56 protein-coding genes and 1 tRNA gene (2 of these 57 cut by a window edge) are annotated in these 57,671 nt (G+C 60.8%); 3 read left to right on the forward strand and 54 right to left on the reverse strand.

Annotated features, from left to right (window positions below; all coding sequences use genetic code 11):
- The 49 genes from WCT10_00955 to WCT10_01195 form a co-directional block, all read right to left on the reverse strand.
- Positions 1-32, reverse strand: partial view of a CPBP family intramembrane glutamic endopeptidase gene (locus tag WCT10_00955; GenBank protein ID MFA6603391.1) — the 5' portion only. The gene continues 481 nt to the left of window position 1, outside the view; 32 of the gene's 513 nt are visible here — the first part of the coding sequence; its start codon is at positions 30-32; its stop codon lies beyond the left edge, outside the window.
- Positions 33-163: 131 nt separating this feature from the next.
- A complete protein-coding gene (locus tag WCT10_00960) occupies positions 164-1,462 on the reverse strand; it encodes a sigma-70 family RNA polymerase sigma factor (GenBank protein ID MFA6603392.1) in 1,299 nt (432 codons plus the stop codon).
- Between the two features lie 68 nt (positions 1,463-1,530).
- Positions 1,531-3,333, reverse strand: coding sequence for a DNA primase (gene dnaG, locus WCT10_00965; GenBank protein MFA6603393.1), 1,803 nt, complete (start codon positions 3,331-3,333; stop codon positions 1,531-1,533).
- Positions 3,311-4,150 carry a chromate resistance protein ChrB domain-containing protein gene (locus tag WCT10_00970; protein ID MFA6603394.1) on the reverse strand — a complete coding sequence of 280 codons (840 nt, stop codon included), beginning with the start codon at positions 4,148-4,150 and terminating at the stop codon, positions 3,311-3,313. Before WCT10_00970 ends, dnaG begins: the two co-directional genes overlap by 23 nt.
- Before the next feature lie 344 nt (positions 4,151-4,494).
- Positions 4,495-5,037 carry a 5'-3'-deoxyribonucleotidase gene (locus tag WCT10_00975; GenBank protein ID MFA6603395.1) on the reverse strand — a complete coding sequence of 181 codons (543 nt, stop codon included), beginning with the start codon at positions 5,035-5,037 and terminating at the stop codon, positions 4,495-4,497.
- A 76-nt stretch (positions 5,038-5,113) separates the two neighbouring features.
- Positions 5,114-5,767, reverse strand: coding sequence for an HAD family phosphatase (locus tag WCT10_00980; protein ID MFA6603396.1), 654 nt, complete (start codon positions 5,765-5,767; stop codon positions 5,114-5,116).
- A 17-nt stretch (positions 5,768-5,784) separates the two neighbouring features.
- Positions 5,785-6,267, reverse strand: a complete 483-nt coding sequence (locus WCT10_00985) for a hypothetical protein (GenBank protein ID MFA6603397.1) — start codon at positions 6,265-6,267, stop codon at positions 5,785-5,787.
- Positions 6,268-6,414: 147 nt separating this feature from the next.
- Entirely contained in the window at positions 6,415-6,867 is a 453-nt protein-coding gene (locus WCT10_00990; GenBank protein MFA6603398.1) for a hypothetical protein, read from the reverse strand.
- A gap of 9 nt (positions 6,868-6,876) precedes the next feature.
- Positions 6,877-10,590 carry a heavy metal translocating P-type ATPase gene (locus WCT10_00995; GenBank protein MFA6603399.1) on the reverse strand — a complete coding sequence of 1,238 codons (3,714 nt, stop codon included), beginning with the start codon at positions 10,588-10,590 and terminating at the stop codon, positions 6,877-6,879.
- A 4-nt stretch (positions 10,591-10,594) separates the two neighbouring features.
- A complete protein-coding gene (locus WCT10_01000) occupies positions 10,595-10,804 on the reverse strand; it encodes a hypothetical protein (protein MFA6603400.1) in 210 nt (69 codons plus the stop codon).
- Positions 10,805-10,829: 25 nt separating this feature from the next.
- On the reverse strand, positions 10,830-12,581 hold the full coding sequence (locus WCT10_01005; protein MFA6603401.1) for a sulfite exporter TauE/SafE family protein: 1,752 nt from the start codon (positions 12,579-12,581) through the stop codon (positions 10,830-10,832).
- Between the two features lie 45 nt (positions 12,582-12,626).
- A complete protein-coding gene (locus WCT10_01010) occupies positions 12,627-13,082 on the reverse strand; it encodes a hypothetical protein (GenBank protein MFA6603402.1) in 456 nt (151 codons plus the stop codon).
- A gap of 4 nt (positions 13,083-13,086) precedes the next feature.
- On the reverse strand, positions 13,087-13,362 hold the full coding sequence (locus WCT10_01015) for a metal-sensing transcriptional repressor (GenBank protein MFA6603403.1): 276 nt from the start codon (positions 13,360-13,362) through the stop codon (positions 13,087-13,089).
- A gap of 558 nt (positions 13,363-13,920) precedes the next feature.
- Positions 13,921-14,008 (reverse strand) — tRNA-Ser (locus WCT10_01020).
- A gap of 110 nt (positions 14,009-14,118) precedes the next feature.
- Positions 14,119-14,592: a DoxX family membrane protein gene (locus WCT10_01025; protein ID MFA6603404.1), complete on the reverse strand. Its 474-nt coding sequence runs from the start codon at positions 14,590-14,592 to the stop codon at positions 14,119-14,121.
- Positions 14,589-15,389: a prolipoprotein diacylglyceryl transferase family protein gene (locus tag WCT10_01030; protein ID MFA6603405.1), complete on the reverse strand. Its 801-nt coding sequence runs from the start codon at positions 15,387-15,389 to the stop codon at positions 14,589-14,591. The genes WCT10_01025 and WCT10_01030 overlap by 4 nt, the downstream gene beginning before the upstream one ends.
- 32 nt (positions 15,390-15,421) lie before the next feature.
- Positions 15,422-15,880 carry a hypothetical protein gene (locus tag WCT10_01035; GenBank protein ID MFA6603406.1) on the reverse strand — a complete coding sequence of 153 codons (459 nt, stop codon included), beginning with the start codon at positions 15,878-15,880 and terminating at the stop codon, positions 15,422-15,424.
- A gap of 6 nt (positions 15,881-15,886) precedes the next feature.
- Positions 15,887-16,411 carry a hypothetical protein gene (locus tag WCT10_01040; protein MFA6603407.1) on the reverse strand — a complete coding sequence of 175 codons (525 nt, stop codon included), beginning with the start codon at positions 16,409-16,411 and terminating at the stop codon, positions 15,887-15,889.
- 34 nt (positions 16,412-16,445) lie between these two features.
- Positions 16,446-17,891: an Asp-tRNA(Asn)/Glu-tRNA(Gln) amidotransferase subunit GatA gene (gatA, locus tag WCT10_01045; protein MFA6603408.1), complete on the reverse strand. Its 1,446-nt coding sequence runs from the start codon at positions 17,889-17,891 to the stop codon at positions 16,446-16,448.
- Positions 17,888-18,193 (reverse strand): Asp-tRNA(Asn)/Glu-tRNA(Gln) amidotransferase subunit GatC, encoded by a 306-nt coding sequence (gene gatC, locus WCT10_01050; GenBank protein ID MFA6603409.1) that lies wholly within the window; start codon positions 18,191-18,193, stop codon positions 17,888-17,890. Before gatC ends, gatA begins: the two co-directional genes overlap by 4 nt.
- A 12-nt stretch (positions 18,194-18,205) precedes the next feature.
- Positions 18,206-20,284, reverse strand: coding sequence for an NAD-dependent DNA ligase LigA (ligA, locus tag WCT10_01055; protein MFA6603410.1), 2,079 nt, complete (start codon positions 20,282-20,284; stop codon positions 18,206-18,208).
- A gap of 19 nt (positions 20,285-20,303) precedes the next feature.
- Complete coding sequence (locus tag WCT10_01060; protein MFA6603411.1) at positions 20,304-21,167, reverse strand: hypothetical protein; 864 nt, start codon at positions 21,165-21,167, stop codon at positions 20,304-20,306.
- 6 nt (positions 21,168-21,173) lie between these two features.
- The gene (locus WCT10_01065; protein ID MFA6603412.1) at positions 21,174-21,776 is read right to left on the reverse strand and encodes a type II secretion system protein; all 603 of its coding nucleotides are present in this window, start codon (positions 21,774-21,776) and stop codon (positions 21,174-21,176) included.
- Positions 21,777-21,778: 2 nt separating this feature from the next.
- Positions 21,779-22,417, reverse strand: coding sequence for a hypothetical protein (locus WCT10_01070; GenBank protein MFA6603413.1), 639 nt, complete (start codon positions 22,415-22,417; stop codon positions 21,779-21,781).
- Between the two features lie 23 nt (positions 22,418-22,440).
- Positions 22,441-23,058, reverse strand: a complete 618-nt coding sequence (locus WCT10_01075; protein ID MFA6603414.1) for a prepilin-type N-terminal cleavage/methylation domain-containing protein — start codon at positions 23,056-23,058, stop codon at positions 22,441-22,443.
- Complete coding sequence (locus WCT10_01080) at positions 23,055-23,825, reverse strand: prepilin peptidase (GenBank protein ID MFA6603415.1); 771 nt, start codon at positions 23,823-23,825, stop codon at positions 23,055-23,057. The genes WCT10_01075 and WCT10_01080 overlap by 4 nt, the downstream gene beginning before the upstream one ends.
- A 139-nt stretch (positions 23,826-23,964) precedes the next feature.
- Positions 23,965-24,462, reverse strand: coding sequence for a type II secretion system protein (locus WCT10_01085; protein MFA6603416.1), 498 nt, complete (start codon positions 24,460-24,462; stop codon positions 23,965-23,967).
- A gap of 143 nt (positions 24,463-24,605) precedes the next feature.
- Complete coding sequence (locus WCT10_01090) at positions 24,606-25,781, reverse strand: type II secretion system F family protein (protein ID MFA6603417.1); 1,176 nt, start codon at positions 25,779-25,781, stop codon at positions 24,606-24,608.
- A gap of 85 nt (positions 25,782-25,866) precedes the next feature.
- Positions 25,867-26,256, reverse strand: coding sequence for a response regulator (locus WCT10_01095; protein MFA6603418.1), 390 nt, complete (start codon positions 26,254-26,256; stop codon positions 25,867-25,869).
- Positions 26,257-26,289: 33 nt separating this feature from the next.
- Entirely contained in the window at positions 26,290-28,026 is a 1,737-nt protein-coding gene (locus WCT10_01100; protein MFA6603419.1) for a GspE/PulE family protein, read from the reverse strand.
- A gap of 5 nt (positions 28,027-28,031) precedes the next feature.
- On the reverse strand, positions 28,032-28,301 hold the full coding sequence (locus WCT10_01105; GenBank protein MFA6603420.1) for a hypothetical protein: 270 nt from the start codon (positions 28,299-28,301) through the stop codon (positions 28,032-28,034).
- A 1-nt stretch (position 28,302) separates the two neighbouring features.
- Positions 28,303-28,911, reverse strand: coding sequence for a hypothetical protein (locus WCT10_01110; protein ID MFA6603421.1), 609 nt, complete (start codon positions 28,909-28,911; stop codon positions 28,303-28,305).
- Position 28,912: 1 nt separating this feature from the next.
- On the reverse strand, positions 28,913-29,644 hold the full coding sequence (locus WCT10_01115) for a hypothetical protein (GenBank protein ID MFA6603422.1): 732 nt from the start codon (positions 29,642-29,644) through the stop codon (positions 28,913-28,915).
- A 6-nt stretch (positions 29,645-29,650) separates the two neighbouring features.
- Positions 29,651-30,784, reverse strand: a complete 1,134-nt coding sequence (gene pilM, locus WCT10_01120; protein ID MFA6603423.1) for a pilus assembly protein PilM — start codon at positions 30,782-30,784, stop codon at positions 29,651-29,653.
- Between the two features lie 109 nt (positions 30,785-30,893).
- Positions 30,894-35,552, reverse strand: coding sequence for a hypothetical protein (locus WCT10_01125; protein MFA6603424.1), 4,659 nt, complete (start codon positions 35,550-35,552; stop codon positions 30,894-30,896).
- 18 nt (positions 35,553-35,570) lie between these two features.
- Positions 35,571-37,355, reverse strand: a complete 1,785-nt coding sequence (locus WCT10_01130; protein ID MFA6603425.1) for a hypothetical protein — start codon at positions 37,353-37,355, stop codon at positions 35,571-35,573.
- Positions 37,356-37,458: 103 nt separating this feature from the next.
- Entirely contained in the window at positions 37,459-37,872 is a 414-nt protein-coding gene (locus WCT10_01135; GenBank protein ID MFA6603426.1) for a ribonuclease HI family protein, read from the reverse strand.
- Positions 37,873-37,886: 14 nt separating this feature from the next.
- The gene (gene recJ, locus WCT10_01140) at positions 37,887-39,689 is read right to left on the reverse strand and encodes a single-stranded-DNA-specific exonuclease RecJ (GenBank protein ID MFA6603427.1); all 1,803 of its coding nucleotides are present in this window, start codon (positions 39,687-39,689) and stop codon (positions 37,887-37,889) included.
- 23 nt (positions 39,690-39,712) lie between these two features.
- Positions 39,713-39,838, reverse strand: a complete 126-nt coding sequence (locus WCT10_01145) for a hypothetical protein (GenBank protein ID MFA6603428.1) — start codon at positions 39,836-39,838, stop codon at positions 39,713-39,715.
- A gap of 66 nt (positions 39,839-39,904) precedes the next feature.
- A complete protein-coding gene (lepA, locus tag WCT10_01150) occupies positions 39,905-41,716 on the reverse strand; it encodes a translation elongation factor 4 (protein ID MFA6603429.1) in 1,812 nt (603 codons plus the stop codon).
- A gap of 221 nt (positions 41,717-41,937) precedes the next feature.
- The gene (locus tag WCT10_01155) at positions 41,938-43,089 is read right to left on the reverse strand and encodes an acetate kinase (GenBank protein ID MFA6603430.1); all 1,152 of its coding nucleotides are present in this window, start codon (positions 43,087-43,089) and stop codon (positions 41,938-41,940) included.
- Positions 43,090-43,174: 85 nt separating this feature from the next.
- Positions 43,175-43,756, reverse strand: coding sequence for a phosphate propanoyltransferase (pduL, locus tag WCT10_01160; protein MFA6603431.1), 582 nt, complete (start codon positions 43,754-43,756; stop codon positions 43,175-43,177).
- Positions 43,757-43,854: 98 nt separating this feature from the next.
- Positions 43,855-44,064, reverse strand: a complete 210-nt coding sequence (locus tag WCT10_01165; protein MFA6603432.1) for a hypothetical protein — start codon at positions 44,062-44,064, stop codon at positions 43,855-43,857.
- A gap of 6 nt (positions 44,065-44,070) precedes the next feature.
- On the reverse strand, positions 44,071-44,358 hold the full coding sequence (locus WCT10_01170; protein ID MFA6603433.1) for a 4Fe-4S binding protein: 288 nt from the start codon (positions 44,356-44,358) through the stop codon (positions 44,071-44,073).
- Between the two features lie 4 nt (positions 44,359-44,362).
- A complete protein-coding gene (locus tag WCT10_01175; protein MFA6603434.1) occupies positions 44,363-44,917 on the reverse strand; it encodes a 2-oxoacid:acceptor oxidoreductase family protein in 555 nt (184 codons plus the stop codon).
- A gap of 10 nt (positions 44,918-44,927) precedes the next feature.
- Positions 44,928-45,665: a thiamine pyrophosphate-dependent enzyme gene (locus tag WCT10_01180; protein MFA6603435.1), complete on the reverse strand. Its 738-nt coding sequence runs from the start codon at positions 45,663-45,665 to the stop codon at positions 44,928-44,930.
- Between the two features lie 10 nt (positions 45,666-45,675).
- Positions 45,676-46,797 (reverse strand): ferredoxin oxidoreductase, encoded by a 1,122-nt coding sequence (locus WCT10_01185; protein MFA6603436.1) that lies wholly within the window; start codon positions 46,795-46,797, stop codon positions 45,676-45,678.
- A 2-nt stretch (positions 46,798-46,799) separates the two neighbouring features.
- The gene (locus WCT10_01190) at positions 46,800-47,561 is read right to left on the reverse strand and encodes a glycosyltransferase (protein MFA6603437.1); all 762 of its coding nucleotides are present in this window, start codon (positions 47,559-47,561) and stop codon (positions 46,800-46,802) included.
- A gap of 67 nt (positions 47,562-47,628) precedes the next feature.
- Positions 47,629-48,117, reverse strand: coding sequence for an RNA methyltransferase (locus WCT10_01195; protein ID MFA6603438.1), 489 nt, complete (start codon positions 48,115-48,117; stop codon positions 47,629-47,631).
- 116 nt (positions 48,118-48,233) lie between these two features.
- Between WCT10_01195 and rlmD the strand changes: the two genes are divergently transcribed.
- Complete coding sequence (gene rlmD, locus WCT10_01200; GenBank protein MFA6603439.1) at positions 48,234-49,550, forward strand: 23S rRNA (uracil(1939)-C(5))-methyltransferase RlmD; 1,317 nt, start codon at positions 48,234-48,236, stop codon at positions 49,548-49,550.
- Positions 49,551-49,636: 86 nt separating this feature from the next.
- Here rlmD and WCT10_01205 read toward each other — a convergent pair whose 3' ends face one another.
- Entirely contained in the window at positions 49,637-49,870 is a 234-nt protein-coding gene (locus WCT10_01205; GenBank protein ID MFA6603440.1) for a hypothetical protein, read from the reverse strand.
- A 146-nt stretch (positions 49,871-50,016) separates the two neighbouring features.
- Between WCT10_01205 and era the strand changes: the two genes are divergently transcribed.
- Together era and WCT10_01215 are read left to right on the forward strand one after the other, a co-directional pair.
- Positions 50,017-50,919 (forward strand): GTPase Era, encoded by a 903-nt coding sequence (gene era, locus WCT10_01210; GenBank protein ID MFA6603441.1) that lies wholly within the window; start codon positions 50,017-50,019, stop codon positions 50,917-50,919.
- 41 nt (positions 50,920-50,960) lie between these two features.
- Complete coding sequence (locus tag WCT10_01215; protein ID MFA6603442.1) at positions 50,961-51,668, forward strand: TIGR00730 family Rossman fold protein; 708 nt, start codon at positions 50,961-50,963, stop codon at positions 51,666-51,668.
- Between the two features lie 66 nt (positions 51,669-51,734).
- Here the strand turns inward: WCT10_01215 and WCT10_01220 are convergent, their stop codons facing one another.
- From WCT10_01220 to mgtA, 4 genes are all read right to left on the reverse strand, one after another.
- Entirely contained in the window at positions 51,735-52,388 is a 654-nt protein-coding gene (locus tag WCT10_01220; GenBank protein ID MFA6603443.1) for a hypothetical protein, read from the reverse strand.
- Positions 52,389-52,455: 67 nt separating this feature from the next.
- Positions 52,456-54,927 carry a hypothetical protein gene (locus WCT10_01225; GenBank protein ID MFA6603444.1) on the reverse strand — a complete coding sequence of 824 codons (2,472 nt, stop codon included), beginning with the start codon at positions 54,925-54,927 and terminating at the stop codon, positions 52,456-52,458.
- Between the two features lie 45 nt (positions 54,928-54,972).
- Positions 54,973-55,266 (reverse strand): hypothetical protein, encoded by a 294-nt coding sequence (locus tag WCT10_01230; GenBank protein ID MFA6603445.1) that lies wholly within the window; start codon positions 55,264-55,266, stop codon positions 54,973-54,975.
- A 3-nt stretch (positions 55,267-55,269) separates the two neighbouring features.
- Positions 55,270-57,671, reverse strand: partial view of a magnesium-translocating P-type ATPase gene (mgtA, locus tag WCT10_01235; protein MFA6603446.1) — the 3' portion only. The gene runs 181 nt beyond the window's last position; 2,402 of the gene's 2,583 nt are visible here — the last part of the coding sequence; its start codon lies beyond the right edge, outside the window; the stop codon is at positions 55,270-55,272.

Here is a 57,671-nt window from a genome sequence, read left to right on the forward strand (position 1 = left end):
ACATGGCGCAACCCAAAAGTCCTATTTTCCATGACAGCCTCCCTTGTTTCTTGACGGATATCAAAGACCGCTATTGTTACCATAGCGGTCTATGAAATTGGCGTCAAATACGCTCCGGGCCGCCGGCGGCCAAGCCAGAATAGAGGCTCAACCCAGCGACGGATCAATAATCGCGGAGTTTGGAGATGCCCTGGTGATGCTGGATCTTTTCGAGCGCCTTAGCCTCGATCTGGCGGATGCGCTCGCGGGTGACGTCGAACTCCTGGCCGACCTCTTCGAGCGTGTGGCTGACCCCGTCCGTGAGTCCGAACCGCATCTCGAGGATCTTCTGTTCGCGCGGGCTCAGGTCCTTGATGACGTTCCTCACGTAATCGCGCAGGAGCTGGAGCGCGGCGGCGCGGTCCGGAGCGATGTTCTTCACGTCCTCCACGAAATCCACGAGCGTCGAATCCTCGTCATCCTCGCCGACCGAGGTCTCCAAGGAAACCGTGTCCTGCGAGATCTGGATGATATGGCGGACCTTCTCGACGTCCTCGCCCATCTCGGCGGCAATCTCCTCCGGCAGCGGTTCGCGGCCGAGGTCTTGGATGAGCTGGCGCTCGATCTGTTGGAAGCGGTTGATGGTCTCGACCATGTGAACCGGGATGCGGATGGTGCGCGACTGATCGGCTAAGGCGCGGGTGATGGCCTGGCGGATCCACCAGGTGGCGTAGGTCGAGAACTTGAAGCCTTTGCGGTATTCGAATTTCTTCACGGCGCGGAAGAGGCCGATGTTCCCCTCCTGGATGAGGTCGAGGAGTGACAGCGACTTACCGACGAATTTCTTGGCGATGGAGACGACGAGGCGCAGGTTGGCTTCGATCAGGCGCTTCTCGGCCTCGCGGTCGTTGCGCTCCTTGCGTTTGGCGAGCGCGATCTCCTCTTCGCTCGTGAGCAGCGGGATCTTGCCGATCTCGCGCAGATACATCTGGATCGAGTCCGTGGAGATGTCCGTGAGATCGAACCGCTTCTTTTCCTTGGTGGAACGGATCTGATTGAGCAGATTTTCCTGCTCTTCGCGGCGGCCCAGGAGACCCTCTTTCATCTCCACGAGCTTCATGCCGATGGCGTCGACCCGGTCGAGGAAGTCGATATAAAGCGGCAGATACTCCTCCAGGTCGGCGAACGTATGCAAAAGTTCGGTCTCAGTGATGAAACCGCGCGAGCGGCCCTTGGCCAAGAGCGCGTCGACGACTTCCGGCGGCGGCGGCAGGGCTTTGGCGCGCTTGATCGGCACCATCGGCGCCGGTTTCTTGCCGGAACCTTTGGCGGGCTTGGCGCCTTTTTTCGGAGCGATCTTCTTGGCCGGCCGTTTGGCCGGTCTCTTTACGATCTTCTTCAGCGGTTTCTTGGCGATCTTCTTGGGCGCGGCCTTCGCGGCCGGCTTCTTCTTCGCTTTCTTGGTCGCAGTCTTCTTGGACATAAATGGTGCGGCGAGCGCTGGCCTGACAAAAATGCCGGCCTTCCGTCTCAAAGGACGGAATGTCGCGTCTACAACATGAGTTCGCTGAGCTGCCGCTGGATATCCTGGATACTCGTGGCATCCCCGGCCTTTTCGGCGCGGGACATCGCGGCAGTAAGTTCGCGTTGGCGGCGGCCGATGTGGAGTCGTTTGATTTCTCCCATCAAAGCGGTGAGCGTGTCCCTGCGCTGGTCTTCCGGAAAATCGCCGAGCTCCTTTTCGGACAGGAGCTTCATGATAGCGATAGTTTCCGCGGTTTTTGGATCACCGTTGCCAGCGAACCGGGATAACGAGGCCGAATTTTGTGGACCGCCTGTCCGTTGCTCATTATAGAAGACGACGTATTCCGTGTAAAGCTGCCGGAGGGGCGCGGCCAGGAATTCCGGCTTGACCGCGGCGAACACGGTTTCCGCCAGATCAGGCCAATTTAAGGCTGCGCCGAAGATGGTCCGGGAGACCAGATCTTCGCGATCCTGGGGCTGCGATGGCAAGGCGACCGGCGCTGCTGGCTGAGCTCCGGCCGGCGACGGCTTGGCCAGCTTCTCGAACTCCCGGCGCAGGTCGCCTTCCGGGGTTTCCACGAGTTCCGCCAGCTCCCGCAGCCAGTGCGCGCGCTCGGCGGCCGACGGCAATTTGGCGATCTCGGCCAGGATCTCCGCGGAGGTCTTGCGCTTGGCGTAGGGATCTTCGGGTTTCAGTCTCTGCCGCGCGAGATCCAGATACCACTGCATGAACGGCGCCGCGTCGGCGATGGCCTGCTGCCACATCTTCACATCCTTGCGGATGCAGTCGTCGGGATCCTTGCCGGCCCCGGGCGGCAGACGCAGCACGCGGACCTCGAAACCGTGCGAGACCGCGAGATCGATGCTCCGCCGCGCGGCCTGCTCGCCGGCCGCGTCCATGTCGAAAGACAGCACCAGTTTGTCGGTCTTGTGTTTGAAGAGAGCCAACTGCTCCTCGGTGAAAGCCGTGCCGGAACTCGCCACGACATTCTTCACGCCGGCCTGGTGCGAAGCGATCGCGTCCATGTTGCCCTCGACGACGACCGCGAAGCCTTGCTTGCGGATCTCGGACTTCGCTTTGTCGAGCAGGAAGAGGATCCGGCTCTTGCGGTAGACGGCGGTCTCCTGGGTGTTCACGTACTTGCCTTCTTTGGGCGGGTCCTTGCCGTCGGGACCGGGCATGACGCGGCCGGTGAAACCGACATGATTGCCCTGGGCGTCAGTGATCGAGAACATCAGGCGGCCACGGAACCGGTCGAAATAACCGCCGCCGCGCTCTTTCTTGGAGACGAGCCCGGCCCGGAAGATCTCGTCGTCAGTGAATTCTTTCTTGCGCAGGAAATTCAGCAGGGCGTCCCAGGAGTCCGGCGAGTAGCCAATCAAGAAATCCTCGAGCGTCTCTTCTTTCAGTTCCCGCTTGGCGCAGTAAGCGCGCGCCCGCTCGGCCTGCGGCGAACGCATCAGCACCTCGTGGTAATAACGCGCCGCCCAGCGGTTGGCGTCATGCAGGCGCTGGCGGCCCTTGTCTTCGGACAGATCGACGTGCTTCAGGACCACGCCGGCTTTCTTGGCCAGATGCCGCAGCGCTTCCACGAAATCAACCCCGTCGATCTTCATCACGAAAGTGAAGATGTCCCCGTCCTCGCCGCAGCCGAAACAGTGCCAGCGCTGGCGGTCCGGCGTGACGTAGAACGACGGGTCCTGCTCGTGATGGAACGGACACGGCGCGCGAAAATTGACCCCGGCTTTGCGGAGCTGGATGTATTCCGAGATCAACTGGACGATGTCGATCTTGGATTTGATCTCTTCAATAACGCTGTTGTCGGACATAATTCGGCGTCAGCAGGTCAGCGATCCATTCCAGGGTCAATTTCGAGGTCCGGACGTTCTTCGTCAGATCGCCGCCGCAGATGATCATCTTCTTCGAATGATGCAGATACCAATTGGCCTCCGGTTCGACCTGCATGATCTGCTGATAGACCGGCGTCAGATCGATGCGCGACCCGGCGAAAGCACGGATGTTGTGGTAATTGCGCTCCTTGTTGACGTAGACGATCAGATCGAAGCCGCGCTGAAAGGCGAAAGCCTCGATGTCGCGGGCCGAGGTGCTCACGGCCGCCGCCGGACCGTAGATCGACTCGAATTCGATGTGAGTCTTCCAGTCGTCCTCCAGGACCGCTTCGTTCTTCTGGGCCGCGAACAACGCATCGCAGACGGTCAGTCCCAGCGACATCAGGGCTTCGTCGCTGCCGGTGAGCTGTCGATGGAACGCCAGGATGGCGTGCAGGCTGAAACTGTGATGCGGAATCTTGTGGAGCTGTCCAGTGTCGTCCAGCTTGACCCAGTCGATGAGTTTGTCGAGGCCGCGCGTTTCCAGCGCGTCTGATTTGACACCGCTCTGCCGCAGGTGTTTCAGGATCAGCGAGGCCGCGCATTCGCCGACGTCGCCCTTGTGCTCGTCGAACTCGCCGCTGCCGACGCCGACGCTGATCCTGTCGGCTGCCGCGCCATCGCTGCTGTCGCGTTCGTTCGCGGCGACATACTCGATCTTGGCGTCGCGATATTCCTCAGGCAAAAAACGCTTCAGCAGCCAGATGGCAGCCACCTCGTCGAGATGCGGACGGACGTGCGTGACGATGGTCTTCATAGTGCGGGAGTGAGGGGGGGGGTTGAGAGTGCTGGAGTGCTGGAGTGCTGGAGAGACGGAGTGGAATGTCGGAGTGTCGAAGAGGCGGAGTAATGAGAGGTGTATTCTTCGCTTCTCCCCTGCTTCTGAGTTGGCCGTATTTTACCTTAAACCGGCGCAAACATCAAAATAAACAGGCTAAAAGTTCTGGAGTGCGGGAGTCAGGGAGAGACGGAGTCAGGGAGTGCTGAAGTACTGGAGTTCTGAAGGGCGGGAATGACATGTGTTAAATGCACGCGTCAGCTAAAGCTGATGGTTTATGGGGGAATAATAAAAGGACGCGATTTCGCGCCCTTAGGGTGTTCTCAGCAGCCGATAATGGACCGCCAATCGTCCCAGCGGACCAAGCGCCGCTTGTCGGCCACGGTACGATTATAAGGAACATCGAAGATCACGTGCTCCCACACGGGCGGCAAAGCGCCGGTGATCGCGGGGTTGTCGTCGATGAGAATGTCGCCCCGCACCAACGTCTTATCGCCGGTCAGGATGATCCGGCCGACCAGATCCGGTCCCAGGTTTTGCCCGACCCACTGGAATTTCTCCGTCGCGCAGGTCGGACAGCCCGGCATCGGCGCCGTGCAGAAGAAGACCCGGTGTCCGTGCGTCAACATCTCGCGAACAGCCGCCTGGCCGCCGGCGATCGGCGGGAGTCCCAGGAAAAATCCCGGCTCGCGGATCAGCTCCTGGATCGGATCGCGGCACCAGGATGGATATTGCTTGTGCATCCCGAAGACCGTGCGCTGATCGCGAGTGATGCAGGGATACGACGGGTGGCGTTGGCGCCAGCGCTCCAGGAAACCGCCTTCGAAATCAGCCAATACGTCATCCAAGTCGATGAGGATGATCATCTCAGACCTCCGGTCCAAAAAAAAGAACCGCAGGCAACTTAACACAGCCTCCGGTCGGTGACAACTGACGGTCGGTTCACAGCCCCAGCCGTTGCGCTAATTCAGGGTAAGTATCCACGACCGGATTGGCCGACAATTCCAGAAGCCGTTCCCTGGGAAAAGTGGTAGTGATCCCAGCGGCGCGGCAGCCGGCGGCCAGGGCCGAGCGGATGCCGTTGTCCGAATCCTCGATGACCAGACAGGCGGCGGGTTCGATCTTCAGGCGCTTGGCGGCGAGCAGGTACGGTTCGGGGTGCGGCTTGCCGTGCATCACGTCCTCGGCCGTCACCACGGCGTCGAAATAATCATGGAGTCGGTAAGCATCGAAAATGGCGCGCTGGACCGGCGCGAGACTGGAGGTCGCTAGGCCGATCTTGGCGAACTTCGGACGGGCGAGCCTGATGAATTCGACGACGCCCGGCACGAGCGGCAGTCGCTCCGACGTGAGCCGGAAATAATGCACCAGCTTGCGCTCGATGAGATCGGCGATCGGGATGTCGCGGCCGGCGTATTCCGCGACGGCTTTCCTAAAAATAGCGGCGTCGGTCAGCCCTTTGAACGCGTGCCACTCCGACCGCGGCACTTCAAAACCGAAATCCAGACAGGCCAGGTGCTCGGCCTCGGCGTGCAAAGGCTCGGTGTCAGTGATGACGCCGTCGAGGTCGAAGATGAGCGCTTGGAGTTCGCGCATAACGGATCTGCGGTGGCCTAAGGAGCCGGTTCGGCCGCGGCCGCCTTTTTGATCAACAACAATCTGACCACGCCGTAGGTCCCGTCAACGTTCTTATGGCCCTCGATGCGCACATCATCATCCGCTCCGAGCCGGGTCAGGTCGCAGGCCTGGAATTCAGCCCCGAAACGACAGAGACTGTCCTCAGCGAAACAGAGCGGCGCGAATTGCAGCGGCTTGCGCAATTTTTTGTAGACCAGCGACCAGCCGGTGCCGGGTTCAGCGGCGGCCTCGTTTTTATTGTTGAGCCACCCCGTCTCGAACAGATCCGGCTCGCCGAGTTCGCAGACCGGCTTCGGAGGCAGTGGCGCGATTACGCCCGATCCCGTGGCCGCTGGCGAGACTGTGGGCGCCAGGACCTGCCGGCCGGATAACCAATAGACGACCGCGATGACCGCGAGCGCGATGGCCGCTGACGCCGCCGCCTTGATGAGAAGATTGCCGCTCTTGGTCTGGGCCATAATTTTGGTCAGGTATTCAATAGCTGTATCTTAGCTAATTTCCGGCTCTTTGAGTAGCGACAGCGGCGGCTTGGTCAGATGACGTTGATATCCTAATATATTACAAAACCGCCCTTTAGCAGGACGGTCTGTAATCTGTCAGCAAGATTAGATATCGGATCGCGTCATCCGTCCGGATGCAGCAGACTCAAACCTGACCGACAGGGAGACGACCAGGATAATGATGAAGAACACCAGGCCGTAAGCACAGGTTGACAGGCCGAGTCGTCCGAAGGCGCGAAAACCCGAGGTAAACCAGGTCGCGATCTCGCCGACAGTGAACGAACCGGCGAACATGACGCCCAGGCTGGCGATGAGAGTGTTCACCGCGACCGGCCATTTGGCCCTAACCCCGAACGCCCAGGCGTAGGCGGTCGAGACGAACATCGTGGAGAACAGGGCGAATCCGAAGTAACAGGCTGGAAAACCCAGGAAGACCGGGCAGCCTTCCCGGAACGCGCAGACGCCGCTGAAGAATCTTGTGCCGGCCAAGTAGCCGGAGAACATCGTGCCGGCCAAAGTGATGGAAAGGGCGAATTTGAGGTAACGGTTGGGGTTCATATGTGGTGTTTACAGCCGAAAGTCGGCCGAGACGTAATGCAGTTCGTCCATGATCGTGCCGGTCGCGGGCAGAATGTCGATTATGACCGCGCGGTTGCCGAAGAAGTTGTCGAGCGTATCGCCGACTTTGGTGAACAGTTTTTCACTAATCATCATCTCGGCCTCGCGGCTGCCGACGGCGACCGGTTGATAGGATTGTCCGCCGAGTTTCAGCGGCGCAAAGCTGTCAAAGCCGATCCGGTCAGCGAAGCTGTCGGGCAGGGTGCCGGCAGCGATCGGGTAGAAGACCTTGAGTTGGTTGCCGGCGACCGCGAAGCGGAGGTCCGCGACGGCGGTCAGCCGGGCGTAGGTCGCGGCATTCAGCAGATGGAACCTGTCGAGCAGAGTATCCGTCGGTTCCAGGATGCCAGCGACAGTGATCTGCGGCAGACCGAAGAAGTTCTTGACGACGTCGCCGGGTTTGGCGAACAGTTTTTCGGCAATCATCATCGCCGCCTCATCGGAGCCGATCAGCATCTCGTTGTCATTGAGAGCCGCGATACCTTGTTTGGCTTTGATGACCACCGGGTCCACGGAGTCGATACCGACGAATAATTTCGGGCTGCCTTCAGAGAAACCGATTTTGGCTTTTTGTCTGGCCAGGTAGCTGATGACCGGCACAGCAGCTTTTAGAGTCGTTTCCGCCTTTGAGTCGACGTTCATGCCGACCGATACAGTGGTCTTGTCCTGGACCGCAGCCACCGCCGGCATCTTGGCCGGCGCCTCGCCCATCGCCGAACTGAACTGCGCGAACTTCAGGAACAGGAAGCCGAACACCAGCACCATGACTGCCGGAGCGGCCAAGGACAACCAGTTGCGCCGCCGCGGCCTGAAAGTCTTGAGCAGCAATGAATTGGAGACGACCGAGACCGAACTTAGGGCCATGGCCAGGCCCGCCAGTTCAGGTTTAAGGATCAGTCCGAGCGCGACGAAGACTCGCGCCGCGATCGGGATGCCGACGACGTTGTAGAACAGGGCAAAGAACATGTTCTGCCGGATCTTGCCCATGGTCTCCCGCGACAGCTCGATGGCCGTCACCACGTCGTTCAGATCGTTCTTCATGATGACGATACCGCCGGTCTCCATGGCGACGTCCGTGCCGCCGCCCATGGCGATGCCGAGGTCGGCCTGGGCCAGCGCCGGCGCGTCGTTTATGCCGTCGCCGACCATGGCGACCTTCTTGCCAGCCTCCTGTAGACGTTTCACTTCGCGCGCCTTATCCTCGGGCAGGACCTCCGCGAGCACCGAGGTGATGCCGACCTGCGAGGCGATGAACCGAGCCGTCCGCTCGTTGTCGCCGGTGATCATCCAGGTCTCGATGCCCATCTTCTGGAGCTTCTCCACGGCTGCATGCGAGGTCTCTTTCACCTTGTCGGCCACGGCCAAAGCCCCGACGACCCCCTTGACGTCGGCGAGCAGCATGACCGTCTTGCCCTGGTCCTCCAGTCTGGCGATCTTGCGCTCGTACAGCGCGATGTCATGTCCGACGATCTCCGTCATCAGCTTGCGGTTGCCGAACCAGTAAGCAACGCCGGCGACCTTGGCCGTGACGCCGTGTCCGGGGATCGCTTTAAAATCACCCGCTTCTTCCGTTCCGTAAGCCTCCTCTTCGGCGTAGTTGCAGATGGCTTCGGCGAGCGGGTGTTCGGACAGCTTCTCGATGCTGGCCGCGATGCACACGACCTCGTCCGCCGGCAGACCTCCGAACGTCAGCACTTCGGTGACCTCGGGTTTGCCCTTGGTCAGCGTGCCGGTCTTATCGAAGATGACGGCCTTGATCTTGCAGGCCGCCTCGAGCGGTTCGCCGCCCTTGATGAGAATGCCATGTTCCGCTCCCTTGCCGGTGCCGACCATGATGGCCGTAGGCGTGGCGAGTCCCAAAGCGCAGGGACAGGCGATGACGAGCACCGCCGTGAACGCCATGAGCGCGAAGGACAGGCTGGCGCCCAGGAGCAGCCAGACCCCGAAGGTGACCGCGGCGATCACCAGCACGATGGGAACGAACCGGGCTGAGATGCGGTCGGCGAAGGCCTGGATCGGGGCCTTGGAGCCCTGGGCCTGTTCGATGAGCTGGATGATCTGCGCCAGAGCCGTTTCGGAACCGACGCGCGTGGCGCGGAACTCGAAACTGCCGTTCTTGTTGATCGTGGCGCCGATGACCTTGTCGCCGGCGCCCTTATCCACCGGCAAGCTCTCGCCGGTGATCATCGATTCGTCGACGGCCGAGGAACCGGAGACGATCTCGCCGTCCACCGGCACCTTCTCGCCGGGACGGACGATGACGATGTCGCCCTTCACGACCTGATCGGTCGGGATGTCGACCATCGAGCTGCCGCGCTTGACTCGCGCCGTCTTGGCCTGCAGCCCCATGAGCCTTTTCAGCGCCTCCGAGGTCTTGCTCTTGGTGCGCGTCTCGAGCCATTTGCCCAGCATGACGAAGGTGATGAGGAACGCCGACGTCTCGAAGTAGAGTTCCGGTATCTTCGCGCCGCCGAGGCCGATCAGGCTGTTGTTGGCTAGGGCGTAGAGGACGAAGTTGACGACGCTGTAGACGAAGGCTGTCGTCGTGCCGATGGCGATGAGGCTGTCCATGTTGAATGTCCTCATCTTCAGGCTGGACCACATGCCGCGGTAGAAGCCTGCACCGATGACGAACTGGACCGGCGCCGCGAGGACGAACGATACGAGCCCGGCCCATGGCCACAGGAGGGCGCGTCCGGGCACCCAAGCAAAGAAGTCGAAGAGCATGAACCAGAGCATCGGCAGGCTCAAGACCAGGCCAACCAGGAACCGGTTGCGGTAAGAGGCGGTTTCGGCCGCTCGCCGGCGGCGTTCTTCTTCGGGATCGGTCTTGTCAGCAACCTGGGCGCGGTAGCCGGTCTTCCGGATGCGCTCGACCAGGGCGTTGACGTCCGTCATCTGCCCGTCAAAGACAACGTGCGCCTTTTCGGCCGCGAAGTTGACGTAGGCTTCCTTGACCCCCTTTTCATTCCGTAAGCTCCGTTCGATGAGGCCGGCGCAGGACGAGCAGTGCATCCCGCTGATCGTGAAAGTCGTCCGGCGCTCGCCCGCGGCCTCTTCCGGCCGCTGAACCGGCGCTTCTTGAAGTTCGCGGCTCTTTGAAGCCGGTTCAACGATGGTGTGGCCGGGATCGCCGTCCAAAAGCAGGCCGGAATGAAGCACCCGCGCCAGGCTTTCGACCAATTTTTCGAGTTCGGGAGCGCCTTTAGGGTATTCGATCGCGCTCTGCCGCCGCGCAGTGATCTTGCCGGAGAAATACGGGCGGCCGGCATCATCGCCGCGCACTTCGCCCTCGGCTTCGGTCACGGTCTCGTAACTGAGTTTCAATCTGGCACCCCGGCTGACTTCGTCCGCCTCCGCGCGCTGGTCCGCCGGACTTTCCGGTCGAACCGCGGCGACCGCCGGATCGGGAACAACAACCAGTGGCGCTGCGGCGACCGCTACGCCCGCAGTCATGCTCTCCGAGACGATGCCGTACCCAAGATCCTTGATAGCGGCCTTGATGGCCGTGGTCGACGTCCCCTCGTTGGCTTCGACGCGACACTCGCCAGTGGACGCGTCGACACTGACGCCGCGAACCCCGGCCAAGCCGCTCAACGCCTCGCGGATCAGGGTCTCGCAGGAGCTGCAGTGCAGGCCGCTGAGTTTGAGATCAATGGTCATATCTTTAAGCCTCGCGGACCTGATAACCCTTCTCCGCGAGTTTGGCGCGGATGTCTGCGAGGGCGACCGGCTGTCCGGCGGTGACCTTGATCAGGCCGCTGGACTCGTCGGTCAACACCTGTATGACCCCGCTCATTTTCATGAGAAGCAGGTTGATCATTTTGGAGCAGGCCGAGCATTTAATGTTGGTGACGGTGAATTGCTGTTGATACATATGGATATTAGATTCATCGAGGCCATTATTCGACATGGATCGTGGCCCGCCACATGCCCATGGCGCAGGTGACGTCGTAGTCGCCGGGTTCGGTCGGAATGAACTCGATGACCGTCGGGTCGGGATAATTTTCGCGGACGCCGATGCCGAGATCCCGATTCACGAAAGCGACCATGCAGCCGGCGGGCGGCGCGTCCGGCGTGATAGTCCACTCGACCGGCTGGCCGGCCTTGACGGTGAATTCGTTCGGGGACAGGCCGTAATTATCGCGCGCGTCGATCCGCTGCACCCCGGCGTCGGTTTTGACCGAACCGGTGACCGGAGCCTTGGGCTGTGCGCCACCGCCGCAGCCGCAGCCGCCTCCGCCGCAGGAACTGCCCGAAACGGGCGGCGGCGCCGGTGACACAGCCGTCGGACCGGCCGCCGTCGCACCGTTCGAGGCCCCGTCCGTGACATTGAAGACGCCCCGATACATGCCCATGCTGCAGGAGAACGGGATGTCGCCGGCGCTGGTCGGCGTGAATTCGATGATGTTCTCCCCCTTCCTCAGCTGCCGGGAGATCTTGAACGCCGGCATCGAGATCGAGGCCGCGCAGGATAGTTCAGTTTCCGAAGTGATGATCCACCTGACCGGCACGCCTTTCCGGACCGAAAAAACGTTGGGCGCGTAGCCGCCGGCCTTCTGGGTCATGCGCACGGTCTGGACCCCGTTCTGTTCGGTCGCGGCGGTCGCGGGTCGTTTCAGCTGCGCCGCGGCAGGATCGAAACCGGCGAGCGCCAGGCCATTGCCGAAATTGAGCACTCCGAAGATCAGCACGGCGAGACCGACGACCGCGTAGAACAACTTGGCCGCGGCCCCTTTGATGACCGAGGTCAGTCCGCCGATGCCGAGCAGGGCCGGCGCGGTACCCAGCGCGAATAGAGCCATCACCGCGCCGCCGCGCCAGAAACTGCCGGTGCTGACGGCGTAGAGCTGCGTGGCCTGAGTGAAGCCGCAGGGCAGGAAGAAGGTCAGGGCCCCGGTGACCAGCGCCGATGAATGGCTGTACTCCTTGTTGTGGTGGTTCAGACCGAGTCGGCGGCCGATCCAGGAAGGCAGCATCGGTCCGCCCTCCTTGAGCCGTGGCGACAGGCCGGACAATTTCAGCCCCATGACGATCATGACGGCGCCGACCGCCAAAGTCAGGACCGACAGCAGGCCGTTCGAGAGCTTGAAGACGCTGCCGGCCGCCCCGAGCAGGCCGCCGAAGAAGGCGTAGCCGGACACGCGTCCCGCGTTGAAGTAGAGGTGCGGCCGGAATTTCTCCCAGGCGGTGGCTTCCGGATGACTTTCGGCGTGGCTCGCGGACAGTCCCAGGATGAGGCCGCCGACCAGAGCCATGCAGGTGGAGATGCCAGCGATAAGACCCACGACCAGAGCCATGGCCAGAGAGACGTTCTTCGTGTCGACGCTGAATCCCAGGGACCCCAGGGCGCGAACGGCGAAATAGAGTACGCCGACGATCAGGACAGCCTTGCCTATATTGCGGTAATCCTCGTGGTTGTCGGAAATCCAGGGCAACGGTCCGGAACTACCGATCTCATAACCGCTTTCCTTGACCGCCCGGATGATTTCCTCACGGCTCGGTATGTCGGCGCCATGACGGATCGATGCCTCGCCTTTCCGATAATCGACTTTGACATGATCGACCCCCTGAACTTGCCCAATCTTATCCTCGAGCAACAGTTCGCAGGAGCGACAATGCATTCCTTTAATTGGTATAACAAAATGCTTCATAGTCTCAGGTATTGAATGAGGACGAACTGAACCTGAACTATGAAGCTATTCGTTCTTGATGGTCGTGCCGGTGAGCTTCGGAGCGCGATCAAAATGAACTTTTTGGCCGGAAGGATCGGACTCGTTGCTCAAAAGCGACGCTGGCGGGGACGCGGCCGCGGCGGCAGGAGGCGGGGTGATCGTAAAGGTCCCGCCGGACCGTGACTCGACGTTCGCGTAACCGGTCATATTGTGGCCGTCGGAGTCGCCGCCCATCGGACATTCCGAAGCCGGCGGATACTGCGATCCGACCATGATTGCGCTTGCCGCATCCGGTACCATCGGAACGTCGACGGACGCGTCCGAAGCAACCGCTTCATCCGCGCATTCATCGACCGCCGGTAACGAATGATCTTCGGCGGCGAAAGCTATCGGGCCCATCGTCGGGCAGACTAAACAATTGCCGCCCAGGATGACGGCGGCCGCGACGAACTTCAGCGCTAGTCGATGACTGGAGGACACAGGATCATTTCTTGCGCCAAACGTTGCAGACGCGCAATATTTCCTTGATGAACCGGTCGCGTTCACCCTTGCTCTTCGACGCCAAGGCGACGCCGCACGTGCGAAGATGACTTTCGAGGATCAGGTTGTTGGCCTGCTGCAGGATGCCGATCACGGCGTTGTTCTGCTGGATGATGTCCATGCAATAACGATCGGCTTCCGCCATCTTAATGACGGTGTCCAGCTGGCCGCTGGCTTTTTGCAGGCCTTTTTTCACCTGACCGGCGTATGGTTCGATCATAGGTCTGATGATTAATGTTGTGGAGGATACCCCAACCTATGGTATAGGTTATCAGTTGTGCTCGGACGCGTCAACACCCATACCCCCGACCAAACGATGTCATATATTCAATCCCGGATCGAAAATTACAGAAACAATAAATGACCGTTTTAGGGCAACAACGGGCAGGATCAGCCTGGACTTCCTTTGAGTTATCCAGCATCCCTTGTCTTCCTATGAAGCCAATACCCTTTCAGGGGCCTTCAGAAGCCGGGGCCCAGACCCAAACTCAGCAGCTCCCTATTAAAATGAAGCACTGCCTGTAGGGGGAGGGATTTCTGCTCCCCCACTTTGTCCGTGATTCACATCGCGGACTGCGGTTCCTCCGGTTTCGCTCGCGTAGGATTAGAGATCGCTTGCAAAACCCCGGGCGGCCCTTGCCGCCCGTGCGACACTCGCTAGCTTGCGTCGCACCCCGGGTCATCCGCTGCGTGCCATACCAGGCACGCCGCGTCTGTACCCTTCGAATCCCTCTTATATAAAGAACCGCCTTCCGCCTGAAAGGCGGAAGGCAGTTCTTGGCGGAGGGGGAGGGATTCGAACCCTCGATACCTTGCGGTATACTCGCTTTCCAAGCGAGCGCACTCGACCACTATGCGACCCCTCCAAAGGTGCTGGTCGAGACGTCAAAAATTGTTCGTGGGGATATTATACGCTTCTCCCCTATTCTTTCAACTCGCGTGCCCGAAAAACGGCAGACAAGGCCATCAGCCGAGCTTAAGGTCCGTGCCGCAGGAACAGCACGCCGACCGCGAACAGATACAAGATATAAGTCGTAGTCAGGGCGGCGATCCAATTCTGGCTGACCGGCTGCTTCGAGCGTTGATTGGCCGAAACGAACAGCGCCAGACAACCGCCGATGAGACCAGCATCACGGACAGTCGCGTCGCTGACGCCGGCGAACAGACAGATGAGGATCAGGTAGATGGCCGCAGCCGCCGCGATGACCCGCGGCCTCCGTCCGGACAGGAAAAAGAAACCCATGGCCAACTCCAGGGAACCGATGCTGAACATGACCAGACTCGGACCAAGCAGGGTGATCGGCCAGATCCACAGATCGAACCAGGCCTGCCAGGCTCCGGGATGAACCCACTTGTCCAGGCCGAACCACAGAAAGACGCTACCGACGGCAAAACGCAATATCGTCACCAGGAAATCTTCTTTGTAGCGGCGAAACGGAAAGATGTTCATGTGCGTGAAGATGCGGCCGCGGCTTCAGGAGCCGCGATCCCGATCCGCGGCAAGACCCGTCTCAGTGCGATGACGCCGCTGACGCAGGCTGCCAGGGACAGATATTGGGCGGGTGTCAGGAACCAGAGACGCGCGTCGGACTGCGGCAGATCCCAGACGCGCAGAAAATCCAAGCCGAACCGCGTGGCGCCGTAGATCGCCAGATACCAGAACAGCCACGGCTCCGCTGATCCGGATCGCGAGCGGCTGCGCGCCAGGAAAAACAGGAAGATCCCGAGATTCAGGAGCGCCAGCAGCAACCCGTGGTCGAGGCGACCGCCGCCGGGATAAGCCACGGCCAGGAACGACGCCGAGCGGATCCCGGGATGGTCGTGGATCAGGAAGCAGCCGATCCGGCCGATCGCGCAGCCGAGCGGCAGAGCGAAAGCGATCAGATGGGCGTAAGGCAGGAACGCGACCCGGTGCCGGCGGCAGTACCACCAGCCGGCCAGGGCGCCGCCAAGGAAGCCGCCGTAGATCGACATGCCGCCCTGCCAAACGCGGACCGCCAGCAGCGGATCAGCGAACCAAGCCAACGGATCGTAAGCGAGCAGATAAAGCAGCCGCCCGCCGAGCAGTCCGCCGAGCAGCATCCAGGCGGCGAGGTCGAGCGCGAAACCGCGGTCCAATTTATAGCGACCGGCCAAACGATAGATCAGAGCCAGCGCCGCGGCGATGCCGGCGGCCACGAACAAGCCCCAGACCTGGATGGTCAGCGGGCCGACGGCAAAATTAGTTCGATCAAAATACGGGATCATTCGGGTTTCGCCCTCGCGGGATCAGATCAGGGTCAGATGGCGCCGAGCCGCCTCAAGGCCCGCCCGTACTGTTTGACGGCCTTATAGGCCAGGCCGCCGTCCAGATGATAAGTGGCTTCGTGGACGAGCTGATTGCGGATCCTGTGCGCCCACCAGACCTCTTTCAGTTCCGGATGCTTGTAGCAGACGAATTTCAGGCGCTCGCCCAGGGTCTCGCCGGGCATGGCGAGCGACTTCAGGGCCTGATCGAGCAGTTTGTCGGCCTCGATGATGGCGAGTTTGTGGCTCACTTCGCCCGGCGCCTTGAGCAGGACGACGATCTCCCGCCAGCGCCGGCGCATCGCCTCCAGATCATTGCGTTCGAAACGGTGCGAGGCGATGAAATTCCTGACCTTGCCGACGATCATCACGAACAGGAAAATACCGACCACGGCGAAAAGGATGCCCGGCAGGTAGCGCCAGACCGAAATGAAGTCGATGGTCAGGGTCATAGGATCTTAGATGCCGGCCTGCCAGCGGACCCGGACCAATTTATCGCCTTTGGACCAGATGATGCTCAGGCGGCCGCCTTTCCGGGCGCTGTCCAGCTGTTTGCCGATGGAGACCGCGAGCTGGTTCTCCGAGGTCAAGACGCGCAGTTTGCCGGCCGACTTCTCGATCTTGACGATGCGCTCTTCGGGATCGCGCGACGCGGCGCGCCGGCCGACGTTCTCGACGAGCTGGACGATCTCCGCGAGCAAAGCCTTGTCTTTGACACCCTCAATCATGACCTCGCCGGCGTAATCGCCGCGCTTCTGTCTCTTGAGTTTGCATTCGCTGCACAACATCTCGGGCAGCTTCGAAACACTGATCCCGGCCGGAGCGCGGAACTGCGAGTACCACTGCTTGTTGGAATAGACCGCCCGGCAATCCGGACAGACAGCGCTGTGGGCGCCGGCTGTTGCCGGACCATTGGAACGAAGACGCCGCCCGCCGGCGATGCCGCGGCGGCCTTTCTGAACCCTGTTCGGAGAGACTGACATAAGGTTTGGTAACGATTAATAACGAATTGATCGATCATTTGATGGCCGTGGCTGCCTCATACGCCCGCGCGGCCCGGAGCACGGTCGCCTCGTCGAAATGCCGGCCGATGATCTGCAGGCCGACGGGCAGGCCGGCCGCGGTGTTGCCGCAAGGCACGCTCACCGCCGGCAGGCCGGCGACATTGACCGAGACGGTGTAGACATCAGCCAGATACATCGACAGCGGATCGTCGGTCTTGGCGCCCAGGTCCCACGCCGGAATGGGCGAGGTCGGCGTCAGGAGACAATCAACCTCGGCGAAAACCTTCTCGAAATCGCGCAGGATCAGCTGGCGGACCTTCTGAGCGCGCAGATAGTAAGCGTCGTAATAACCCGAGGAAAGCGCGTAAGTACCGAACATGATGCGGCGCCGCACTTCCTGGCCGAAGCCCTGGCCGCGAGTGGCACGATAGGTCTCTTCGAGCGTCGGGCCGGCCGCGCGCAGCCCGTAGCGCATGCCGTCAAAGCGGGCCAGATTGGCGCTGACTTCGCAGGGCATGAGGATGTAATAGACCGCGAGCGCGTAATCCGCGTGCGGCAGGCTGACCTCGCGGATCTCTGCGCCGCGTTCTTTGAGGACCTCGATGGCTTTTCTCACGGCGCTTTCGACCTCCGGATCCATGCCCGAGACGAAATATTCTTTGGGCAGTCCGATCTTCAGGCCTTTGACGTCGGCGGTGATCTCCGGCGGCAATAACGCCTCCGGCTTCAGGACGACGCTGGTCGAGTCATGCGGATCGCGGCCTTCGATGGCCGCGAGCAGCAGCGCGGCATCGGCAACAGTGTTGGCGAACGGACCGATCTGATCAAGACTGGAAGCCATGGCCATGAGGCCATAACGGGAAACGCGGCCATAGGTCGGCTTCAGGCCGACGACGCCGCACATCGCCGCCGGTTGGCGGATCGAACCGCCGGTGTCCGAACCCAGCGCCAGCAGCGCCGAGCCTTCGGCCACGGCCGCCGCCGAACCGCCGGAGGAACCGCCCGGGATCTTGCCCAGAGCCCGCGGATTCCGCGTGGGTCCGAAATGCGACGACTCGGTCGACGAACCCATGGCGAACTCGTCCATGTTGGTCTTGCCGATGATGACCGCGCCCGCGGCTTTGAGCTTTCCGATGACCGTGGCGTCATAAGCGGCCGCATAGTCTTTCAGGATCGCCGAACCGGCCGTGGCCCGCTGGCCGGCCACGAGAATATTGTCCTTGATCGCGACCGGGATGCCGTCGAGTCCGGAGAGCGGCGCGCCCTGGGCGAAACGTTTGTCCGACTCAGCCGCCGCGGCCAGCGCGTCTTCGGAGCACAGCGTGATGTAGGCGTTGGTGGTCTTTTGCCCGGCCTCGGCGATCTCAAGACAAGCCCGCACCGCCTCGGTGCTGCTGATCTTGCGTTCTTTCAACCGCGCGGCCAGATCGGCGGCGGAACTCAATTCCGGTCTCTTCATATTTGCTGCTGATCAAAAACAGCTTGGACCTTGAGCAGATCGCCTTCGCGTTCGGGAAATGCTTCGATCAGCCGGCGGCGGACGGCTTCGTCCGCAACCGCCAACTCGTCGGGCCGCAGCACGTTCACGACCGGAACGACATGCGCCAAAGGCTCGACCCCGGCGATATCGGCCCGGGCCAGCACTTCGACATATTCCAAAATATCCGAAAGCTGGCGGCTGAAACGCTCCGCTTCCTGGCCGCCGAGCTGGAGCCGGGCGAGTTTCGCGATATGTTCGACCTGGACGGCCGTGAGCTTCATAAGACAAGCGCGCTAACTGATCCTGGTTCTATTTAAAATAGCTGAAAATTCATCTTCGTTCAACCTCGGGACGCCTAATTTCTCGGCCTGGGCGGCTTTGGAGCCGGGATCAGCTCCGACGACGACATACGTGGTCTTCTTGCTGACCGACCCGGAGACGGTCGCGCCGAGCTCGCGGAGCCGCCGCTGGGCCTCGTCGCGGCTCAGGGAATTCAAAGTGCCGGTGAGCACGAACGTCTGTCCGGCGAGTTGGCCGGCCGCTGATTTCGCCCGCTCCACGGTCACGGCCAGGAGCAGTTTCGCGATCAGATCGCGGTTCGCCCGATCGGACAGGAACTCGCGGATGCTCGCCGCGACCACCGGACCGATGTTCGGGATCGCGGCCAGTTCAGCTTCCGGAGCCGCGAGGAAACGATCGAACGTCTTCAGCTGTTGCGCCAGGTCTCGGGCGGTCTCCTCGCCGACATGGCGGATCCCGAGCGCGTAGATGAACCGGTCGAGCGGCAGCCGCCGGCGCGACGCGATGGCGGCGACCAGTTTGCCAGCTGACACCTCGGCGAAATGTTCGAGTCCGGCGAGATCAGCGGCGCGCAACGCGTAAAGATCGGCGGCATCGCGGATCAGTCCTTCCTCGAGCAGGCGCTCGACGATCTTCCAGCCCAGCCCGGGAATATCCGCGGCTTTCTTGGAAGCGAAATGCGCGAGGCGGCGGAGATTCTGGGCGAAACAATCGCGGCTGGTGCAATAATACGCGACCTCGCCCTCGCGCCGTTCGACGCGGGAGCCGCAGATCGGACAACGGTCCGGCAAGCGGAACTTCTTTTCCTTGCCGGTGCGCAGCTCCGTGATGACCTTGATGATGCGCGGGATGATATCGCCGGCCTTCTCGAGTACGACCGTGTCGCCGATCCTGATCCCGAGCCGGTCGATCTCGTCCTGATTGTGCAGCGTCGCGTGCGTGACCGTGGTCCCGGCCACCCGCACCGGGCGCATCACGGCGACCGGAGTCAGGGCGCCGGTCCGTCCGACCTGGACCCGAATATCCTCGACGACGGTCGTGACCTGCTCGGCCGGAAATTTGAAAGCGGCGATGCCGCGCGGCGCCTTGCCGATGACTCCGAGGTCGCGGAAAACATCATCCCGGTTCACGACCACGACGATGCCATCGGTCCAGTAAGGCAGCCGGTCGCGCTGGCGATAGATCTTCTCATGGAAATCGCGGATCTCGGCCAGGGACCGGGCCAGGAAGCACAGCGGATTGGTCTTGACGCCGAGGAGCCGCATCAGCTCGTGGGCCTGCTCATGGGTCGTCGTCCCCAGGTCTCCGAGCAGCGCATAGCCGAAGAAATCCAGGCGCCGCGACGCGGTCACGCCGGGGTCGAGCTGGCGCAGGCTGCCGGCGGCGGCGTTGCGGGGGTTGGCGAAAACTGGTTCGCCGGCCTTTTCCTGGATCAGATTCAGATCGGCGAGCACTGCCTTGGTCATGAACGCCTCGCCGCGCACCTCGATCCGTCCCATCGGTCCAGCGGCCAGACCGTGCAATCGCCGCTCATCAACCTCGCCGCGGAAACGGCTGATGAAGGCGTCGATCTCCCCCGCCGTCGGCCGGCGCAGGACGAGCGGCACAGCCTCGATGGTCTTCAGATTCGCCAGGATATCTTCGCCGACCCGACCGTCGCCGCGCGTGGCTCCGGACGCCAAAGCCCCGTTCTCGTAGACCAGCGAGACCGCCAGGCCGTCCATCTTGATCTCGGTATAGAAACGGTCGAGCGGGTCGGCCGTCAGTTTGGCCAACCGCCCGCGCCAAGCCTCGAGCTCCTCGAAAGCGAAGACATCCTCGATCGACAGCATCGGCGTCTCGTGGATGATCTTGCGGAATCGGGCCAAGGCTTTGCCGCCGACTCTCTGCGTCGGCGAATCGGCGGTGATGAGCTCGGGATAATCCTGCTCCAATTGCCACAATTCGTGTTTCAGCGAATCCAAAGCCGCCTCCGGGATCTCCTGGCGGTCAAGCACATGATAGAGATAACGGTGGTGATCGATGGTCTCGCGCAATTTCTTGATGCGCTTCTTGGCCTCGGTTCTGGTCATAATGCGGATACGTCCCGGTTCACGGGCAGCTGATCGGATAACCTTTGACGATCGAACACTCGCTGAAGATGGCGAAATCATAAAGCCCCAGAAGCGGGGTGCGCCGCGGCAACCTAATGGTCAGATGCTGTTGCGTCTCGTTGTATTGTCCCCAAGCGTCGATGCGGATCCGCCCCGGCAGCGGGACCACCGAACCGTCGAGCGCGAAAGCCTGGATCTGGACGTTCTTCAGTTTGCCGTACTCGGCCCGCAAACGCACCTTGCGCAGCCGATCCAGCGTGTCCGGATCGAACGCGATGCTCGCCGCACCCGTCTTGGTCCCGGCAACGCCCAGAAAACGCTGGGTCTCGACCGCGCGGCCGCTCCAGTTGGGCGTACCCGGGATCCACTCCAGAACGGAAGCGGTCAATCCCGGACACGGAGTCTCGGCGCAATCCTCGTCGAAGGTCCAACTGATCTCAACGCGCGCCGCCCGCTCGGCCAGGCTCCGACTCTCGTCATCCGGATCATAGAGCGCGACCTCCAGGAACGAATCCTGGGCGATCGTCGCGTCGATGGAACGTTCGGTCGAAGACACGCGCCGGGTCCAGGTGGCGCCGTTGCCGAGCGCCTGCGGCTCCGTCGAGGTCAGGGTCGCGGCCCAACCTTCTCCCAGATCCGGACCACGGCGCAGGGCGTAAAGAGCCTGTTCGGCCGCGCTTTCGGCGGCATAATAAGCGACGATCGAAGAATCGATGGCCCGGGTCTGCTGCAGCGAACTCAAAATGAGCGAACTCAGTCCGGTCGACGTGATCACGACCGAGGACAGCACTAAGAGCGCCAGCAGGAGCACTGTCCCGCGGGTATCTTCGCGCCGGTTTGATTTTAAAATCGGTCTGGCCATATTTTATCAGCGTCCGTAACCGCGGCTTTCCGTGGTCGTCTGCAGATAGACGATCGAGCGTTCGCGCGGATCCTGGCCGGCGCTCTCGAGCACCAGCACGACCGTGACGTGAGGCTGCACATCGGCTTCGAACCTGCCGGAAACACTGTTGAAGACCGACGGATCGACATCGGGCATGACGTAAAATCTGAGATTGCGCAGGATCACTCCCTGGGGCGTCGCGGTCACCGGTTCGCCGCCGTCGACCGCGAGGCGCAGGCACGGACTGCTCACGGGATCGGCGCAATTCTCGGTACTCGAAAAAAACCTGATCTTGCGTCCGAGGCTGTCGATCAGCGCCAGGGCCTCCACCGGACCGGACGCCGACAGATCCATCTCCGCGTAATCGATCTGCCCGGTCCGCACCACGCGCGAGATTGTCTCCATGGTGAACCGGGCGTCGGCCTGGGCCCGCTCGAGCGCCACGACCTTCCGCTGCGAGCGGCTCGACATCATGAAGATATCCGTCGCCGAAATGACCACCGTGGAGAAGATGCCCAAAACGACCAGCATCTCCATCAAGGTGAAGCCGCGCGCCGCCGCCGGACGTTGGTGTCTGCCATGATCCATGTTCAGCGCCAGTTATACATCTGCTCGACGATCTCGAGCCGCCGGGGCCGGCTGCTCGACAGCCACTGGACCCGGGACCTGACCCGGACGCCGATCTCTTCGCCGGCGCAAACGACGCCGGATTCCAGGATCGTCACCATCCCCGCGACGTCGCACAGGACATCCGTGGTCACGAGCCGGCGAAACGGCGAGACGACGGTCCCGGCGGGCTGTTCCGCCGCCTGGACATAAAGTCCGACCGTCGCCGCCGGCTCGGCGGAATTGGAAACATAACGATAGACCTGGGCGGCGTCGTCTTCGATCGCGACGACCGCTCCGTAATCCAGCGACCAGCGGCGATCAGCGGGCGAAAAAGCCGGGATCGCCGTCCGATCGGCCGCCGCTCCCGCGAGCCCAAGGCTCCATTCTTCCCCGGCCAGCCAGTTGGAGTCCCGAACCATGCGCGCGATCTCGATCCCCTCGCGCGCCAGATTGGCGGCGATGATGCCGGACTCGCTTTCTTTTTCCGCACTCACCGACGCCGAAACCAGGGTCAGCGAGGACGACACGGCGGTCGCGATGATGCCGCTCGCGATGATGGCCTCGATCATGCTCTGGCCGAAACCGCGGCGCCGGAACGGCGTCTTTCCCTTTGCGGTCATCCTGCGCAGGTCGAACATAATGATCATTCGGCGCTTATCTGTCCGGACAAGCTGTTGATGAAGACCCGCTTGGTCGCGCCCGTCTGGCTGTGGCGCAGGGTGACGGTGGCGATGGCCGTTTCCACGGTCTGGTTGAAATAAACGGTCGTGGCGTTGGGCGCAAAGACGATATCCAGGTTTCCGCCAGCCTCCGGCGCCAGCGCGCTGACGCCGACGAGCGCTCCCGACGACACCGGCTCGCGCCGGATCTCTTCGCCGTCGTCAAAACCGTAGTCGCGATCCAGATCGGCGAAAGTGATGATGACGCGCTCGGACCCGGCGACGGTCGAAAGCCGGATGCCGTAACCGCCCGGCGGAACCTCTTTGACGCAGGAACCTTCCAGGCACTCCGCGCTCGCGCCCGACGGGCACAGCCGCGTTCCGGTCGATTCGCCGTCCTTGCGGCAATAAGAAACCGTCTGCCCGGCCACAGCCATGGTCTGGATCCGACGGACTGAACTCGCCACGAGCTGGCTCGACAGGCGCAATTCATCGCCCTGGCCGCCGACGCGCAGATTCGCCATCACGAAACCGGTGATCACCGCAAAGATCGCGAGTGACACCAGCATTTCTACAAGAGTGAAACCGGACCGGTCGTTCATAGCAGCAGGCCGAGATACCAATCAACCAGCGGCTGGCCGTAAAGCAAGGTGACCAGCGTCGCGGCGGCGAGAAACGGCCCGAAAGGCAATTGGCTCTTGAGTTGTTTGCGCTTGGCGGCGAGCAGGACGAGGCCGACGGCGGCGCCGGAAACATAAGCCAGAAGCAGCGCCACGAGCACCATGGGCCAGCCCAGGATAGCGCCCATGAGCAAGCCGATGTACATGTCCCCGCCTCCGACCCAGCGCCCCTTGGACAGTGTGTGCTGGAGCCAGAAAAAACCTCCCGCCACGATCATGCCGATGGCGAGCAGGCTCCAGCGGTAGCCGAGCCACAGGTTGCCCAGGGCCAAGATGACGGTGGCCGGCAGGGTCACCGAGCGCAGGACCAGGAAATACCGCAGGTCATAGACGAAAACCACGGTCAGGATAGCGATGGCGTACCAAGCCAACAGCAGGTGCGAGATTCCGAACGCGGCGACGGGCGGCCAGACCCGGGCGGCCAACAGGAAAGCGGCCGCTACGGCCAATTCGACCCAGAGGTACTGCGGCCCGATGGCCTTGCGGCAATGACGGCAGCGGCCGCACAGCATGAGGTAGCTCACGATCGGCACGAGATCAACGGCCTCCAGCGTCTCGCGACACTGCGGACAATACGATCGTCCGACGATGAAACTTTCTCTCGTCCGCAGACGCCAGATCACGGCATTCAAAAAACTGCCGATCACCGCGCCAAAGAAGAAAATGAAGACCTGTTCGGCGATGCTCATAGGCCTTAATAATAGCACCATCAACCGGTTTAAAATAGGTCCGGAGACAAAAACCCTCCGTTTTGAACGGAGGGTTTTTGCTTGCTGAATTCAGCTTGGTCCAAGACGATCCCGAAAGACCATCGAGAACCTAGGAACTTTAACGGATACCGGTCGGATCAGCCGTCCGGACGCCGCTACCCAAACCGCCAACCTTGTTGCCAAGGCAGAACGCGATGGAGTAAGAAGTCCCGTCAGTGCTAGCGTACACGTACGGATTGTTGTCCACAGTGCAGTCCCCATCCTGAGGCGTCGGAGCGCTCGGGACAAGGCCCATATAGACGGTGTCGGTGCCGGCGCAAACGGATTTGAAACCGCAATCGCCCGCGGCCGCACACGCGTTATCGCTGCAGATCGCCTTCATGTTGGTATCCGTACCGAGGAGCGACTCGCCGGTCGGCGGCAGCGGATAGCCGTTAAGATCGGCGAAGTACAGCTCGAGGGCTGTCTGAACCTGCTTGGTATCGGCAACGCGCTTCGAATCGCGCGACTTCTGCCGGGCGCTGTTCAAGGCGACGACGGCGAGGGTCGACAGCAAACCAATGATGGCGATGACGACGAGCAGTTCGATCAGTGTGAAACCTTTCTTGTTGTTCATAGTTACACCCCCCCTCGTGTTAAAGATAACCCCTGATATCAGGGCCGTATCATTGTGGGCTTATCCACAAAAATACGCACATATATTATATCATCTATGCGCGCAGGCTACAATCAATTTCCGCTTATTTGGCCAAGCGAACGCTAAAACTGCGTGGCTAAACTGTACATCGGCATGATGATCGCCGCGACCATGACGCCGACGGCCGCGCCCATGACCATCATGATCAGCGGCTCGATGGCCGAAACCAGCGTGGAAACGAGATTCTGCAATTCACGAGAATAGAAAGAAGTGAGCTTTTCGAGCACGTCATTCAGCCGCCCGGTCTCCTCGCCCACAGCCATCATCTGCGAGACCATGGTCGGAATGGTCCGCTCTTTGGCGAAGACCATGGTGATCGAATTGCCGTCCATCACCTCTTTTTTCGTGGCCAGGATCTGCTCGCGATATTTGGCGTTGCCGACGATATCGGCGCAAACATCCAGACTGCCGGGAATGTCGACGCCGCCGGCGAGCAGGGTGGAAAGACTCTGGGTGAAGCGCACCAGATAGATGCGCTGAAGCATCACTCCGAAGACCGGAAGATACAGGATGAACCCGTCCCAGTGGCGCTTGCCGTTCGGCGTCTTGATCCACCACATCAGGCCCGCGAGGCCCAGGACCACGGTGACGACGATCTGGATGACGTATTGTTTGGCGAAACCGCTGACGAAGATGAGCATGCGCGTCGGCAAAGGCAGGGCGGCGCCGGATTCCGACAGCACGACGGTCAATTTCGGGACCACGAAGGTCAGCATGATGAAGCCGACGATCACGAGACCGATGATGATGAAGATCGGGTAGGTCATCGCGCCTTTGATCTTGGACATCAGATCGTAATCCTTCTCCATCTGGTCCGCGAGATAATTCATGACATCCTCGAGGCGGCCGGTCGTCTCGCCGGACCTGATCATGTTCACGAAAAAATTGCTGAACGCATCCGGATACTTGGCCATTGCCATGGACAGCGACGTGCCGGATTCGACCTCGTCGGCGATGGAGACGATCATCTTCTGCAGGCGCTTGTTCTGCGTCTGCCGGATCATCGTCTTGAGCGAGGTCACGATCGGCATTTTGGCGCCCATGAGCACCGAGAACTGGCGGGAAAAAATGACGATGTCCTTGATCGGGATCTTGTTGAAGAACGGGATCTCAAAAGCCAGGAGACCGCCGCCGGCCTCCTGTTCGATCGAAACCACCGTGAGATCCTTGTCTTTCAAAGTATCGGTGGCGATCTCCAAATTATCGGCTTCCACGAAGCCGACTTTGGTCTGTCCCATTTGATCGTTGGCCCGATATTTGAAACGCGGCATGAACTTCGATGTCGCTGGCCGGGCCGCAAAAACGCCCCCGACCGCTCCCTTTTTAGGCCATCTTGAGAACCTTCTTGATCTTGGCCACGGCCTCGGCCGGCACGAAATGAGCTTTGATCAGATAATCGGCCGCGCCTTCCTGAAGACCCTTCTCCACGTCTTCTTTCTGGCCCAGATTCGTCAACATGATGACCGGGATGTTCTTGGTCGTTTCTTCGGCCTTCAGCCGCTTCAGGACCTCGAAACCGTCCAATTTGGGCATGAGCACGTCTAGCAGGATCAGGTCCGGCAACTCTTTCAGGGCGGCTTTGATGCCCTCGTCCCCGTCCCGGGCCGACACGACGGCAAAACCGTCGAGTTCCAGCTTGGTGGCATAAATACCCGAAAGGAACGCGTCGTCATCAACGATCAGGACCTTGATCTTCTTGGCTTCGTCTGGCATAGGCGGTTGGTTATTCCCGAAAATTTACGATCTTCATTTAACTGATGATATCCTCATCACCTCTTCAATTGTAGTCGAGCCCTCCAAAGCTTTCAATATGGCGTCCTGGCGGATATTCATCAGCTTCTGTTTCTTGATCTCTTCCTGGACCTTGTCGATGGGGAAACCCTGGGTGATCAGCTGGCGGAAATCATCGTTGAAACGGATGAGTTCGGCCACCGCCACGCGACCGCTATAACCGGTGTCGTTGCAGCGCAGACAGCCTCTTCCTTTATAGAACGTGAGCTTGGGAGCCGAAAGGTCGATGTGAGCGCGATGAATGTCCGGGATCTCCAGAATCTCCTTGCGCAGGCCCGCCTCCACTTCGGGCGGCACGTTGACCTGGCCCTTGCAGCGTTCGCAGATCTTCCGGGCCAGACGCTGCGCGATGGCCATGTTGAGGGTCGCGGCCAGCAGGAATGGTTCGATATGCATGTCGATGAGGCGCGGCACCACGCCCAAAGCATCGTTCGTGTGCAGGGTCGAGAAAATCAGGTGGCCGGTCAAAGCCGCGTGGACGGCCAACTCCCCCGTCTCCACGTCGCGGATCTCGCCGACCATGATGATGTTCGGATCCTGGCGCAAGAGAGCTCGCAGGCCGGAAGCGAAAGTGAAGCCGACCTCAGCGCGGATCTGCGACTGGTTGACGCCCCGGATGGTGTACTCGACCGGATCCTCGAGAGTCGAGATGTTCACCACCTCGTCGTTGCGCATGTTCAGGATGGTGAAGAGCGTGGTGGATTTGCCGGAACCGGTCGGACCAGTGATCAGGAAGATGCCGTGCGGTTTGCGGATATCCTCCTTGATGATGTCGACATAATGTTTGCGGAAACCGAGCTGTTCGAGAGCCGGGACGCCTTTCGTGGTATCCAGGATGCGCATGACGACCTTCTCAGCGTCCTGCAGCGGCAACGTCGAGACGCGAAAGTCGATGATCTTCTCGCCGAAAGTCTCCCGGATGCGCCCGTCCTGCGGGATGCGAGTCTCATCCAGTTTCATGTTCGAGAGCACTTTGATGCGGGAGACGATCGAATTGTGGATGTATTTCGGCAGGCGCAACGAAGTGCGCAGCACGCCGTCCACGCGGTAACGCACGCGCGTCTCCTCGCCGTAAGGTTCGAGGTGGATATCCGAGGCGCCGCCGTCGACGGCGTGGCGCAGGATGACCGACACGATGCGCGAGACCGGCGCGCCCTTGATGATCTCCTCCAGCTTCTCCTCTTTCTCGTCTTCTTTCGGTTTGGGGACGTACCGGTCCTTGGCGACCTCCAGCGCTTTGGCGACCTCCTTGCCGATCTCCTCGTATTTCTTCAGCGCGTAATTGAACGAGGGATTGGAGATGACGAAATATTTGACCGCGAAACCGGCGTTCTGCGCCAGGAAACCGATCGCCTGGACCGCGGCGGGATCGCGAGGATCGAGCATGCCGATACTGACGACGCCATCCTGCTTATCGAAAGCCACGGCCTTGTTGTTCTCAGCGACCGGTTTGGGGATCAGGTTCACCACTTGGACGTCGATCTTCTTGCCGACCAAATCGGCAAAGGGCAGGTTCATGACCAGGCCCTTGGCTTTGACGATCAGTTCCTCGTCCACCAGGCGCTTCTTGATCAAAAGCGCGTCGACCGGCAGACCGGAATCAACGTGTTCTTTCTGGACGAGGCGATAATTATCTTCCGTGATATGCCCCGCTTCGAGCAAGATATCCAATAATTCGGAATTGTTGTTCATGCGCTTCAATCGAAGAATTTTGACGAGCCGGATTCAGTGACAACGATGGGAATCTCACCGAAAGCCTTCAACTCCTTATAATCCTGACGGCCAAACAACCGCTGGGCTTCGCCGGACGGCAGCGTGAAACGGACAACTGCCGGCAACAGCTTGCCGCCCGCTGACGGCGACGGCACGAAACGGTCTCGAAAAATGAAAACCGCCACCAAGACACACACGACGACGAACCCGGCCAGGAATTTGATCTGTTTGCTTTCTTTGCTGCCTAAAGCCATATTATTTGGCGCCGGATTTAGCGGCCGCGACAGCCGGTTTATCCAGGAAGTACGCCGTCAGGATCAGATTATACGTGGTCGAGCCGCGAATCACGGACACTGACTGAACATCGAAGAGGCGGAGCGAACGTTCGATGTCCTTGAGCAGCAGTTTGAACTGGCTGTAAGTGCCGCCTTCGAAAGTGGCCGACACGCGGACCGGTTTTCGCCCCAGAGCCGTGACCAGCTTTTCGTTGGCGACCGCATCAACCCCTTTCAGGCGCATGTTGTTCGCCCGAGCCACTTCGTCGAGCTGGACAAAAATACCGGGAACATCGAGGTCGGCGAGCGGCACGATCCGCGAAGCGCGACGGCGATTCTCGGCACTGAGCTTGGAATATTTAGCGAGCGCCGTCTCGGCGTCGGCTAAAAATTTCTCATCCTCGCTGATGCGCGTCGTGATTCCGGTCAGATCATATTCGCCGCCGGGCATGAGCTGGCTGATCTTCGGCAGCAAAAACAGGTAGTAGCCGGCCGCAGCATATGCCAGGCCGACAATGACGGTGATGGCCGGCAGCCAGGCCGCGAGCATCTTGGTCCCCCGTTCGGTTTTAGCGGTTGAAGCCGGCATATCATTGAGTAGCCTCCGCCACCGGACGTTTCCAGACATCCGGCTTGGCTTTCACGATCAACGAAAAGAAAATCCCTTCGATCGCCCCATTCTGACCGAGTTTTTCAGATGCGCTCGAAACTTTGACCGAAACGATCGCGGGGTGGTCTTTGATGTTCACGACCTGCTCGGCCATGTCGCGATAACTTTTGGCGACCGCATCGACCGTGAACAGGCTGTTCTCGACATCGCCGGAAAACTTATCGTAGATCACTGTTTCTTTCGTGACGCTCTCCAGGAAAGTAAAGAAATTGGTCCAGTAAACGTGAGCGTCCAGAGTTTCCGCCACAACCTTGGCCTGCCGTTCGAAATCGATGGCCTCGGCGCTGGCGACCTTGCTCTCCTGGAGGACCTTGGTCAGGGCTTCGACCCGCGCCCACTTTTGTTCGCGAACAACAGTCTTATTGGAAATCTCGCCGGACAAATAAAAATTTGCCCCGCCGATCGCAAGCGTGACCAGGATCAGGACCAGGATCAACGCGAACAGCCGCCGTCCGAAATTCGGACCTTCGCTTCCGGCCAGTTCCGTCGGCATGAGCGAAACGCGCAACGCCGCCAGACCGCCGGTGGAAGCGGCCGCTCCGGACGACGATTGCTTCGAGACCGCTGATGGTCGCGAAGCTGGAGGCGTCGGCGATGACTGAGCCGCCGAGCGCGGACTTGTTCCGCCAAGATTAGTCGGATCAAAAGCCATAGGTTCTCATTCGATATCGCGCATCGCCAGACCGGTCGCGACCGCGAAACGATAACCGATCTCGTCGAGGATCGGCCTGAGGCCGTCCGGATAAACTACGCGGGCCCAGGGATCGCCGGCATAGACGCGGACATTGAGCTGTCTGGAGAAATAATCGACGAGTTGCGGCAAAGCGGCCGAACCGCCGGTCAGGATGATCTTCTCGATGCGTTTCGCGGGCTGCCCTTCCTGCTGCTGTCCGGAATACAGGTTCATGGAATACTGCAGCTCCGTGAGCAGCGGCGCGACGGTCGCCTCGAAGATCTTCGGCAGACCCTCGCCGGGATAGATCGTGGAGACGCTCTTGATGTCGCATTTCATCTGTTCGGCCGCCTTGAGTTCGATCGACATGGCGTGGCTCATGGCTTTGGTGAAAGCGATGCCGCCCATGTCGAGGCTCCTGGTCACGAACGGAATGCCGTTCTCGACGATGATGATGTTCGTCCGCGCCGCGCCCATGTCCACGATCATCGTGGTGGCGCGATCCTTGCCGACGATCGAGCGGATCAGGCCGAAAGTCTCGGACTCAAGACTGATCGGTTCCAATCCGGCGGCTTTGAGAGTATTGAAATATTTCATCACCATCGTGCGCGAAGCGCCGGTGATCAGCACCTGCACGGTCTTGGAAGCGTCTTTCTTCTCTTCTTTGGCGCCCGGAGCCGCGGCCTTGGCTTCCCTCTCAGCTGGCGTCAGCCGGTCTTTCGGACTGTCCGACTGGCTGATGATCTTGGGATCAAGGACCATTTCTTCGAGCGGCACGGGGATGAGTTTGCGCGCCTGCTGCTGGATGGCTTCGTCCTGCTCTTTGGGCGTGCCTTTGGGGATCGTGATGACCGAACTGAAGACCGACGCGATCGGCAGACTGGCGACCGTCTTCACGGTGGTCATGCGGGATTTCTTCCAGATATTCCTCAGGATCTCGGCGGTGCCTTTTGGATCGTCAACCGGATTGACCGGCTGGACGTCCGGCAGGCGTTCCGTAAAACCGTAGGTCACGAGCCGGGCGCGCCCTTTCTCATTGCGCAGCTCAACCAATTTAAGCCCGCCAACGCCAAGATCGGCGCCGATATAGCTGATCTTTTTTGGTCCGAATAACCCCATAGGCTCATTTTAAGGCTGGTCTCAACTTCAACGGTCGCCCTATTTCCTCTTTGAATTATACACTTTTTCAGCCAGGAATGACAGTCTCTTCAAGCTTGTTTATCCCCCATCATTGAGCGATCGGCAGATCGCTGAAGGTCGGCATGGTCTTGGTGACGTCCTCAAAACCCGGCGGCGGGTTGGCCAAGGCCCGACCGTCATAGACCACGACTTCGGAACCCTGTTCGATGCTCTTGAAAGAGCGGCTGAAGTGGAACTGCCGCGCGACCATGAGGCCATTGATCGTCAGCGGTTCGATACTGTCGGTCGCCGGCGGCGCAACCGTATAGATCCCGCCCGAGCCGGTCACGAGGAATGAACCGACAACCTCGTTCACGTACTTGCCGATATAGACGTTGCCGCGTTGGTTGTAACCCGGCTGCGCCGGATCGGTGACGTCGAGGACGATCCAGCCGAGCGACGCCAGGCGGTCCAGCGCGTCCAGTTGTCCGAGCGGCACGTCGTCGTATTTCAGATCGTTCATGATGTAGAGGTCGCCGCCTTTGATGATGACCGTGCCGGCGCCGCGTTCGCCCTGGGGCGCGCTGGCGATCGTATTCGGCATGATGCCGGCGATCGGCGGAACGGCGTCCGGATCGTTGCCCGGAATGATGAGCGACCCCTCGACGACGTAGACCTTGCCGCCAAGCGACCGTCCCAAAACCGAATCAACGAAATCCTCAGCCTCGACATTCACGACCTCGCCGTACTTGCCGGCAAGCAAACCCTTGAGATCCACTCGTCCAAGCACGGTTGCATAGACATTCCGTGATTTCGGCCGCTCATAGCGGCTGCTGGGGACCTCGAACGGATCACCGCAATACTCGCTCGTAAAAACAAACTGACCTTCCGGCTGCGGCAACGGCGGTTCCACCGGCGGACTTTGTTTATCGACGCCGCGCTTGGTCTGGATGCAGAAAGTGGCGTTGAACTTGCCGGCTGGCGGCGGCTCGGGCGCGCGAATGCGCTTGCTCGAATACACGCTGCCTTGCGTAGTCTCGATCCAGGGATACATCAGATTCTCGCATATGTCGGCGCTGAGACAGGCCACCGTCAAACCCGACGCATTCGGACAATCAGCATCGGTGGCGCAGATCTCGCCGCGCCGCGGGCCATCATCGCAGATAAATCTGTCTTCCAGACACACGTGATCATCGTTCCGTTCCTCGGCCGGACAGTCAGTTTCTTCGTTGCAGGCCAGACCGTCCCGCCGGCCGCCATCACAGGTTCCCCTCTCGGGGCAAGACGAAGCCGTGAAACAAACCTCGCCGCCTAAGGCGCAAATACCATAAGGATCCATGCACCGCTGAAGCGGCACCGGCGCTTCCGTGACGACATCAAACTTGATCGACGGCGCCGGACAACAAAGCGGATCATCTGCTGCGATACATTCTTTATCGTCGTTGCTGTCCAATCCCCAGGAATGATCGCTGCAAACCTTGTCCGTATCAATCTCGCAGCGTCCGAAGGCTCCGGTCCGGCATTCGGCTCCGACGCCGTCGGCGTTCGCGTCGTCCTGCGCGGGATTCTGCAGATTGACGCAATTATCACAGGCTTTGGGCTGCTCCGAGTACATGGTCGTAAAGAACCCTTCGGCCGCGAGATCGCTGTCAAAGTCAGCCCAATGACAGACATTGCCGTCGTTGGCGTCATAACCAGGCTGTGCGGCATCAGGCACGGAGAAACATTTGAAAAACGACTTCTTGCTCGTGAAAGCCGCGGCTCCATCGGCGTCAACCGCCGCGACCCGCAGAAAATATGTCCCGTCATCGTATTCGTTTCCGGGGCTGGCCAAAAGGTCGGGGATGTCGAAGGTACTGTTACAATACGCCACCGATGCTCCTGGCGCGGCGGTGTTCGGGATCGTGATCGTAGGGCCAGGTCCGCCGATCAGCATGCCTTCGGAATTCGCCACGTAGACCAGGCAGCTGGCGGTCATCTCGCTATTATTGGCGGTCTGAAAATTCGCGACAAAAGACGCCTGGCGATGGGCGGTCTCGGAATTGAAGAAAGGCGAGGAACCGGCGACATCTTTCTTGGTCACGACAAGATCGTCGATGACCGCTGGCTGGATATCAAGCGACAATGTCCGCGCGAAGACCGCGCTTGCGTTGCCCGGAACGTCGAGCGTCGAAGCTTGGAGTTCCCAGGTTGCGGCGTCATCCGTCAGCTGCAACTCGGGGTCGAAGCGGCAATCGCCGCCGGAACTCATGACCGGCTGGCCAGGTATGGTCAGGCCGCAGCTGCAGATGGCCGAAGAACTGAGATCGTCGTTCGGATCACCGTCGTTCGGGACCACCCGGAAAGACGGCTGATAGCCATACGGCACGGCCAGGACGCCGCCAATCTCGCCCGCGACCTCGATATCGCTGATGCTCGGCGATGTGGCCTCATACAATCGGGTCGAAAAAGAGGCTTCGCCATACTCCGGCACGTCGCCAGACTTCAGGACCGAAATGCTGATCGGATAATTTTTGGTCGCGGCCGGGGAAAGAAGGCTCGGACAGGTCAAAGTGAAATCAAAATCCCCCAGGACGTCATTATCCTTATTGACGAGCATGATGGCCCGGCCAGCGATCACCGTCATCGTGAATTTATTTTTCCACGCCGGCGATATCTCGCACAGCTCGCTGGCATAAGGATAAACAGCCTCAGTATCCGTATTATCGCCGATCACGATCGTCACTGACGGATAACTGCTGCTGCCGCGAATCTCAACCCAATCCTCGCGTTCGACCGGCGGTACGCTGATCCTGACCGATTGCAGAGTTCTCGCCTCGACTGTCGATCCGTTATCGGTGAATCTCTTCCAAGCCGACCAATCCGGCAAGGCTGGACAAACGCTGGCCCGCCGCCAGCTGGCGCTCGCAGCGCAGCCGTTCTGACCATCGCAATCAGCGTCAGCGCAATCAACGAGACCATCGCCGTCATTATCATAACCGTCGCTGCAATTAAGTTCGCGACCGGGTTCGCACTTTCCCGCCGCTATTCCCGCGGGCCCGTCCGCCCCCGTGCAGCCGTCGTCGCGGCAATCGGCCCGGCCGTCGGCATCATTATCGAAACCGTCGCCGCAGGACGCGCCGCTCTCCGCCGCCAAACAATAAGCCGCGTTCCCGCTGCCGAAAAAATGGCCGAACGGATCAAGAGTGGACAGACAGTCCGGGTCCTGACAATCTTTCAAACCATCAGCGTCGTTATCTTTGCCATCGCCACAGGAACTGAACTGGAAATCCTCGCGATTCGGGCAAGGTCCGCAGTCGCCGAATTTCTGTTTGCAATCAGTGTCCTTGCAGTCCGCAGCAACATCGCCATCATTGTCAAAAACATCGCTGCATAGCTGGATGCGCTGACCGAGATCGAACTCCTTGTCGTGGCAGATCAGACTCCCCTTCTCTTCGCAAAAAGCCCCGACGCAATCCGGATCCCGACAATCGATCAAGCGATCCAGATCGTCATCCTCACCATTAAAGCACTGGCACTCCGCCGGATTGCCGTCGGCGTCCTGATTCTCCTGAGCCGGGCAATTGGGGTCGCCGGCGCAATCATAATCGCGGCAGTCTTTGCCGGTCGGTTTGCCCTCGGCCGCGTTAAAACCCTCGTACTCGTTATCGCTGTAGGCCTTGTCGATATCGTCATCAATCCCCGTATTATTTTTCGTGCAGACCGTCTCCTTGAGCGGACAACCAAAAGCGGGCTGACGCCAGCAAATCTCGCTCTTGCCAGCGGCCTCTGCCGGATTGTTATAGCGGGCTCCGGCGGCGTCGCGATTGTCATAACAATCAATGAGGCCATCAGCGTCATTATCGAACAAATCGCCGCAGGGCGAACTGCCGAACAGCGAATTCAACACTCCGGCTTCAAAACCGTACTGGCAATAAGCCGGCGGCACCGCCCGTCCGAGCTTCTGGTCGCAACCGGAGTCGGCGCAATCGAGCTGGCCATCACCGTCATTATCGAACTCATCCATGCAAAGCGTCGTCTCCGGATTCTCGCAGATCTTGTCCGTGCCGATGAGTCCGGTCAATCCGTCACAGACGACATCCGCGCAATTCGCATAATAATTCAGGTCGTTATCAACGGCGCGACCGTCCGAAAAATGGTCCGCGCACGGAGTCGACATGTCGTTCACGTGATCCCAGGCGTCGGCTTCGCTGGTGTTCAACGGCGCGCCGGCATCGATGAAAAACTCCAGGCCGTTCTGGCCGCCCGAGGCGCCATTCTGCAACACGAAAAGATTGAAGGTCTTTTTACCGACCGCCGCGCCGGAAAAACGGACGGACATCACCTGATCGACCCGACAACCGGAGCAACCGTCGGAATCGCGGCGTTCATAGGCGTTACGGCCGGGATTGACGTCCTCCTCCGGTAAAAAAACGGCTGCCGGCGACAACTTGACGTCGGGATTGCTGAACTTGCCCCAACTCGCGAACGGCGGCAGGTCGAACAAGATGAAAGAAATGAGCTGGTCGGTGTCGTAGACGCCGCCGTCAAGCCGGATCCGCAATTCGCCGTTCGGATTCACATGCTGCGTGTAGGCATAGCTGATCTGGCGGCCGCCGACACTGAGCGTTCCCTCGCAAACATTGCCGGCGCAATGATCATGCTCCACGCCCTCGACGCCCGCCAGCGTCGGCGCGACGAAACGACTGCTGACGAACGCGGCGGCCAAAACCAGGGCTGCTGTCAGCACCCGGCGCGCGATCTTTGATTTTATCTGCTGGTCTTTCATGTCAGCGCGTTAAAAATGTCACGGCGTTTCCTTCACCACTTCGCCGGCCGCATTGCAACACAGATCCTCAACCTCGTGGCCAGGGGCGAAACAATCGCCTGTTCCCCACTTGGCGGAATTATCCGGCGTACAGTCGCAGTCGTAATAACCGTCGTTCGAATCGCCATAAGCGCACTCCATGCCGTTCACCACCGAACTGAATGACGAGCCGGAACTCACGGGCTGTTTGGTACAGCACAACTTGCCGCGCTCGTAATTGATCGCCGAGCATTGGCCCACGCCGCCGGCCGCCCCCGCCTCGCTCCAGACGCAAGTCGTAGGCCGACGGGCCGGAGTCGCCGGACAAAAATAAGAAATACCCTTGCAAAAACGATCCTCACAATCCGGAACGCCGAAAAAATGACAGTCGCGTTTGACCGGAATGCCGCGAGCCATGGCCATGCTGAAAGAGGCGTCGGCGGTAAAATCGCACCGGTTGGCATTCTCGAAATATTGCCCCGGAAAACCGGCGTAACACTTGATGGCTTGGTAATAATCCTCATTGGCGTCGAAAAGCGTCCAGGTATTCTGATGGACGTAGATCGGTTTGCGCGGGGTCGAAGCGATTATCCTGCGGCACTTGCCATAGTCCTCATCGCAAACATAACCAAGCGGACAATCATCCTCCTGGGCGCACAACCGATCGTCCACGACCTTGCCGCAAAGCCGGCAACCTTCGAGATACCATAATCGATTCTGCTGGATGGCATCCTCGGCTGGATCGGCATGCCGGACGCCATCCTCCAGATCGGATTGTCCGATGGCGTACTCCAGGGTCATCGGCCCGCCGGTCATGGCGCCGCTCCAGACGCCGTACTCATCTATGGTCCCGATCGGCTCTCCGAAAGTGCGCAGGCCGCCGTTGGGCAAACCAAGACTGCATTCAAGCCGGTAACCCGGCGGACTGGAAACGCTCGCAACCGTGACTTTGAACTTATACGGATGTGAAGCTTCCTGTCCCGTCGGCCAGGACGCGGCCGGTTCGTAGATGCCCTCCGGCCGATAGACGATGCCGCTGCCGAGATCGGCCGGCGCCCAATCCGCGAACAGCGAACTCCAATCGAGCCAGCCGACGCCGGTGCCATTGTCGTTGCCGCCCCAGCTCCAATGATAATTATCCGGATCATTGCCGAGCGGCTCATAAGGCGCCGCCAGCGTGAAATGGCCTTGGTCAAAAAGAATATGATACTCGGAAACGGCGCAGGTATCGGCCAGCGACCCGCCGCGCTCGGCGTCCTTGTCGCAATTCAACGAGATCCAGCCGTCGGAACCGAGACGGATGATCTGCGCCCAACCGTACAGCCGCGGTTTGGAGATACATTTATTGAAACGGCAATTCTCCATCTGGCCGCATTGCGCGTTCGAAGAACAGAACGGCGCGGCGGCCGGCAAGATCTCCCGGAGATCCGCGTAATTCGCCAACCCTTCGGGATTGATATCCGTGCAGGTCTGACCGACGCAGATCCAGCCGAAATTCGAAGACCAGGCCCAGCCGGACAATTGTCCGATGATCGACTGGTTACCGACCAGACCATCAGCGTCTTCCATATTCAACCCATAGCCCGACGCGGCGCAGGTGCCGAAATTACTGCAATTCGCCGATACCCAACCGGCGGTGCCGGACCATAACCAGCCGGTGACGTTGCCGGAATCGGAGGTTGGCGCAGCCGCGGCGCCTCGCCAGGGCATGAAAACGACAATAAATAAAAGCGCCAGAGATGCGCCTAAAATATGGAATTGGCGGCGGTGGCCGAACTTATCCATAGCGCCTTACATTATACACGAAATGCGCTCCGCGGTCAGGCTTATTCGCCTCCGTCGCGTCGTTCGCGAACGACGCGACTCCGCTGAAAAGCCCGGGCAGCCTTCATTTCGCGGCCAAGTGGCGGTCAATGGCTTCGTTGACCAGGCGATCGGCGTTCTTGTTGAATTCGCGCCGCACGTGAGTGAAAGTCAGCTTGCGGAAACTCACGGACAAGTTCCAGACCCGCATGAACAGCGGCGCGAGGCCGGCGTCGCGCACTTTATACTGGCGGTTCAGCTGGCGGACGACCAACTCGGAATCCAGAAAGAATCCGACCTCTTCGGCGCCGAGGGTCTTGCAATGCTCGAGCGCGTCGATGACGGCGGTATACTCGGCCTGGTTGTTGGTCGTCTCACCGATATAACGCGAATGCTCCAGGACGACGGCTCCGGACTCGTCCGTGATGTAGACGCCGATGCCGGACGGACCCGGATTGCCGCGCGCTCCTCCGTCAGTGTGTACCAATAATTTTTTCATAGGTGGCATTGGATTTATTTGCTGGGTTCGAGATCGAGTCCGCGCGGCACGGCGCAATCCGCGGCGGCAGCCTTGTCCGATCCGGCCAAGCACCAGTCGACGAGCCGCAACTGGATGCTCTTGTTGCCGTTCCATTCATTGACCGAGACTTCGACGACCGCGTCCAGACGTGCGCCGGGAACGACGACCGGCAGGGCGTCGGCGGCCATGCCGAAACCGATGAGCTTCAGTTCCCGCGCACCATCGCCGCGCGCGCCGAGGCGCAGGTGCTGGCCGCTCTTGCCCACCGTGTCGACCGACGTGATCGCGAGTCCGCGCATCAGGAAGCGCGGCTGCGCGTTGCCTTCGCCGAACGGTTCGAACTTCTGGAGCCAGCCGATCAATTCCCAGTTCGCCTGAGACGGCGCGAGTTCCGCGTCGATCTCGAGCGTCGGCCGCAGATCACGGCCAGCCAGGACCTCTCGCGCGTAATCCTTGATGGATCGTCCGAACTCCTGATAATTCTTTTCGCCTTCAATGGTCAGACCGCAGGCCCCGTAATGGCCGCCGAATCTGGCGAGATATCCTTTAGCGCGCTCGAGACCGGCCATCATGTCAAAACCTTCGATGCCGCGGCCGGACCCGACGAACCGGTCGCCCTCGCGGCCGAACACGAAAGCCGGGCGTCCGGCGCGATCCGCGAGTTTTCCCGCGACGAGCCCCACAATGCCGGCCGACCAGCCGTCGCCGGCCAGGACCTGGACCAGATCGTCCCCGGCGCCGACGAGCAGCTTGTTCGCCTCGACCATGATGCTCTCGGTATAACGCTGGCGGTCGGAATTCAGCTTATCCAGCCGCGCAGCCAGCACAGCGGCCTCTTCATCAGTCGCGGCCATGACGGTCTCGAAAGCGGTCGCGGCGTGTTCCATCCGCGAAGCCGCGTTGATGCGCGGGCCGATATAATAACCGACGGACACGGTGTCGATGCGGCCCGGCTCAAGACCGGCGAGTTCGATGAGCTTCCTGAGTCCCGGCCGCCGCGTCTTGTTCAACACGACCAGTCCGTATTTCTCCAGCGTCCGGTTCTCGCCCACGAGCGGCATGAAATCCGTGACCGTGGCGATGGCGACGAGATCGAGCAGCCATTTGTCGAAACCCGTCTCGAAAGGCGAACCTTTCTCGGCCGCGAAACGGATGAGACCGCAGGCGAACTTGAAAGCGACGCCGACCGCGGCCAGGTGTTTGAAAGGATAATTCTCGCCCGGAACCCCGGGATGCAGGATCAGGCAATCCGGCAGGACCTCCGGCACGTGATGATGATCGACGACGATAGCCTCGACGCCCAGCTCTTTGGCGCGGGCGATCTCGGCGGCCGAGCTGATGCCGCAATCGACGGTCACAAGCAGCTTCATCCCCTGGCTACAAAGTTCCTCGACCGCCGGTATCCGCAGGCCGTACCCCTCCTTCTCGCGGTGCGGGATGTAACTCGCGACGAGCGCGTTGCCGTCGAGACCGAAACGCGCAGCGGCCGCGCGCAAAGTCGAGACCAGGACCGCGGCGCCGGTCACGCCGTCGGCGTCATAATCGCTGTACACGACGATCTTCTCCCGGCGTTCAAAAGCCGTCCAGATGCGTTCGCAGGCGCGGCGCATGTCGCGCAGCAAAAACGGATCATGGACATCCTGGCCATAATCCGGCAACAGAAATTCATCGACCTGCTCCTGGGTGCGCAGGCCGCGATTCCAAAGCAGCTGGACCGCGATCGGATCCAGTTCCGGGAACCGGGCCCGCATCTCCGCGTCCGGCGGCGAAGCGACCTGCCAGCGCATGCGAGTCATAGACGGACCGCGAGGCGCCAGGCTTAGCGGTTCAGAGCCGGCGCCACGAGAGCGACGACCATGGCCGCGACCGCCAGGAACGTGATGATCAGCCAGACGAACTTGCGGACCGCGCGGCGACGGATGCGTTGACCTCCGAATAACCTCATAAGCGTGAAAAACCCTTTGCCGCAGCCGATCGTACCGGCCCGGCTCAGGTGGCATTAATAAAACGATCAATCCTTCTTCCTCAGCACGGCGAGGAAGGCTTCGGGCGGGATCTCGACCCGGCCCTGCGACATCATCCGCTTCTTGCCCTTCTTCTGTTTCTGCAAGAGCTTCATCTTGCGGGTCCAGTCGCCGCCCGAGAGATCCGCGACATCCTTGCGGAAAGGCGCGATGCGTTCGGCCGCGACGATCTTGCCGCCGATCGAAGCCTGGATCTTGATCTCGAACTGCTGGCGCGGCAGCGATTCCTTGAGCGTTTCGCAGATGCGGCGGCCGACGCGCTGGGCGGAATCCTCGTAGGCGATGGTCGCGAGAGCCTCGACCGGCTCGCCGGCGACCAGGATATCGAGCCGCACGACCTCGGCCGGGCGATAATCCAGGAACTCGTAGTTCAGCGAAGCATAGCCCGACGAGACGCTCTTCAATTTATCATAGAAGTCGACGAGGATCGAAGAGAGCGGGATGTCGTAATGGAGCAGGACGCGGCCGGCGGAGTTGGCGTTGCCGGTCAGATACTCGGTGTTCTTGTAGAGGCCGCGCTTCTCCTGCACGAGCGCCATGATGTTGCCGATGTGCTCGCGCGGCGTGATGATGTCGGTCTTGACCCACGGCTCTTCGATCGAACGGATCTGCGAGCGGTCCGGCAGGTCGAGCGGGCTCTTGATGGTCAGGACCTGGCTGTCGGTCTTCGTGACGTGATAAGCCACGGATGGCACGGTCACGACGATATTGAGATCGTGCTCGCGGCGCAGGCGTTCCTGGACGATCTCCAGGTGCAGGAGGCCCAGCAGGCCGACGCGGAAACCGAAGCCGAGCGCGGACTGGTGATCCGGCGTGAAGGTCAGCGCGGCGTCGCTCAGCTTCAACTTCAGCATCGCGTCGCGCAATTTTTCGAATTCATTGCCCTCGCTCGGGAAGATGCCGGCAAAGACCATCGGCATCACTTCCTTGTAACCCGGCAGGATTTGGACGCCGAGCTCCCGATGATCCGGGACGGTCATCGTGTCGCCGACGCGGCAGGATTCGATATCCTTGAGTCCGGCGACGACGTAACCGATGTCGCCGGCGACGAGGCGGTCGACGGTCTTCATCTTCGGCACGAAATGTCCGACCTCGATCACGCCGCTCGTGACCGAAGTGGCCGGCAGATGCATCTTGTCGTCCCGGCCCAAAGTACCGTCGACCACGCGGATATGAGCGACCACGCCTTTGTAGACGTCGTAGGTCGAATCAAAGACGAGCGCCCGCAACGGCTTCTTGTCGTCGCCCACAGGCGGCGGGACTTTGGCGATCACGTCTTCGAGGATCTGTTCGACGCCGGCCCCGGTCTTGCCGGAAGCGAAGATGACCTCCTCGGGCCGGCAGCCCAAAAGATGGACGATCTCGTCACGCGCGCGTTCGGGTTCGGCGGTGGGTTGATCGATCTTGTTCACGACCGGAATGATCGCCAAATCCTGATCGAGTGCGAGATACAGATTGCCGATGGTCTGAGCCTGGACGCCCTGAGTCGCATCGACGAGCAGGATCGCGCCTTCGACGGCCGCGAGCGAGCGCGAAACTTCGTAATTGAAATCCACGTGGCCGGGCGTGTCGATCAGGTTCAGGACGTACTTCTGTCCGTCCTTGGCGGCATAGTTCATCCGCACCGGCGTGAGTTTGATGGTGATGCCGCGTTCGCGCTCCAGGTCCATGGAATCGAGGATCTGCGCGCGCATGTCGCGCTTGGCGACTGTCCCCGTGACTTCCAAAAGCCGGTCCGCGAGCGTGGACTTGCCATGGTCGATATGCGCGATGATGCAGAAATTCCGGACGTTATTCATAGGATCCCGGCTTAATCGAAAACAGACCGTTGCCGGCTGGGGGAATTATGCGGTTTTAGGCGCGATCTGACAAGAAGAGGCGGCCTGGCGATGTCTCCCTGACTCCGTCTCTCCCTGATCCAATGAACGGGAGAGTGCGGGAGTGAAGGAGTTAGGGAGAACCGACAAAAACTCCTACACCTCCTCACTCTCCCTGACTCCGTCTCTCCCTGACTCCGTCTCTATTTCAAAACTCCCCTCGTCTCCTTCGCGATCATCAATTCTTCGTTCGTCGGTACGACCAGTATCTTATGTTTCCACGGGATATCGACCATCGAAAGGACCATGTCCCTGACGATCTGACTACGCTCCCCCACGCCGGCCGTAAAGATGACGGCGTCGACGCCGCCCATGATGCCGGCGAAGGACGCGATATAACGCGCGGCGTCATAACAATACATCTCCAGCGCCAGCTGCGAACGTTTTTTCTGTTCGACGGTGACGCGGCCCGGAAACGCGTAGCCCGGGATCTTGTGACCGGCCGCGACCAGCACGTCGCGCAGATCCTTGAAGCCGCTGATCCCCAGGAGGCCAGACTTCTTGTTCAGGATGTCGTCAACTTCGGCCTCGGTCAGTTTGAACGTGCGGATGAGATAGAGCGGAATGGCCGGATCGATGTCGCCGCAACGCGTGGACATGGTCAGGCCTTCGAGCGGCGTGAAACCCATAGTAGTCTCGATCGCTTTCCCGAATTTCACCGCCGTGATCGACGAGCCGGAGCCGAGATGGCAGGAGATCAGGCGTAGTTTCGAATACGGCTTCTCCAGGAGCCGCGCCGCCTCTTCAGTGACGTAGCGGTGCGAGATGCCGTGAAAACCGTACTTGCGGATCCGGTGCTTCGCGTAATACTCCCACGGCAGCGCGTACATGAAAGCGCGGCCGGGAATGGTCCGATAGAAAGCGGTGTCGAAAACCGCGACGTTCTTCACCCAGGGCATGAGCGCTCGGCAGGAATCGATGCCGGAAAGGTTGGCCGGATTGTGGAGCGGCGCCAACCGGTTGTACTTCCGGAGGCGCTTCAGCACGGCTGGCGTGATGACCGTCGGCGCGGTGAATTCCTCGCCGCCATGCACCATGCGGTGGCCGACGGCGCGGATCTTTTTCGGATCATAGCCACCAGCGCGCAAAGCCGCGAAAACTTCCTTGAGACCGGCCTTGTGATCGGCGACGCCCGCCGGATAGTCACTCCTCTTCTTGTCGCCGTTGACCTTGTATTCGAAAAAAGAATCACCGAGGCCAATGCGTTCGATTAGGCCGCCGGCTAATTCCTTGAGCGCCGGGCTGAACAATTTGAATTTCAGACTGGAGCTGCCGGAGTTGATGACGAGGATCATGGGAGTGCTGGAGTGAGGAAGTGCTGGAGTGTTGGAGTATCGACACTCCCGCACTTCCCCACTCCCGCACTCTCTTTGTAAATATCTATTCAACGATTTCTCCCTCGCCGCCCTTCATGTCCGCCCAGGCGGCGTTACCCTCGTCGGTGTCGAGATGCAGCGCGAGATCGAAAGTCGGATGGACGCGGATATTCACCTCTTCGAAGACGGTCGATCTGACGCCGGGAAGGCGGACCCGGACCTTGTCGCCGTTCTTGAGCCCGCGTTCGTTGGCCTGGGCGTCGGAAATATGGATGTGGCGCAGCGGCACGATGACGCCTTCCGCCAGATCGATCTCGCCCTTCGGACCCACAAGCTTGCAGCCCGGCGTTCCCTGGAGATCGCCCGAGAGCCGAAGCGCGGCCGGCACACCCAGCGCGAAACAATCAGTGCGCGACAATTCGATCTGCGTCTGACTGCGGCACGGACCGAGAGCGCGGATCTTGAACTCGCCTTTGGGGCCCCGGATGACCAGCGTCTCCTCGGCGGCCCACTGCCCGCGTTGCGACAGATCCTTGATGATCTTCATCTGATGGCCTGAACCGAACAGCTTATCCTGGTCGGCCTGGCTGAGATGAAGATGGCGGGCTGACACTTCGGCCCTGACCCTGCGGAGTTCCGGTTTCATAGCGTGCGGATGAGATTTCTTCTGTTGGAATTATACCATTTTCCAGCCCGGACCGGTAACGCAAGAACACCCCGCCAGAGCGAGGTGTTCGTCTTTTTTCAGCCTTCCCATTCGACCTTCAGCCGCGCACCGTCGCTGCTGATGTAGGCGGTCGCGGCATGGCAGACCGGACAAGTGCGCTTGCCGCCGTCCTTCTCCTTGCTCACCATGAACACCTTGCCGCAGACCGGACAGATGAGCGCCGCAGTCTCGCCGTTGAAATCGGCTTCCTTGGGCAGTTTGTCGGTCTCGAAACTTTTTGACTCCATAGGCGGTTATTTCTTGATCTCTTTCTTGGTTATCTCGATCGCGAAATCCGGACAGATCTGCTCGCAGGTCTCGCAGGCGATGCATTTCTCGATGTCGATGGTGATGGCCGCTTCGCCCAACTGGCCAAGCTCTTCTTTGTCCCAGGAGATGCATTTCACTGGACACTTCACGACGCACTCGCCACAGCTCTTACAGAGCCCGAGGAACCGCGTCGCCTTGACCTTGGCGTTCTCCGCGACCCGCGGCCGGAACCGGGCCAGGTCGCGATTCTCTTTCTGATTCTTGTCAGCCATAAATTTATTTGATCAGGTCGTAACCGGCCTGAAGCGCCTTCTGATTCAGGTCGCGCATCGCGGGATCGCGTTCATACTTCTCGCCGAAGACCTTCTCGAGCGCCTGGCCGAAAGCCTTGAGTCCCAGGTCCGGAATGGACCGCAGCATCGCGCCCATGATGATCATGTTGAACGTGCGCGGCTTCTGGAACTGGCTCCGCGCGATGGTCGTGGCGTCGATCGCCTGCGGCTTCCACTTCTCGATGCGGCTCAGATCCTTGACGAGGTAGCTGTTCACCACGATCCGCGTGCCGTCCTGCAGGTAATCGTAGATGCGTTCGATGGAACGCTGCGAGAGCACGACCCAGAGATCGGCCTTGTTGAACTTTGGGAACGGGATGCGGTCGTCGGAGATCTGGACGTAGGCCATGGAGACGCCGCCGCGCTTCTCCGTGCTGAAGAACGGCATGCAGACGGCGTGCTTGCCCTGGAGCCAGGCCGCGGTCGCGATGATCTCGGCCACGGACAATGCGCCCTGGCCGCCCTCGCCGCAGATGATGATCTTGTACGGTTCGGTCATAAGCGCGGGATCAATATTTCTTGACCGGATACGCCTTAGCCAGCGTCTTCTCGAGGAAATCGAAAGTTTCCTGCGGCTTGTCGAGCGTCTTCCAGTTCAGCGGGCACTGCGACAGGACCTCGACGAAAGCGAAACCCTTGCCGTCGAGCTGATGCTGGAGCGCGTCCTTGAGCATCTTGCGCAGGCCGAACTGGATCGTGGTGATGCTGCGCGCGACGAAGGCGGTCGGGTTGACGTTGCGGATGATCTCCGGCGCGTTGATGTGGTACTGGTCGGCGCCGCAGGGCGCGGTCTTGACCTTCATGCCCTGGAGCGTGGTCGGCGCCTCCTGGCCGCCGGTCATGGCGTAGACCGCGTTGTTCACGACGATGACCAGGATGTTCTCGTTGCGGATGGCAGCGTTGATGACGTGACTGAGGCCGATGGCGTAACCGCCGCCGTCGCCGACGTAAGCGATCGCGACCCCGGCGGGATTCGCCCGCTTGAAACCGACCATCGTCGGAATGGTCCGTCCGTGATGGGTCTCAATGGTGTCGAGATTGAAGAAATCCCAGGCCAGGAGCGAGCAGCCGATGTCCACGCCGAACGCGACCTTGGACTGCAGGCCGAGGTCGTCGATGGCGAAACCGAGCGCTTTGAGCACCTCGGGGTGTCCGCAGCCGGGACAGAAGATGTGCGGCTTGGAATCGACCCGGACGCACTTCGGAAAGGCCGACTTGACCGCTTGGTCCATGATATTTTCATTCATATGCAGGCGGTTATTTGCCGACGAGCGCCGCGATCTCCGACGGCAGGATGCCGATGGAGGGCCGGAAATATTCCTCGACCGGTCTGCTGATGTAGCCGCACAGCGCGTCCTTCACGAACCGGGCGAGCATGTTGTCAGCCGACTCCGCGACAATGATCCGCTCGGCACCCTTGGCCGCGCGGCGCAATTCCTCGACCGGGAACGGCCGGAGCGTGATCGGCCGGAACAGCCGGGCGCTCTTGCCGCCGAGCGCGTCGATCGCGGCCTTGGCGGCTTCGGAGACGATGCCGTGCGCGACGATGAGCGTCGCGGCTTCCGGCGCGCCGTACTCCTGGAATTCGACGATATCTTTGGCCGCGGCGTCGAAAGCGGCTTTGATCTCCATGTTCACAGCGAGCGTCTCCTCTTCAAGATTCAGGCAGTTGCGGAAACAGTCGTACTGCACGCCATCCTCGGCTATCCGCTGCGCAATCTCCGGCGATGGCATGACCTCGGCGAGCGGCCGCGTGCGGTTCTTCTCGAGCAGGTAGGCCTCGGTCGGCTCCATCTTGATCCCCCGCTCCTCGGGCGCGTAGATCTCGACCTCGCCCATCATCTTGGCCAGATAGCCGTCGCCCAGGAGAAAGGTCGGGAAGCGGTATTTCCAGGCGATGTTGAAGACCTTGATGCCGTAATCGTAGAGCTCCTGCAGAGTGGCCGGAGAATAGACGATGCGGTAGCCATTGCCGTTGCCGCCGAAGACGGCGAGATTGACCTCTTGCTGGGAATAAATGACAGTCGAGGTCGACGGTCCGCCGCGCTGCATGATGTAAGCGACGACCGGAAAGCGCATGGCTTCGGCCATGGAGAACGCGTCCTGCATCAGAATGTGTCCGGGACCGGCCGTAGCCGTGAACGAGCGCGTCCCCGCGAGCACGCCGCCTACGAGCATGAAGCCCGCGCCGATCTCGTCTTCGGCCTGCAGGAAAACCAGGTTGTCTTTCTTGCCCGCCTCGGAACAAGCCTCTTTGGCCCAGAAATGGGCGATCTCGGAGGTCGGCGTGATCGGGTAGCCGTAGAAAGCTCGCGCGCCCGCGGCCCGGGCGGCGCGACCGAGCGCTTCGTTACCGATGATGAATTTCTTTTCAGCCATAATCATTTTTGCTTGCGCGCGCGGCGCCAGCGGCCAAAGCCTTTTTTCTTCTCGCCATCGTTCTTCGTGGAATGGCCGAAAGTGTAATTGAAAGTGTCGTCCTTGATATTGCCCTTGGTCCGCAGATAGACCTCGCTCAAGAGGTATTTCACGGCGATGTTCAACCGACCGTCGCGCTCGAAGCGCCGCACCGAGACCGGGATCTCGTAGGTCTTGAGGATGCCGAACTTGGAGATCTTCGAAGCCCGGTTCACGTAATCATGATCCTCGGCGAAGCGGATCTCCTCATCGAATCCCTTGAGCTTTTCGTGCACGTCTTTGCGCGCGAAGATGCAGAAACCGGGCGCATGCGGCGTCGTCGCCTGCGTCACCCACATGAAATAATTGAAAGCCGCGTGGAAAACCTTGTCGACCTTGCGGTCGGACATCGGCTTGACCTTGCAGGTCGCGACGCCGAGCTTGCGTTTCTCGAACTCGGCCACGGTCATCTGCAGGAACCACGGGTCGGGCAGGATGACGTCGGCGTCAAGGAACAGCAGGACCTCGCCCTGGGCCGCCGCGGCGCCGCGATTGCGCCCCGCGCCCGGCATGCCGCCGTCGACCACGCGCGCGCCGAACGACTTGGCGATCTCGCGGGTATCATCGGTCGAATGGGCGTCCGCCACGATGACCTCGAAGTCCTTGTGGTTCTGCGCCTGGATCGAGCGCAGCAGGAGCGGCAGATAAGTCGATTCGTTATACGTCGGAATGATGACTGAAAGCATACCCCGTTAGAAGCCGATACTTATAGTGTCTGGAATTATAGCAAAATTCTTTCCATCGTGCCGACAGTTATCCACCTGAGCGGTCTCCGGCCGCGCGCGGACCGATATGCCGGAGATGATAGAGCGCGATGCCGGCGGCCACGGCGACGTTGAAGGAATTCTTGGCGCCGAGCATCGGAATCTCAAGAACGGCGTCCAGCCGGCGGCGCAGCGCCGGAGTGAGCCCCCGGATCTCGTTGCCGACCACGAGCGCGAGCGGGAATTTTTCCCGGGCGCCGGGCAGAGCGATTGCGCCGGACGCCAGCTCCAGGCCGACGACCCGGTAGCCGCGGCGGCGCAACTCCTCGACCACGCTCCAGGTGCGGGCGCGATGTTCCCATGGCACGGTCCGCTCGGCTCCGAGCGCGACCTTCTGGACGCCATGCTGTTCCGGCGTTCCGGTGATGCCGCAAAGATAGATCTTGGCCACGCCGAAACCGTCGGCCGTGCGGAACATCGACCCGACATTGTAGAGGCTGCGGATATTATCCAGGACCAGGACCAGATCGTCTTTCATATATAACGAAAGGATTATAGCTCAGTCGGACGACAAGATGAATGCGCCCGGCGGAGCGGCTGACCCGACCCCCTTGCTATCCCGGACGCTCTGGGCTATCTTTCAGCAAGAATAATATGAAATTCGGCGACCAGACCACCCTGAAGATCGACTCGGTCGACAAGAAAGGGCGCGGCTGCGGCCTCGTGAACGGCCGCGCGGCCTGCGCTTATTTCACCGTTCCCGGCGAAGAGATCGAAGCCGAGCTCATCGCGCGCAAACAAGGCACGCTGCTCTTCGAGACCCGCCGCGTCGCGACGCCGTCGCCGCGCCGCATCCCGGCTCCCTGCCCGAGCGCCGGTTCGTGCGGCGGTTGCCTGTGGCAGCAATTCGATTACAGCCTGCAGCTGGAACTGAAACGCGATCTCGTGAATCGCGCATTCCAAGCCGCCGGACTCGGCGAACGTCTCGATGCGGTCGTCCCCTGCCCCGAACTCTTCCGCTATCGCAACCGGATGGATTATTGCGTCGGGCCACGCGGCCAGGTCGGCCTGAAGAAACCGGGACGTTGGAACGCACACCTCGATACGCCGGAATGCCTGCTGCTCTCCGCGGACGCTGCGGAAATCATGAAGCGCTTCCGCGAATGGCTGAAAAAATTCGAGGTCAAACCCTGGAATGGCGCCAGCTACTCCGGCTACGCCCGGTATCTCGTGATCCGCGAAGGCAAGAACACCGGGGAGCGGCTGGTGACCATCGTCACGTCCGACGGTCCGCTGCCGGGCGAGGAGTGGCTGCTCGAAAACATCGGCGGCCTCGCGACCACGATCTACCACGGCATCAACGCCACGAAGACCGACCTGTCCATCACCCCGAACCTGCGGCTGCTTCAGGGTCCTCCGGACCTGCATGAGAAAATCGGCGGCCGGATCTACGCCATTCCGCCCAACTCCTTTTTCCAGACGAACACGCTCATGGCCGGCGAGATGCTCAAGACGGCCAAAGAATTCCTGGCTCCCCAACGCTGCGGCCGGCTGCTCGATCTCTATTGCGGCGTCGGCTTCTTCGGACTCGGCCTCGCGGATTCAGCCGACCGGGTCGTGGGCGTCGAGATCGACGCGCCGGCCATCGAAGCCGCGCGGCGGAACGCGGCCGCGAACGGCGTCGCCGCCGCCGAATACTTCGCCGCCGAAGCGGAAGGCCTGATCTGGAAGAACGAGAAACCGGACACGGTCATCGTCGATCCGCCGCGTTCCGGCCTCCACCCGAAGGTTGTCGCGACGCTGCTCGCCAATCTGCCCGAGCGTCTGCTCTACGTTTCCTGCAACTACGAAAGTTTCGCCCGCGACCTGAAGCCGCTCCAGGCCGCCTACGAGCTGAAGCAGATCCGCGCCCTCGACCTGTTCCCGCACTCGCCGCACGTCGAACTCGTCAGCCTGCTGGTCCGTAAATGAAAACCGGCTGATTCCGGACATCAACAAAAAAGCCGTCCGCGGAACGGACGGCTGAACTGAAGTTTTCTGACGCGCTGCTGAAAGATCTACGTCCAATGAAGGACCGAGGTTTCGATCGCTGAAAAATTGACACGGACAGCCGGTCGGATCGTCCGTCGAACAGCAAGACCTGACTTGAGATCGCTCCGACATCCTCCCGAACCGGTGCAAGCCGCCTGATAACCGACGCCGGCATCCTCGTATTCGTCGAGATAGTCGTTGACCCCCCGAAGAAGTTCCTGCCGTCGCCAATTCGCCGACCTGGTCCTGACATTCCTCATCCCAGCCTCCATTCCGAACAAAGAACTCTACCGCGTCCTCTATGGTCCGCAGTGGTGATCGAGATGATAAGGCTGCCGCCAGCTGCTGTCAAGCCGGACCAGACCACTGGCCAAAGACCGGCGGCTGCGATAAACTGCATTACGTTATGTGTCCAAAGAAAACAACCAAGAAGGCGGCCAGGAAGAAACCGGCCGCGGCGCTGAAAAAAACCGGCCTTGTGGTCATCGTCGGCCGTTCCAATGCCGGCAAGTCCACGCTTTTGAACGCGCTCGTCGGTTCCAAGATCGCCATCACCTCGCCCAAGCCGCAGACCACCCGCGACGTCATCCACGGCGTCGTCAATGACGAGCGCGGCCAGATCGTCTTCGCCGACACTCCCGGCATCTTCAAGCACGCCCCCGACCGGCTGACCTCGATCCTGAACGAGAAGGTCCGCGAGTCGCTCGAAGGCGTCGACGCCGTCATCTACGTGGTCGACGCCACGCGCCACGTCGGCGACGAAGAGCGCCTGATCCACCGACTGGTCGCCGCGGTCGACAAGCCGAAGATCCTGGTCTTCAACAAATCCGACCAGCATCTGGCCTACAAGGATGAATTCCTGGCCTGGCGCGATGAATTCGACGCCGTGATCGAGGTTTCGGCCAGCCGCGGCAAAAGCCTGAGCGCCCTCGTTGACGCCGTCTTTGAACTGCTGCCGGAATCCGAACCGCTCTATCCCCCGGACCGCATCACCAACATCGAGAACCGCACCTGGGTGGCGGAAATGATCCGGGAAAAAGTTTTTCTGACGCTCAACAAAGAACTCCCCTACTCGGTCGCCGTCAAGATCGACGAGATCGAGACTCGCGAGGACGGCCTGGTCTACATCCGCGGCCGCCTGCTCACCTCGCAGGCCCGCTACAAGAAGATGATCATCGGCCACGGCGCCGCCCGGATCAAACAGATCGGAACCATGGCGCGGCAGGAACTCGAAGAGGTCACCGGCAAGCGGATCTTCCTCGACCTTGAAGTGGAGATCGACGAACGCTGGATCGACCGCCCGTTATAATAAGGAAGCCTCTCGCCCGAACTAACCCGAAGCTACTTCATATGTCCAAGGAAAACCCGCTGTCGAATCCGGAAGCCGACCAGAACCAGCTGAACAATCCCGTGCCCTTCCGCGATTTCCGCTCTGGAGCCAGCTGGCGGATCTTCCGCATCATGGCGGAATTCATCGAAGGCTTCGAATTCCTGGCCGATCTCAAGAACGAAGTGACTTTCTTCGGCTCGGCCCGCACCCGCCCCGATCATCCCTGCTACCAGGAGGCACGCAAGCTCGGCAAACTCCTGGGCGAAGCCGGTTACACGATCATCACTGGCGGCGGTCCGGGCATCATGGAAGCCGGCAACCGCGGCGCGACCGAAGCCGGAGCCCAATCCGTCGGTCTGAACATCGAATTGCCCAAGGAACAGCGCATCAACCCGTTCGTCAAACGGTTCAAGGGCTTCTATTATTTCTTCACCCGCAAGGTGATGCTGTCGGCCTCGGCCCAGGCTTACGTTTTCTTTCCCGGCGGTTTCGGCACGCTCGACGAAATGTTCGAACTGATCATGCTCATCCAGACCAAGAAGATGATGCGGCTGCCGATCGTTCTCGTTGGCAAGGAATTCTGGAGCGGACTTTTCGGCTGGGTCCAAAAGGAACTCCTGAAGTCGGGTTACATCGACGAGGATGACCTGCGAATCATGACCGTCGTCGATTCGGCCGAGGAAGCTTTCGCCATCGTGAAAGAATCCAAAGAACGCAAATACTTCTAAAGCGCTCGCTCGCGACCGGCAAACGAAGCAAAAAAACGCTCGGCAAGATGCCGAGCGTTCGATTATTCAGGCCACCGGGAAACGGCCAGCCTGTCCGGAACCGACCAGCGTGCAGTCCACGTCGACGGGACCGAAGCCGGCGCCGTAAACGTCGTGCGGAAAAGTGACCATGACCGCCGTGCCGCGATTGTCCAGAATCGGATTCGTGATCCTGACCCCGAGCTGCAGCGGCTTGTGGCGGCTCAAGATGAGCTCTTCCAGGACCTCGGCCGTATCCGAAAGCAGCAGCCGATGTTCGCCGGTCTCGCCGTTCGGCGCGCCGAGGATGCAGAGGCAAGGTTCCGGGTCAGGGAGGATGGCCGGAGCTCCCGCGGGATCAACGAGGATCGACAGTCTGCTGTACAGCGCCAGGTGGGACGAGCCCAGGAGATACCCCGTGACCGTGACCGGACCGAGCGAATAGACCACCGAGCGTTCAACACCGCTGTTGCCATCGGCTCCGGCGGCGTAGCACTGCCAGGCTTGGCGCGAATGATCGCGTCCCGGATCCGGCCAGTCTAATTTCTTCGGATGCCCGGCCAGACTCACGGTCGGATGCCCGCGGCCGCAATAGACCCGGAATTGCTCGACCAGGAATTCGGTCGTCTCGACGAGCAATGGCAGGTCATAGCGCTTGCCCCACACCCGGATCAGGCCCAAACCCACGGTTTCTTTGACCATGTCTGACTCCTTTGAGAACTGTAAAAGAACAGGAGAGCTTAACACTTCCATCGGAATTTATCAATGCCTAGGCAGCGGACCGGCGTCCGGCCAGCCTGACCGTGGCCGGACCCAGCGCGTACCAAGCGAGTCCGAGAGCGGAGATGGCGGACAAGAAGAGGCCGACGCGATCGATGGCCGTGCGCCCGTAGATCAGGGTCGCATCGCCTGCTCCGTCGATATACATGAGCGCCGGCGAGACCTGCCGCACGCGCCGGCCGTTGCCGTTCCGGACCTGCCAGCCCGGAGCATAACCGCCGTTCAGGATGACCGGACCAGCAGACGCGTAAGACACCTGCCAACCGTTCAGAACGGCAACCGCGGGCTCGGACGTCGCCGCGGCCGGATCGCGAACGGCGAACTTCTCCATGATGCCGATGAATCGCTCCCAGCCGTCCGGCCAGGTCTCATAAAATTCCTGGCGCACCTGGCGCAAAGCCGTGATGACCTCCAGATCAGCGATGATCGTGGCCTCAGGCCAATCGCTGACACCAGCAGGCGCCGACCCCAAAAACACGACCGGCCGTCCCGCTGCCCGGATGATATCAAGCGTCGGCGCGGCGAGCCTCTGACCGCTGATCACGATCACGGAACAGCCGGCGAGTTCCTCCGCAGTTGCAGTCGCCGCGCGACCGCCATCGAGCAGCGGAAAATCAAAGGTCTTCTCGCCCGCATACAACATCATGGCCGCGTCGCGGAACTTCGCCTGGCCGCCGGCATCGAAGAAAATCCCGGGCCGGCGCGGCTCCGAACGGACCAACGCGCTGGCGCCCTGGACCGAATAGACGCGAAACGGTTCGACTCGTCCGATCTCGGCGCCCCCGAGAAGCGAAGCCAGCGTGGAAGCGAACTCCGGCGAATAAGCCACGATCGTGTCGACGCCGAACATCTTCAACCGCTCGAGATGCGCCGCCGGACCCTGCAGGATGAAGGGCTTCACGAGCCGCAGCCGGCGATCACCATGGACGAGTTCGCGGCCCTCGGTCAATCCGAGCACGGACGGCATGATGAACGGCGTGAGCGGCGATGACTCCACGTAAAGTCCGGTGATGACCGACTGGCCGTTCACGAGCGGCAGGCGGCTGCTGAAATAATGCAGCGATCCCAATAACGACAGACCGTCGGCCGGCGGCACTTGGACCAGGATACGCCGAGTCTCCCGCTGGCGCAGCAGCTCGACGACCTCGTCCGCCTGACGGGCCAGAGGAAAATCATCCCAGGACCAGGCCGCCGATAATCTGGAAACAGCAGTCTGGCCGGCGTCGGCCATAAGATCGAAGGTGAAAAAGAAATTGAACAGCAGCATCGCGGCCAGCAGCGCGCAATAAACGCGGCGGCGCGTTGATCCGACGGCCCAGGCGGACCACAGCCACTGAAAGAAAGCAGCGGCCGCGACGAGCAGCAGCACGAACAGGAACGGCAGCAGCCGCTGATAATGGAACTTGAAGGACGGCAAAAAGATCGGCAGCAGGGTCCGCGATAAAAAGACCGCCCCGAGCGCCGCCAAAAGATAGACCGGAAAATACCGCTTCTGACTGATCAGCACAAGGACTCCGCCGACGGCCGCAACGAGCAAGCCGAGCGCTCCCGGGATCAGATACGGGATCTGGAACGGAAAAAGCAGCAGGAACGAATTGACCGGCAGATTGGCTGCGCTCGAGATCTCCGACGAGGTCAAGCTGAGCCCGGCAATGAAAGGAAGAAGCCAGAACGAAGCCATGGCGGTGCCAGTCGAACCGAGCAGGACCAGATCCCGGATCAGCCGCCGCTCGCGCCGATGATAGATCAGGAAAGCGGCGTAGAAGATGCCGCCGACGAGATAACTGATGGTATGGGTGAGCGCCAGGACGGCCACCGTGAGCGCCAGCACGGCGCCAATCTTCCGCCCGCCGCGTGTCCGATACAGCTCCAGCAGCGCGAGCAGGACCAGGAGCAGGGAGATCCCGACCGTGCCGCTCACGAGGCCGGACCAGAGCGCGGCGCCGGCTCCGAAACCGATCACGGAATACAGTTTGGGATAAAAGATCAGCAGGCCGGAAAGCAGGATCGCCCAGCGCGCCGCCGGCCGCCCCAGATAAACCCTGGCGAGGAACCAGCTGCTGACGCACAGACCGAAAATCGCGGCGAAGATCGAAGCCCGAAACAGCAGGGCGAGCGGCAATGCTCCGCCGGTCAGCCGCCAGAATCCGGCGACGACGGCGAAATACAACGGCGCATAGAACCGGAACAGCGGCAGGCCGCCCAACCAGCCCCAAAAATAACCGGCCACGTGACCCTGCGGCAGATACTCGCGAGCCATCTGCGTGAGCGTCAGGAGATGCGCCGGCGTATCCCAGCCCGGAAGTTCGGCAGCGCGGAACAAGCCGCCGAAACGGACGATCATCAGCATCAGGATGCCGCCGAACAGCAGCAGCTCGATCATGGCTGAAGAGGCACCGGTATTTTTTCCGATCGGACCGGACGCAGCTGCCGCATCCCGGCCCTCGCGGTTTTTTTTCATATCCTCAACTTGTCGGCCCGCGGCCATGATTCAAAACGACCGTTGTCACTTGCGCCGACCGGACCAAAGCCGGTTCAGAACCAGCACCAGCAGCACGAACGCCGCCGCCGCCACTGCCGCAAACACGCGCTCGTCCGGATCCGCGGGCGGAAAAATGAACTGCGCCGCGACCCGGCGGCTGAACAGGATGCCGCCCAAGGCTCCGAACGCGGCAACGCCGGCATACAGCCAGAACTTCGGAATCGTTTCGCGCCGCGAACCAAAACCATCAAATGCCGAAGCCACCGCTCCGAAAACGAAGCTGACGGCCAGGATGAAGACCATCGGATACTCGCCCATACGTCAGCACGGTTTGGACGCCGGCTGCGTCTTGCCGCTGTACATCCGGCGAAAGAACATCCGTTTGACCGCTTCGGCCAACCCCAAGTAGACCAGCACGATGGCGACGATGGCGACGAGAGCTGGCCAGGGCAGCGGGGTGAAATCGAACAATTCCCTCGACAGGATGAAGGCCGGCATCAGCCAGCCGACGATGACGGCGGCGAGCGTCGTCGCAAGCAATGAACGGCTGGGCGAACTCTGCAGGAACGGCACCTTGCGGGTCCGGATGATGTAGACGACGAAGACCTGCGTGGCCAGCGACTCCATGAACCAGCCGGCCTGGAACTGATGCTCCGACAGATGAAAGAAATAATAGAGGACGAAGCAGGTCGCGAAATCAAAGACCGAACTCAGAAGTCCGAAAACCATCATGTAGCGGCGCAGGAACGGAAAATCCCAGGACTGCGGCTTCTCGATCTCGTCGTCGTCGACCGTGTCGCCCGGCAGCGACAACTGCGAGGTGTCGTAAAGGAAATTGTTGAACAGCACCTGTTTGGGCAGCATCGGCAGGAACGGCAGGATGACCGACATGCCGGCCATCGAGAACATGTTGCCGAAATTCGAGCTCAGCCCCATGGTGATGTACTTGAGCGTGTTGCGGAACGTCTTGCGCCCCTCGATGATGCCGTCACGCAGGACCGACAGGCTCTTGTCGAGCAAGATGATGTCGGCGGTCTCCTTGGCGACGTCGACGGCATTGTTGACCGAAATGCCGACGTCGGCGGCTTTGAGCGCCGGCGTATCGTTGATGCCGTCGCCGAGATACCCGACCACGAGCCCCGACTTCTGGATCGCGCGGATCACCCGCTCCTTCTGCTGCGGCGAAATACGCGCGAAGATATTGGCCGTGACGACCAGTTTGCCCAGATCCGCGTCCGTGAGTTTATCAAGGTCGGCGCCAGTGGCCACACCCGTGATCTTCAATCCGATGTCGCGGCAGATGCGCGTAGTCAGGATCTCGTTATCCCCGGTCAGGATCTTGATATCGACGCCGAGCCGGCACAGGTCGTCGATCGTCATGGAGACGCCGGCTTTGGGCGGATCCAAAAAGGCGGCGAAACCGAGCAGAGTCAGATCCTGTTCGTCGGTCTTCGAATAGACCTCGCAATCGTTGCCGACGCTACGGGAAGCCACGGCGATGACCCGGAAACCATCCTCGCCCAAGCGTTGGAAAGCCGCGTTCGCCGCCTCGCGCGCCACCGCGTCGAAAAGTCTATCGCCGCTGGTCGAACGATAACTGGCGCAAACCTCGAAGACCGACTCTGGAGCGCCCTTGGCGAACAGCGTCCGCCCGCCGGCGTTCTCGACGATCACGGACTGGCGGCGCCGGTCAAAATCGAAAGGTACCTCGTCGATCTTGCGATAAGCCGTGATGTCCAGGCTCTTGAATTCGATGATGGCCTTGTCGAGCGGATTGGCGATGCCGGTATGGAATGCACTGTTCAGATACGCGCCAAGCAGCGTCTCCGCCGACTCGCGGCGCTCGGTGTCGACGCACTCGACGAGCACGATGCGCCCCTCGGTCAGCGTGCCGGTCTTGTCGGTGCACAGCACGTCCATGCTGCCGAAATTCTGGATCGCCGGAAGTTTCTTCACGACCACCCGGCGCTCGGACATGCGCAGTGAGCCCCGGCTGAGCGCCACGGTCATGATGACGGGCAGCAGTTCCGGCACCAGACCGACGGCGATGGCGACGGCGAAGATGAAAGCGTCGAGCACCGGCCGATCCATCAGCATGTTGGCCAGAAAGACGAACGACACCAGGACGAACGTGATCCGCATGATGAAATAACTGAACCGGCGGATGCCGCGGTCGAAATCCGTTTCCTGGCCGGCCTCGGACAGGCGTTCGGCGATGCCGCCGATCTCGGTCCGGGCGCCCGTCTGGCGGACGACCGCTTTGGCGTAGCCCGTGATCACGTTGGTCCCCATGCAGACGATCCGGACGTTATCCGCGGAGATCGCTTCCGCTTCGGCCGCCTGCAGGCCGTCGACCGCCCGCTTCTCGACCGGGAACGACTCGCCGGTGAGCGCCGCCTGATCCACGAAAAAATCCCTCGCCTCGATGACCGCGCAATCGGCCGGAATGACGTCGCCGGCCGAAAGGACGACCACGTCTCCGGGGACCAGGCTTTCGAGCCCGACCTCCTGTTCCCGGCCGTCGCGGAGCGCGGTGGCCGTGACCCGGACGCGCTCGATCAGCCGGTCGGCGACCTGTTCGGAACGGTAAGTGTTGACGAAATCCATGATCCCGGAAATGAAGATCATCGCCAGGATGATGAGGGCGTTGACCCGCTCGCCGGCGAAGAACGAGACCAGGGAAGCTACAGTGAGGACCAAGAGCAGCGGACTCGTGAATTTTT

The sequence above is a fragment of the Patescibacteria group bacterium genome, assembly GCA_041667185.1.
Classification (GTDB): Bacteria; Patescibacteriota; Patescibacteriia; order SG8-24; family SG8-24; genus JBAYFM01.

Coding starts and splice junctions, on each gene's coding strand:
- WCT10_00970 (MFA6603394.1), bottom strand. CDS start 4,150: ATGAAGACCATCGTCACGCACGTCCGTCCGCATCTCGACGAGGTGGCT.
- WCT10_01095 (MFA6603418.1), bottom strand. CDS start 26,256: ATGCCAGACGAAGCCAAGAAGATCAAGGTCCTGATCGTTGATGACGAC.
- WCT10_01080 (MFA6603415.1), bottom strand. CDS start 23,825: ATGAGCATCGCCGAACAGGTCTTCATTTTCTTCTTTGGCGCGGTGATC.
- WCT10_01130 (MFA6603425.1), bottom strand. CDS start 37,355: ATGGATAAGTTCGGCCACCGCCGCCAATTCCATATTTTAGGCGCATCT.
- WCT10_01015 (MFA6603403.1), bottom strand. CDS start 13,362: ATGATCGAACCATACGCCGGTCAGGTGAAAAAAGGCCTGCAAAAAGCC.
- WCT10_01190 (MFA6603437.1), bottom strand. CDS start 47,561: ATGCTTTCAGTCATCATTCCGACGTATAACGAATCGACTTATCTGCCG.
- WCT10_01175 (MFA6603434.1), bottom strand. CDS start 44,917: ATGACCGAACCGTACAAGATCATCATCTGCGGCGAGGGCGGCCAGGGC.
- WCT10_01220 (MFA6603443.1), bottom strand. CDS start 52,388: ATGGTCAAAGAAACCGTGGGTTTGGGCCTGATCCGGGTGTGGGGCAAG.
- dnaG (MFA6603393.1), bottom strand. CDS start 3,333: ATGTCCGACAACAGCGTTATTGAAGAGATCAAATCCAAGATCGACATC.
- WCT10_01215 (MFA6603442.1), top strand. CDS start 50,961: ATGTCCAAGGAAAACCCGCTGTCGAATCCGGAAGCCGACCAGAACCAG.
- ligA (MFA6603410.1), bottom strand. CDS start 20,284: ATGACCAGAACCGAGGCCAAGAAGCGCATCAAGAAATTGCGCGAGACC.
- WCT10_01110 (MFA6603421.1), bottom strand. CDS start 28,911: ATGCCGGCTTCAACCGCTAAAACCGAACGGGGGACCAAGATGCTCGCG.
- WCT10_01105 (MFA6603420.1), bottom strand. CDS start 28,301: ATGGCTTTAGGCAGCAAAGAAAGCAAACAGATCAAATTCCTGGCCGGG.
- WCT10_01060 (MFA6603411.1), bottom strand. CDS start 21,167: ATGGCCAGACCGATTTTAAAATCAAACCGGCGCGAAGATACCCGCGGG.
- WCT10_01185 (MFA6603436.1), bottom strand. CDS start 46,797: ATGGCTGAAAAGAAATTCATCATCGGTAACGAAGCGCTCGGTCGCGCC.
- WCT10_01030 (MFA6603405.1), bottom strand. CDS start 15,389: ATGATCCCGTATTTTGATCGAACTAATTTTGCCGTCGGCCCGCTGACC.
- WCT10_01165 (MFA6603432.1), bottom strand. CDS start 44,064: ATGGAGTCAAAAAGTTTCGAGACCGACAAACTGCCCAAGGAAGCCGAT.
- recJ (MFA6603427.1), bottom strand. CDS start 39,689: ATGACTCGCATGCGCTGGCAGGTCGCTTCGCCGCCGGACGCGGAGATG.
- WCT10_00995 (MFA6603399.1), bottom strand. CDS start 10,590: ATGACCATTGATCTCAAACTCAGCGGCCTGCACTGCAGCTCCTGCGAG.
- WCT10_01085 (MFA6603416.1), bottom strand. CDS start 24,462: ATGAACAACAAGAAAGGTTTCACACTGATCGAACTGCTCGTCGTCATC.
- WCT10_01195 (MFA6603438.1), bottom strand. CDS start 48,117: ATGAAAGACGATCTGGTCCTGGTCCTGGATAATATCCGCAGCCTCTAC.
- WCT10_01225 (MFA6603444.1), bottom strand. CDS start 54,927: ATGAAAAAAAACCGCGAGGGCCGGGATGCGGCAGCTGCGTCCGGTCCG.
- WCT10_01090 (MFA6603417.1), bottom strand. CDS start 25,781: ATGGGACAGACCAAAGTCGGCTTCGTGGAAGCCGATAATTTGGAGATC.
- pilM (MFA6603423.1), bottom strand. CDS start 30,784: ATGGGGTTATTCGGACCAAAAAAGATCAGCTATATCGGCGCCGATCTT.
- WCT10_01005 (MFA6603401.1), bottom strand. CDS start 12,581: ATGAAGCATTTTGTTATACCAATTAAAGGAATGCATTGTCGCTCCTGC.
- WCT10_01115 (MFA6603422.1), bottom strand. CDS start 29,644: ATGGCTTTTGATCCGACTAATCTTGGCGGAACAAGTCCGCGCTCGGCG.
- WCT10_01125 (MFA6603424.1), bottom strand. CDS start 35,552: ATGAAAGACCAGCAGATAAAATCAAAGATCGCGCGCCGGGTGCTGACA.
- WCT10_01155 (MFA6603430.1), bottom strand. CDS start 43,089: ATGATCCTCGTCATCAACTCCGGCAGCTCCAGTCTGAAATTCAAATTG.
- pduL (MFA6603431.1), bottom strand. CDS start 43,756: ATGAAACCGGAACTCCGCAGGGTCAGGGCCGAAGTGTCAGCCCGCCAT.
- WCT10_01230 (MFA6603445.1), bottom strand. CDS start 55,266: ATGGGCGAGTATCCGATGGTCTTCATCCTGGCCGTCAGCTTCGTTTTC.
- WCT10_01135 (MFA6603426.1), bottom strand. CDS start 37,872: ATGAAAAAATTATTGGTACACACTGACGGAGGAGCGCGCGGCAATCCG.
- WCT10_01170 (MFA6603433.1), bottom strand. CDS start 44,358: ATGGCTGACAAGAATCAGAAAGAGAATCGCGACCTGGCCCGGTTCCGG.
- WCT10_01000 (MFA6603400.1), bottom strand. CDS start 10,804: ATGTATCAACAGCAATTCACCGTCACCAACATTAAATGCTCGGCCTGC.
- WCT10_01180 (MFA6603435.1), bottom strand. CDS start 45,665: ATGAATGAAAATATCATGGACCAAGCGGTCAAGTCGGCCTTTCCGAAG.
- WCT10_01040 (MFA6603407.1), bottom strand. CDS start 16,411: ATGTCAGTCTCTCCGAACAGGGTTCAGAAAGGCCGCCGCGGCATCGCC.
- WCT10_01070 (MFA6603413.1), bottom strand. CDS start 22,417: ATGACCGCAAAGGGAAAGACGCCGTTCCGGCGCCGCGGTTTCGGCCAG.
- WCT10_01205 (MFA6603440.1), bottom strand. CDS start 49,870: ATGAGGAATGTCAGGACCAGGTCGGCGAATTGGCGACGGCAGGAACTT.
- gatA (MFA6603408.1), bottom strand. CDS start 17,891: ATGAAGAGACCGGAATTGAGTTCCGCCGCCGATCTGGCCGCGCGGTTG.
- WCT10_01100 (MFA6603419.1), bottom strand. CDS start 28,026: ATGAACAACAATTCCGAATTATTGGATATCTTGCTCGAAGCGGGGCAT.
- WCT10_00960 (MFA6603392.1), bottom strand. CDS start 1,462: ATGTCCAAGAAGACTGCGACCAAGAAAGCGAAGAAGAAGCCGGCCGCG.
- WCT10_00975 (MFA6603395.1), bottom strand. CDS start 5,037: ATGATCATCCTCATCGACTTGGATGACGTATTGGCTGATTTCGAAGGC.
- gatC (MFA6603409.1), bottom strand. CDS start 18,193: ATGAAGCTCACGGCCGTCCAGGTCGAACATATCGCGAAACTCGCCCGG.
- WCT10_00980 (MFA6603396.1), bottom strand. CDS start 5,767: ATGCGCGAACTCCAAGCGCTCATCTTCGACCTCGACGGCGTCATCACT.
- WCT10_01145 (MFA6603428.1), bottom strand. CDS start 39,838: ATGAGGTTATTCGGAGGTCAACGCATCCGTCGCCGCGCGGTCCGCAAG.
- WCT10_01065 (MFA6603412.1), bottom strand. CDS start 21,776: ATGGATCATGGCAGACACCAACGTCCGGCGGCGGCGCGCGGCTTCACC.
- era (MFA6603441.1), top strand. CDS start 50,017: ATGTGTCCAAAGAAAACAACCAAGAAGGCGGCCAGGAAGAAACCGGCC.
- lepA (MFA6603429.1), bottom strand. CDS start 41,716: ATGAATAACGTCCGGAATTTCTGCATCATCGCGCATATCGACCATGGC.
- rlmD (MFA6603439.1), top strand. CDS start 48,234: ATGAAATTCGGCGACCAGACCACCCTGAAGATCGACTCGGTCGACAAG.
- WCT10_01025 (MFA6603404.1), bottom strand. CDS start 14,592: ATGAACATCTTTCCGTTTCGCCGCTACAAAGAAGATTTCCTGGTGACG.
- WCT10_00985 (MFA6603397.1), bottom strand. CDS start 6,267: ATGGCCCAGACCAAGAGCGGCAATCTTCTCATCAAGGCGGCGGCGTCA.
- WCT10_01075 (MFA6603414.1), bottom strand. CDS start 23,058: ATGAACGACCGGTCCGGTTTCACTCTTGTAGAAATGCTGGTGTCACTC.
- WCT10_00990 (MFA6603398.1), bottom strand. CDS start 6,867: ATGAACCCCAACCGTTACCTCAAATTCGCCCTTTCCATCACTTTGGCC.
- WCT10_01035 (MFA6603406.1), bottom strand. CDS start 15,880: ATGACCCTGACCATCGACTTCATTTCGGTCTGGCGCTACCTGCCGGGC.